At 38.2% G+C, this 57,671-nt stretch carries 50 protein-coding genes and 1 other RNA gene (1 of these 51 only partly in view); 39 read left to right on the top strand and 12 right to left on the bottom strand.

Annotated features, from left to right (window positions below; genetic code table 11):
* On the bottom strand, nucleotides 1-393 hold the 5' portion of the coding sequence (gene proC / locus SAZ04_RS06410; RefSeq protein ID WP_332692765.1) for a pyrroline-5-carboxylate reductase. 456 nt of this gene lie to the left of the window's left edge; 393 of the gene's 849 nt are visible here — the first part of the coding sequence; its start codon is at nucleotides 391-393; its stop codon lies beyond the left edge, outside the window.
* Between the two features lie 341 nt (nucleotides 394-734).
* On the opposite strand from proC, the gene gltB reads away from it, so the two are divergent.
* The 4 genes from gltB to SAZ04_RS06430 all read left to right on the top strand — a co-directional run bounded on the left by gltB (nucleotide 735) and on the right by SAZ04_RS06430 (nucleotide 9,074).
* On the top strand, nucleotides 735-5,330 hold the full coding sequence (gene gltB / locus SAZ04_RS06415) for a glutamate synthase large subunit (protein WP_332692768.1): 4,596 nt from the start codon (nucleotides 735-737) through the stop codon (nucleotides 5,328-5,330).
* A 3-nt stretch (nucleotides 5,331-5,333) separates the two neighbouring features.
* Nucleotides 5,334-6,818, top strand: a complete 1,485-nt coding sequence (locus SAZ04_RS06420) for a glutamate synthase subunit beta (protein ID WP_332692771.1) — start codon at nucleotides 5,334-5,336, stop codon at nucleotides 6,816-6,818.
* A gap of 422 nt (nucleotides 6,819-7,240) precedes the next feature.
* Nucleotides 7,241-8,686, top strand: a complete 1,446-nt coding sequence (locus SAZ04_RS06425; RefSeq protein WP_332692774.1) for a DEAD/DEAH box helicase — start codon at nucleotides 7,241-7,243, stop codon at nucleotides 8,684-8,686.
* 43 nt (nucleotides 8,687-8,729) lie between these two features.
* The gene (locus SAZ04_RS06430; protein WP_332692777.1) at nucleotides 8,730-9,074 is read left to right on the top strand and encodes a toprim domain-containing protein; all 345 of its coding nucleotides are present in this window, start codon (nucleotides 8,730-8,732) and stop codon (nucleotides 9,072-9,074) included.
* A 120-nt stretch (nucleotides 9,075-9,194) separates the two neighbouring features.
* On the opposite strand, the gene rluF is transcribed toward SAZ04_RS06430, so the two are convergent.
* Nucleotides 9,195-9,902: a 23S rRNA pseudouridine(2604) synthase RluF gene (rluF, locus tag SAZ04_RS06435; protein WP_332692780.1), complete on the bottom strand. Its 708-nt coding sequence runs from the start codon at nucleotides 9,900-9,902 to the stop codon at nucleotides 9,195-9,197.
* Nucleotides 9,903-10,127: 225 nt separating this feature from the next.
* Between rluF and SAZ04_RS06440 the strand changes: the two genes are divergently transcribed.
* From SAZ04_RS06440 to SAZ04_RS06480, 9 genes are all read left to right on the top strand, one after another.
* A complete protein-coding gene (locus tag SAZ04_RS06440; protein ID WP_332692783.1) occupies nucleotides 10,128-10,289 on the top strand; it encodes a hypothetical protein in 162 nt (53 codons plus the stop codon).
* A gap of 387 nt (nucleotides 10,290-10,676) precedes the next feature.
* Nucleotides 10,677-11,120 (top strand): HEAT repeat domain-containing protein, encoded by a 444-nt coding sequence (locus SAZ04_RS06445; RefSeq protein ID WP_332692786.1) that lies wholly within the window; start codon nucleotides 10,677-10,679, stop codon nucleotides 11,118-11,120.
* A 450-nt stretch (nucleotides 11,121-11,570) separates the two neighbouring features.
* The gene (locus SAZ04_RS06450; protein ID WP_332692789.1) at nucleotides 11,571-11,849 is read left to right on the top strand and encodes an HPP family protein; all 279 of its coding nucleotides are present in this window, start codon (nucleotides 11,571-11,573) and stop codon (nucleotides 11,847-11,849) included.
* Entirely contained in the window at nucleotides 11,735-11,977 is a 243-nt protein-coding gene (locus tag SAZ04_RS06455; protein ID WP_332692792.1) for an HPP family protein, read from the top strand. Before SAZ04_RS06450 ends, SAZ04_RS06455 begins: the two co-directional genes overlap by 115 nt.
* 387 nt (nucleotides 11,978-12,364) lie before the next feature.
* The gene (locus tag SAZ04_RS06460) at nucleotides 12,365-12,772 is read left to right on the top strand and encodes a hypothetical protein (protein WP_332692795.1); all 408 of its coding nucleotides are present in this window, start codon (nucleotides 12,365-12,367) and stop codon (nucleotides 12,770-12,772) included.
* A gap of 258 nt (nucleotides 12,773-13,030) precedes the next feature.
* Entirely contained in the window at nucleotides 13,031-14,779 is a 1,749-nt protein-coding gene (locus tag SAZ04_RS06465) for a WG repeat-containing protein (protein ID WP_332692798.1), read from the top strand.
* Nucleotides 14,780-14,930: 151 nt separating this feature from the next.
* Entirely contained in the window at nucleotides 14,931-16,046 is a 1,116-nt protein-coding gene (locus tag SAZ04_RS06470) for an MBL fold metallo-hydrolase (protein ID WP_332692800.1), read from the top strand.
* A 41-nt stretch (nucleotides 16,047-16,087) separates the two neighbouring features.
* Nucleotides 16,088-16,342, top strand: a complete 255-nt coding sequence (locus SAZ04_RS06475) for a DUF3006 family protein (protein ID WP_332692803.1) — start codon at nucleotides 16,088-16,090, stop codon at nucleotides 16,340-16,342.
* Between the two features lie 213 nt (nucleotides 16,343-16,555).
* Nucleotides 16,556-16,771, top strand: a complete 216-nt coding sequence (locus SAZ04_RS06480) for a hypothetical protein (protein ID WP_332692806.1) — start codon at nucleotides 16,556-16,558, stop codon at nucleotides 16,769-16,771.
* A gap of 164 nt (nucleotides 16,772-16,935) precedes the next feature.
* Here SAZ04_RS06480 and SAZ04_RS06485 read toward each other — a convergent pair whose 3' ends face one another.
* The gene (locus SAZ04_RS06485; protein WP_332692809.1) at nucleotides 16,936-17,832 is read right to left on the bottom strand and encodes a LysR substrate-binding domain-containing protein; all 897 of its coding nucleotides are present in this window, start codon (nucleotides 17,830-17,832) and stop codon (nucleotides 16,936-16,938) included.
* Nucleotides 17,833-18,536: 704 nt separating this feature from the next.
* Here SAZ04_RS06485 and SAZ04_RS06490 point away from each other — a divergent pair.
* The 9 genes from SAZ04_RS06490 to SAZ04_RS06530 all read left to right on the top strand — a co-directional run bounded on the left by SAZ04_RS06490 (nucleotide 18,537) and on the right by SAZ04_RS06530 (nucleotide 30,683).
* A complete protein-coding gene (locus SAZ04_RS06490) occupies nucleotides 18,537-19,448 on the top strand; it encodes an NAD(P)H-dependent flavin oxidoreductase (RefSeq protein ID WP_332692961.1) in 912 nt (303 codons plus the stop codon).
* A 336-nt stretch (nucleotides 19,449-19,784) separates the two neighbouring features.
* Complete coding sequence (locus SAZ04_RS06495) at nucleotides 19,785-21,233, top strand: sucrose-specific PTS transporter subunit IIBC (RefSeq protein ID WP_332692812.1); 1,449 nt, start codon at nucleotides 19,785-19,787, stop codon at nucleotides 21,231-21,233.
* Between the two features lie 60 nt (nucleotides 21,234-21,293).
* Complete coding sequence (locus SAZ04_RS06500; RefSeq protein WP_332692815.1) at nucleotides 21,294-22,763, top strand: glycoside hydrolase family 32 protein; 1,470 nt, start codon at nucleotides 21,294-21,296, stop codon at nucleotides 22,761-22,763.
* Nucleotides 22,764-22,831: 68 nt separating this feature from the next.
* On the top strand, nucleotides 22,832-23,848 hold the full coding sequence (locus SAZ04_RS06505) for a LacI family DNA-binding transcriptional regulator (RefSeq protein ID WP_332692818.1): 1,017 nt from the start codon (nucleotides 22,832-22,834) through the stop codon (nucleotides 23,846-23,848).
* Nucleotides 23,849-23,914: 66 nt separating this feature from the next.
* The gene (locus tag SAZ04_RS06510; protein WP_332692821.1) at nucleotides 23,915-25,600 is read left to right on the top strand and encodes a glycoside hydrolase family 13 protein; all 1,686 of its coding nucleotides are present in this window, start codon (nucleotides 23,915-23,917) and stop codon (nucleotides 25,598-25,600) included.
* Nucleotides 25,601-25,814: 214 nt separating this feature from the next.
* Nucleotides 25,815-26,867, top strand: coding sequence for a Delta(5) desaturase DesA (desA, locus tag SAZ04_RS06515; RefSeq protein ID WP_332692824.1), 1,053 nt, complete (start codon nucleotides 25,815-25,817; stop codon nucleotides 26,865-26,867).
* 125 nt (nucleotides 26,868-26,992) lie between these two features.
* Nucleotides 26,993-28,129 carry a sensor histidine kinase gene (locus SAZ04_RS06520; protein WP_332692827.1) on the top strand — a complete coding sequence of 379 codons (1,137 nt, stop codon included), beginning with the start codon at nucleotides 26,993-26,995 and terminating at the stop codon, nucleotides 28,127-28,129.
* Entirely contained in the window at nucleotides 28,126-28,725 is a 600-nt protein-coding gene (locus tag SAZ04_RS06525; RefSeq protein WP_332692830.1) for a response regulator transcription factor, read from the top strand. The genes SAZ04_RS06520 and SAZ04_RS06525 overlap by 4 nt, the downstream gene beginning before the upstream one ends.
* Nucleotides 28,726-29,024: 299 nt before the next feature.
* Nucleotides 29,025-30,683, top strand: coding sequence for an alkaline phosphatase D family protein (locus tag SAZ04_RS06530; protein ID WP_332692833.1), 1,659 nt, complete (start codon nucleotides 29,025-29,027; stop codon nucleotides 30,681-30,683).
* Between the two features lie 376 nt (nucleotides 30,684-31,059).
* Here SAZ04_RS06530 and SAZ04_RS06535 read toward each other — a convergent pair whose 3' ends face one another.
* The 4 genes from SAZ04_RS06535 to ybaK all read right to left on the bottom strand — a co-directional run bounded on the left by SAZ04_RS06535 (nucleotide 31,060) and on the right by ybaK (nucleotide 36,249).
* On the bottom strand, nucleotides 31,060-31,242 hold the full coding sequence (locus SAZ04_RS06535; protein WP_332692836.1) for a hypothetical protein: 183 nt from the start codon (nucleotides 31,240-31,242) through the stop codon (nucleotides 31,060-31,062).
* Between the two features lie 400 nt (nucleotides 31,243-31,642).
* Nucleotides 31,643-33,460 carry a LysM peptidoglycan-binding domain-containing protein gene (locus SAZ04_RS06540; protein WP_332692839.1) on the bottom strand — a complete coding sequence of 606 codons (1,818 nt, stop codon included), beginning with the start codon at nucleotides 33,458-33,460 and terminating at the stop codon, nucleotides 31,643-31,645.
* 453 nt (nucleotides 33,461-33,913) lie between these two features.
* Nucleotides 33,914-35,605, bottom strand: coding sequence for a dihydroxy-acid dehydratase (gene ilvD / locus SAZ04_RS06545; RefSeq protein WP_332692842.1), 1,692 nt, complete (start codon nucleotides 35,603-35,605; stop codon nucleotides 33,914-33,916).
* Between the two features lie 167 nt (nucleotides 35,606-35,772).
* Complete coding sequence (gene ybaK, locus SAZ04_RS06550; protein WP_332692845.1) at nucleotides 35,773-36,249, bottom strand: Cys-tRNA(Pro) deacylase; 477 nt, start codon at nucleotides 36,247-36,249, stop codon at nucleotides 35,773-35,775.
* 152 nt (nucleotides 36,250-36,401) lie between these two features.
* Here ybaK and SAZ04_RS06555 point away from each other — a divergent pair, with 152 nt between their 5' ends.
* Together SAZ04_RS06555 and SAZ04_RS06560 are read left to right on the top strand one after the other, a co-directional pair.
* Nucleotides 36,402-36,548 (top strand): hypothetical protein, encoded by a 147-nt coding sequence (locus SAZ04_RS06555; RefSeq protein ID WP_332692972.1) that lies wholly within the window; start codon nucleotides 36,402-36,404, stop codon nucleotides 36,546-36,548.
* Between the two features lie 422 nt (nucleotides 36,549-36,970).
* Entirely contained in the window at nucleotides 36,971-37,228 is a 258-nt protein-coding gene (locus SAZ04_RS06560) for a DeoR family transcriptional regulator (protein ID WP_332692848.1), read from the top strand.
* A gap of 227 nt (nucleotides 37,229-37,455) precedes the next feature.
* Here the strand turns inward: SAZ04_RS06560 and SAZ04_RS06565 are convergent, their stop codons facing one another.
* Together SAZ04_RS06565 and SAZ04_RS06570 are read right to left on the bottom strand one after the other, a co-directional pair.
* Nucleotides 37,456-37,686 carry a hypothetical protein gene (locus SAZ04_RS06565; RefSeq protein ID WP_332692851.1) on the bottom strand — a complete coding sequence of 77 codons (231 nt, stop codon included), beginning with the start codon at nucleotides 37,684-37,686 and terminating at the stop codon, nucleotides 37,456-37,458.
* Nucleotides 37,687-37,718: 32 nt separating this feature from the next.
* Nucleotides 37,719-37,994, bottom strand: a complete 276-nt coding sequence (locus SAZ04_RS06570; protein WP_332692966.1) for an MFS transporter — start codon at nucleotides 37,992-37,994, stop codon at nucleotides 37,719-37,721.
* Between SAZ04_RS06570 and SAZ04_RS06575 the strand changes: the two genes are divergently transcribed.
* The 9 genes from SAZ04_RS06575 to SAZ04_RS06615 all read left to right on the top strand — a co-directional run bounded on the left by SAZ04_RS06575 (nucleotide 37,898) and on the right by SAZ04_RS06615 (nucleotide 46,133).
* On the top strand, nucleotides 37,898-38,506 hold the full coding sequence (locus tag SAZ04_RS06575; RefSeq protein WP_332692854.1) for a BCCT family transporter: 609 nt from the start codon (nucleotides 37,898-37,900) through the stop codon (nucleotides 38,504-38,506). The two genes, SAZ04_RS06570 and SAZ04_RS06575, sit on opposite strands and share 97 nt — an antisense overlap.
* A 555-nt stretch (nucleotides 38,507-39,061) precedes the next feature.
* Nucleotides 39,062-40,276 (top strand): NupC/NupG family nucleoside CNT transporter, encoded by a 1,215-nt coding sequence (locus SAZ04_RS06580; protein WP_332692856.1) that lies wholly within the window; start codon nucleotides 39,062-39,064, stop codon nucleotides 40,274-40,276.
* Between the two features lie 95 nt (nucleotides 40,277-40,371).
* Complete coding sequence (locus SAZ04_RS06585; RefSeq protein WP_332692858.1) at nucleotides 40,372-41,676, top strand: pyrimidine-nucleoside phosphorylase; 1,305 nt, start codon at nucleotides 40,372-40,374, stop codon at nucleotides 41,674-41,676.
* 150 nt (nucleotides 41,677-41,826) lie between these two features.
* A complete protein-coding gene (gene deoC, locus SAZ04_RS06590; RefSeq protein WP_332692859.1) occupies nucleotides 41,827-42,498 on the top strand; it encodes a deoxyribose-phosphate aldolase in 672 nt (223 codons plus the stop codon).
* A 31-nt stretch (nucleotides 42,499-42,529) separates the two neighbouring features.
* Nucleotides 42,530-42,691, top strand: a complete 162-nt coding sequence (locus SAZ04_RS06595) for a XapX domain-containing protein (RefSeq protein WP_332692860.1) — start codon at nucleotides 42,530-42,532, stop codon at nucleotides 42,689-42,691.
* A 76-nt stretch (nucleotides 42,692-42,767) separates the two neighbouring features.
* The gene (gene deoB, locus SAZ04_RS06600; protein ID WP_332692888.1) at nucleotides 42,768-43,943 is read left to right on the top strand and encodes a phosphopentomutase; all 1,176 of its coding nucleotides are present in this window, start codon (nucleotides 42,768-42,770) and stop codon (nucleotides 43,941-43,943) included.
* 25 nt (nucleotides 43,944-43,968) lie between these two features.
* Entirely contained in the window at nucleotides 43,969-44,790 is an 822-nt protein-coding gene (locus SAZ04_RS06605) for a purine-nucleoside phosphorylase (RefSeq protein WP_332692890.1), read from the top strand.
* A 17-nt stretch (nucleotides 44,791-44,807) separates the two neighbouring features.
* Nucleotides 44,808-45,206, top strand: a complete 399-nt coding sequence (locus tag SAZ04_RS06610) for a cytidine deaminase (RefSeq protein WP_332692893.1) — start codon at nucleotides 44,808-44,810, stop codon at nucleotides 45,204-45,206.
* A gap of 195 nt (nucleotides 45,207-45,401) precedes the next feature.
* Nucleotides 45,402-46,133, top strand: a complete 732-nt coding sequence (locus tag SAZ04_RS06615; RefSeq protein ID WP_332692896.1) for a GntR family transcriptional regulator — start codon at nucleotides 45,402-45,404, stop codon at nucleotides 46,131-46,133.
* Nucleotides 46,134-46,139: 6 nt separating this feature from the next.
* Here SAZ04_RS06615 and SAZ04_RS06620 read toward each other — a convergent pair whose 3' ends face one another.
* The gene (locus tag SAZ04_RS06620) at nucleotides 46,140-46,808 is read right to left on the bottom strand and encodes an SDR family NAD(P)-dependent oxidoreductase (RefSeq protein ID WP_332692899.1); all 669 of its coding nucleotides are present in this window, start codon (nucleotides 46,806-46,808) and stop codon (nucleotides 46,140-46,142) included.
* A gap of 191 nt (nucleotides 46,809-46,999) precedes the next feature.
* On the opposite strand from SAZ04_RS06620, the gene SAZ04_RS06625 reads away from it, so the two are divergent.
* The 6 genes from SAZ04_RS06625 (at nucleotide 47,000) to nirD (ending at nucleotide 56,256) form a co-directional block, all read left to right on the top strand.
* On the top strand, nucleotides 47,000-47,833 hold the full coding sequence (locus SAZ04_RS06625) for a purine-nucleoside phosphorylase (protein WP_332692902.1): 834 nt from the start codon (nucleotides 47,000-47,002) through the stop codon (nucleotides 47,831-47,833).
* A gap of 717 nt (nucleotides 47,834-48,550) precedes the next feature.
* Nucleotides 48,551-49,483 carry a LysM peptidoglycan-binding domain-containing protein gene (locus SAZ04_RS06630; RefSeq protein ID WP_332692905.1) on the top strand — a complete coding sequence of 311 codons (933 nt, stop codon included), beginning with the start codon at nucleotides 48,551-48,553 and terminating at the stop codon, nucleotides 49,481-49,483.
* A gap of 353 nt (nucleotides 49,484-49,836) precedes the next feature.
* The gene (locus SAZ04_RS06635; protein ID WP_332692907.1) at nucleotides 49,837-51,069 is read left to right on the top strand and encodes a YecA family protein; all 1,233 of its coding nucleotides are present in this window, start codon (nucleotides 49,837-49,839) and stop codon (nucleotides 51,067-51,069) included.
* A gap of 1,553 nt (nucleotides 51,070-52,622) precedes the next feature.
* Complete coding sequence (locus tag SAZ04_RS06640) at nucleotides 52,623-53,453, top strand: formate/nitrite transporter family protein (RefSeq protein ID WP_332692910.1); 831 nt, start codon at nucleotides 52,623-52,625, stop codon at nucleotides 53,451-53,453.
* A 29-nt stretch (nucleotides 53,454-53,482) separates the two neighbouring features.
* A complete protein-coding gene (nirB, locus tag SAZ04_RS06645; protein ID WP_332692913.1) occupies nucleotides 53,483-55,906 on the top strand; it encodes a nitrite reductase large subunit NirB in 2,424 nt (807 codons plus the stop codon).
* Between the two features lie 20 nt (nucleotides 55,907-55,926).
* A complete protein-coding gene (gene nirD / locus SAZ04_RS06650; RefSeq protein ID WP_332692916.1) occupies nucleotides 55,927-56,256 on the top strand; it encodes a nitrite reductase small subunit NirD in 330 nt (109 codons plus the stop codon).
* A 503-nt stretch (nucleotides 56,257-56,759) separates the two neighbouring features.
* Here the strand turns inward: nirD and SAZ04_RS06655 are convergent.
* Both SAZ04_RS06655 and ffs read right to left on the bottom strand, forming a co-directional pair.
* The gene (locus SAZ04_RS06655; protein ID WP_332692919.1) at nucleotides 56,760-56,933 is read right to left on the bottom strand and encodes a hypothetical protein; all 174 of its coding nucleotides are present in this window, start codon (nucleotides 56,931-56,933) and stop codon (nucleotides 56,760-56,762) included.
* A 278-nt stretch (nucleotides 56,934-57,211) separates the two neighbouring features.
* Nucleotides 57,212-57,476, bottom strand: an RNA gene (gene ffs, locus SAZ04_RS06660) — signal recognition particle sRNA large type.
* Between the last annotated feature and the right edge of the window lie 195 nt (nucleotides 57,477-57,671).

Consider the following 57,671-nt stretch of genomic DNA (forward strand, 5'->3'; position numbering starts at 1 on the left):
TGATCCGACAGCGGCCGAAGTATTTGGCATAACTCGAACAACTGGGGCGTTGTGACCTAATAAATATGAAATATAATCTGTAGTGATTCCAGCAAGTACTGATATAAACAGTTGATTTTCTGTTGTGTTTGACCGAATTAATTCAATTGCTTTTTGAACTCCTGCGGGTTTCATTGCGAGTATGACAACATCAGCTTCCGCTAAGACATGTTCATGGTTCGAACTTATTTGTACACCATATTTTTCCTTCAATTCAAGAAGTCGATCCTCGTTTTGACGGTTCGTAACAATAATATTTTTAGGGGACATTTTTTTTTGTTGAATTAGTCCAGAAAAAATGGCTTCAGCCATCGAACCTGCACCAATAAAAGCTAGCTTGTAGTGCTGTTTCACTAATTATCATCTCCAATTTTTAAAATTCGTCTTTAAGTATTAAATTTATTTTGTCCAGAACCACCAATTTATTCAGTTTAAAAAAATAGTAAGAGTTAACCATAACATAGAAAATGCCTAATGAAAAAAGAAACACTTATCTCAAATCATTTACAAACATTTTGCAAATGATTCGAATCAACTTGTATGAAATAGGTGGAAGAAGTTTACACTACTTTATGATGTAAAGGTTGCCGATGAAATCTTGGATCACTATATGTATGAAATAGTAAGTTACTTTTCTAACTAGCTTGTGTACATAATCTAGTTAGATTGATCTTTGGTAAAAGGGGGAAGTTGTGATGAAAACGAAAGGATATCCGGTTGCGCAAGGATTGTATCATCCTGAGAACGAACATGAAGCTTGTGGAATCGGGATGGTAGCGAATATAGACGGAACTAAAACGCATGAAATCGTTGAAAATGCAATTACGATCTTGTGTAATTTAGAGCATCGTGGAGGCCAATCGGCCGATACAAGTACCGGCGATGGTGCAGGGATTTTGACGCAAATTCCGCACTCCTTTTTTGAAAAACAGTGTGAGAAAGAAAACATTATCCTTCCGGAAGAAGGAGGCTACGGGATTGGCATGGTCTTTCTTCCTCAGGACCCTGACGTTAGAAAACAGGTTCAAAAGCAGGTTAAAAATGTGATTGAAGACGAAGGCCAAACGTTTCTTGGGTGGCGAACCGTTCCAGTGAATGATTCATTTGTCGGGGATATAGCCAAAAAGTCAAAACCGTTTATACGTCAAATGTTCATTGCACCATCAAGTAATATCGGCGACCAGGATGATTTTGAAAGAAAATTATACGTAATTCGAAAAAGGTTAGAAAAAGAAGTTCTAGCCACTGATAAGGAACATCGAGAAGGCTTTTATATTTGCAGTTTGTCAACAAGAACAATTGTCTATAAAGGGATGTTAATTCCAGAACAATTGGACTCGTTTTATATTGATTTGAACCATCGTTACTTTAAGTCTGCATTAGCGCTTGTTCATTCACGTTTTAGCACGAATACATTTCCAAGTTGGGAGAGGTCTCATCCAAACCGCTTTACGATACATAATGGTGAATTTAATACCATTAAAGGGAATGTGAAGTGGATGCAGGCAAGAGAGGCCGAGTGCCAATCCGACAAGTTTAACAGCGAGGATGATCAAAAGTTATATCCGGTGATCGATACGGATGGCAGTGATTCTTCGATGTTTGATAATTGCTTTGAATTTCTTCACCTTTCAGGACGATCACTTGCTCATACGGCGATGATGATGATTCCTGAGCCGTGGGCACATGATGAAACAATGGATTATGAAAAGAGAGCGTTTTACGAATATCATAGTTGCCTTATGGAACCGTGGGACGGGCCTGCAGCTGTTGTATTTACCGACGGAAAACAAATTGGCGCGTGCCTTGACCGAAATGGGCTTAGACCAGCAAGATACTATGTAACAAAAGACGGAATGATTGTGTTAGGTTCTGAAGTCGGTGCTTTAGATATTTTTGCAGAGGATATTGACTATAAAGACCGACTTCATCCGGGGAAAATGCTGCTTGTCGATTTAGAGCAGGGCCGAATGATTCCGGATGAAGAAATTAAAGGGCAGGTCTCATCCGAGCAACCGTATCAAGATTGGTTAGCTAAGCATTTAATGAGTCTGGATGATTTGCCTGAAGCAAGCAGCCATGATCACCCATTTGAAGCAGAAGAACGGACGCAACAACAGCTTGCATTTGGCTATACAAATGAAGAGCTAAATAAAATCTTAAAGCCAATGGTAACAGACGGGAAAGATCCAGTTGGTTCAATGGGGTACGATTCGCCGCTTGCGGTTTTATCGAAAAGGCCTCAGCTTCTCTACAACTATTTTAAACAGTTGTTTGCACAAGTAACGAATCCGCCAATTGATGCGATTCGCGAGGAGATTATTACGTCAGTTATCACAACAATTGGACCAGAGAGAAACTTACTGAAACCGGAGGCGGAAAGCTGTAGCCAACTACAAATTGATACACCAATTTTAAGCAACCTTCAGCTGGCCAAGCTTCAATCGTCAACGTTTAAGACAGAAACACTGTCCATGCTCTTTTCTGTTGAGTCTGAGACTCCTGCTTTTGAAAACATATTAAGTGAGCTCTTTAGCAAAGCGGATACAGCAATCAAAAACGGGGCAACATTTCTCGTTTTATCCGACAGAGGCGTCAATGCTAAACAGGCATCACTACCGGCATTGCTAGCTGTTTCGGGTTTGCATCATAACCTCATCAGGAGCGGGACTCGTTCGAAAGTGAGCATTCTAGTTGAGTCAGCCGAACCAAGAGAGGTCCATCATTTTGCAGCCTTACTCGGTTTTGGTGCAGAAGCGATTAATCCGTATTTAGCCTATGAGTCATTGCAAGGGTTAATAGAAAATGGTGACATTCGTGATACGTCTATTGATCAAGCTATTGAAGTGTACAGAAAGGCGGCTACGGATGGAATATTAAAAGTGTTATCGAAAATGGGCATTTCGACGATTCAAAGTTATCGTGGTGCGCAAATTTTTGAAGCGATTGGAATCCATAAAGATGTGATTGACAAATACTTTACGCAAACCGCGTCGCGAATCGGTGGAATCGGACTAGACATTATCGCAAAAGAAGTAATGATGCGGCATAATAGAGCGTTTGCTGAGCCAAGAGGTGTAGAAACGTCATTAGAATCAGGCGATGATTTTCAGTGGCGCCAGGACGGGGAAGATCACCAATACAATCCAAAGACGATTCATCTGCTTCAACAAGCATGCAGAACAAATAACTATAAATTGTTTAAAGAATACTCATCCCTCCTAACCGATACGAATCATAATTTGCAGTCGATTCGAGGATTGCTTTCATTTAAGAAAAGAGAAGCGATCTCGGTTGACGAGGTAGAATCCATTGAAGAGATTTGCAAAAGATTTAAAACAGGTGCAATGTCTTACGGATCAATCAGTCAGGAAGCTCATGAAGCCCTAGCGATTGCGATGAATCGAATCGGTGGGAAAAGCAACTCAGGAGAAGGTGGAGAAAACCCTGAGCGATTTACACGTGATCCAAATGGGGACTTGCGCCGCAGTGCGATTAAACAAGTTGCTTCTGGACGCTTTGGAGTAAGTAGCTATTATCTCGTCAATGCAGATGAAATTCAAATAAAAGTAGCCCAAGGTGCAAAGCCGGGAGAAGGCGGTCATCTACCAGGAAAGAAAGTCTATCCATGGATTGCAGAAGTAAGGGGTTCTACTCCTGGAGTTGGTCTCATTTCACCACCTCCGCATCATGACATTTATTCAATCGAGGATTTGGCCGAGCTCATTCATAATTTAAAAAATGCCAATCCAGCTGCTCGGATTAGCGTCAAGCTTGTATCAGAGGTAGGAGTGGGTACGATTGCCGCTGGTGTAGCGAAAGGAAGAGCAGACCTTGTACTAATTAGTGGCTATGACGGTGGAACGGGGGCTGCACCAAGGACGAGTTTAAAGCACGCGGGACTTCCGTGGGAAATTGGGCTCGCTGAAACGCACCAAACGTTACTTTTAAATCGCCTCCGTGATCGCATTGTCGTTGAAACAGATGGAAAGATGATGACAGGACGAGATGTCGTGATTGCTTCATTACTTGGAGCAGAGGAATTTGGATTTTCGACGGCCCCATTAGTTGTTCTCGGATGTATTTTAATGCGTGTTTGTCATCTTGATACATGTCCAGTAGGGGTCGCAACACAAAACCCTGAATTACGAAAGAAGTTTCCTGGCGAAGCGAAGCACGTAGCTAATTTTATGAGATTCATTGCAAAGGAAGTAAGAGAACTGATGGCTGAACTTGGGTTCAGGACGATGAATGAAATGATTGGAAGAACCGATGTACTACAAGCCAATCAAGCAATTGCCCACTGGAAAGCGAAGGGAATCGATCTAAGCGACCTTCTCTATCAACCAGACGTACCAAAACATGTAAGTCGTTATGCGACAGTGGAACAAGTTCACGGTCTTGATAAAACGTTAGACAAACAAGAGTTAATTCCGTTATGTCTCGACGCGTTAGAAAAGCAGGAACCGGTCGAAGCGACGTTTTCGATTCGCAATATTAACCGCGTGGCAGGGACAATGCTTGGAAGTGAAATCACAAAACGATACGGTGCTAAAGGGTTACCTGAGGACACAATTCGTCTCACGTGTAAAGGTTCAGCAGGACAAAGCTTTGCTGCCTTTATCCCACCTGGATTGACCATGAGACTGATTGGAGATGCCAATGACTTTTTAGGAAAGGGATTATCAGGAGGAAAGATCATTGTCCATCCTTCGCGCAAAAGTACCTTTATCCCAGAAGAAAACATTATTGTCGGGAACGTTTCCTTTTACGGTGCAACTGCAGGTGAGGCGTATATAAATGGAATTGCTGGAGAACGTTTCTGTGTAAGAAATAGTGGTGCCAATGTCGTCGTAGAAGGCGTTGGGGACCATGGATGTGAGTACATGACAGGTGGCAAGGTGGTTGTCCTCGGGGCAACGGGAAAGAATTTTGCAGCTGGAATGTCAGGTGGAGTAGCTTATGTATTAAATGAAACAGGTGATTTTAGAGGGAAGTGTAATATAGAACAAATTATCCTCGATCAAGTTGTCGATGAGAAAGAACTCAAGACGGTTTATAACATGATTGAAAGACATGTGAATTACACGAATAGCCCATATGGAAAACGAATACTAGATGACTGGGCAAATTTGAAAGAAAAATTGATACGAGTTATTCCGAAAGATTATTTAGAAATGCAAGAGCGAATCAGGCGTTACGAAGCAAGCGGTTTAAGTAAGTATAAAGCAGCACTTGCTGCTTTTGAAGAAGGCAAAAAAGCAGTGAATCAACTAAAAGATGGAGGGTGAACGATGGGAAAGCCAACTGGTTTTATAGATTATAAAAGGAAAACTAGGCCCGAACGTGACCCTAAAACACGTATTAATGATTGGGACGATTATACACTACGACTTGAAGAAACAGAACTAAAACAACAGGGTGCTCGTTGTATGGACTGTGGGATTCCGACCTGTCATACAGGGACAATGTTAAATGGGATGACGTCAGGTTGTCCTGTTCACCACTTAATTCCCGAGTGGAACGACTTAGTTTACCAAGGTCAATGGCAAGAAGCGTTAAAACGGGAGCACAAAATGAATAACTTTCCTGAGTTTACAGGGCTTGCTTGTCCGGCTCCTTGTGAAGGAGCGTGTGTTCTCGGGATCAATGAACCTCCAGTGGCCATACGTTCCATTGAACTAGAAATTGTTGAAAAAGGGTTTAAGGAAGGATGGGTGAAACCGGAGCCGCCAGACATTCGAACAGATAAAAAAGTGGCAATTATCGGATCGGGACCAGCAGGTTTGGCGTGCGCTGCTCAACTGAATAAAGCAGGCCATAATGTAACGGTATTTGAACGCAGTGACCGAATCGGTGGTTTATTAACCTATGGAATTCCTGAAATGAAACTTCCGTATGCTGTCGTCGAACGACGTGTCAACCTTCTAAAAGAAGAAGGGATTACATTTGTGACCAATACAGAAGTAGGCAAGGATTACCCGGTCTCTAAGCTTCAAGATGAATTTGATTCGATCGTTCTTTGTGGTGGGGCGACGAAACATCGTGATTTAGAGGTAGAAGGAAGAGAGTTAAAAGGAATCCATTATGCAATGGACTTTCTTCACGCCAATACAAAAAGCTTATTAGACTCCAACCTTGAAGATGGCGAGTATCTATCAGCAAAAGATAAAAACGTCGTTGTCATCGGTGGTGGCGATACGGGAACGGATTGCTTAGCTACCTCTGTTAGACATAAATGCAAAAGCCTTACACAGTTTGATATTTACGAAAAAAAAGGGGATGTACGCCCTGATGACAACCCTTGGCCACAATGGCCAATCATTCACCGCGTAGAATACGGACAAAAAGAAGCAGCGGCTAAGTTTGGCAAAGACCCTCGTGCGTATGCGGTCATGACGAAAAAGTTTGTTGGAGACGAAAACGGAAATGTAAAAGAGATTCATACGGTTGACGTCGAAACGATAACAGATGAACATGGCAGGCGGACTCGAAATGAGATTCCAGGTACAGAAAAAGTATGGCCCGCCGAGCTCGTCCTACTTGCGATAGGATTTAATGGACCAGAGCAAGGTCTCATTCAAAAATTGCAAGTTGAAACAGATGAACGGACAAACGTTAAGGCGGAATATGGAAAGTATCAAACCAATATCGAAGGCGTATTTGCTGCTGGTGATATGCGCCGGGGGCAAAGTCTTATCGTTTGGGCCATCAATGAAGGAAGAGAGGCTGCGAGAGAATGCGATAAATACTTAATGGGGGAAACGAGACTCCCTTAAGGATGATGGTGCAGCTCTGTTTTTGAATCGATGACCTGTTTGAAAATGAATCAATAATAAACAGCGAAAGACCCACCTAATAAGGTGGGTTTTCTTGAGTGAGAGGGATTCAATGTTACGTTCCATCATTGTAACAATAATAAATTCCTCCATTAAGGTATTTAGAAATAAACATTTGAGGTTAGAAGTCTGAAGTAATGTATTGTATAGTAAGGTTCTATTATTTTGTCTGAAATTTAGTATGATAGGTAGAAAGAGGGAATAAGCTAGATGAAAAAAACAATCTATTGGAACGACACTATAAATAAGAACGTATAGTCTGGTAATGAAACTAAGATATAAAGAAGCATTGCAATGCATACATGTCTTAATGATGGACAAACAAATAATAACGAAAAAAACATAATAAATGAGGGGAATACATGACTAATAGAGGTTTTAAAGACTATAAAATAAGTGTAGACATCGTAAGAGCGCTTGATAGTTTGAACTATGAAATTCCAACAGAAGTTCAAGCAAAAGTAATACCAATAGCACTTGAGATGAAAGATCTTATAGTGAAATCACAAACAGGAAGTGGCAAGACAGCTTCATTTGGTATCCCTATTTGTGAAATGGTCGAGTGGGAAGAAAATAAGCCTCAAGCATTAATCCTTACTCCTACAAGAGAACTTGCAGCACAGGTGAAAGAGGATATAACAAATATAGGAAGATTTAAACGAATTAATGCTACTGCCCTTTATGGAAAGCAACCTTTTGCTAGACAAAAATTAGAGTTAAAACAAAAAACACACATAGTTGTAGGTACGCCGGGACGCGTACTAGATCATATTCAAAAAGGGACACTTCCTTTAGAGCATCTGCATTATCTGATTATAGATGAAGCGGATGAAATGCTTAATATGGGCTTCATCGACCAAGTAGAAGCGATTATACAAGAACTTCCTACAAACAGAGTGACGATGTTGTTTTCAGCTACATTACCAGAAGATATCGAAACCCTTTGTCAAAAATACATGAATAATCCACTTGAAATAGAGATGAAAGCTAGCGGGTTAACAACTGATAAAATTGAGCACTCTCTTTTGGAAGTAAGAGAAGAGGATAAATTTTCTCTATTAAAAGACATCACAATCGTTGAAAATCCAGATAGCTGTATTATTTTCTGTCGAACGCAAGAGCAAGTGAATCATGTGTTTAATCAACTAGACCGTTTGAATTATCCCTGTGACAAAATACATGGTGGGATGGTACAAGAAGATCGGTTTGATGTCATGAATGATTTTAAACGAGGAAGATTCCGTTATTTAGTAGCGACAGATGTAGCAGCAAGAGGAATTGACATCGAGAATATCACACATGTGCTCAATTATGACCTTCCATTAGAGAAAGAAAGTTATGTGCATCGAACAGGAAGGACAGGGCGTGCTGGTCATACAGGAAAAGCCATTACATTTAGCACACCTAATGAAAGAAGACGTGTCGCAGAAATTGAAGAATATATCGGATTTGAAATACCGAAATCGAATGTACCATCAAAAGTAGAGGTGGCGAGAAGAAAAGCTGCTTTTGAAGAGAAAATGGATGCGAGACCAGCAATTAAGAAAGAGAAAAGTGCTCAATTAAACAAAGACATCATGAAGCTTTATTTCAATGGCGGAAAGAAAAAGAAAATTAGAGCAGTCGATTTCGTCGGAACCATTGCCAAAATTTCAGGCGTAACGGCAGATGATATCGGGATTATTACAATTCAGGAAAATGTTTCGTACGTGGATATATTAAATGGAAAAGGCCCCCTTGTCTTACAAGAAATGAAACAAACAACCATAAAGGGGAAAGTATTAAAAGTACACAAGGCAAATAGGTAGGAACTTTGACTAGTTAGCTGACCTATGAAAAGGGGTGAGTAACATGGTAGACAAAGTCTTGATTGTAGAAGGGAAAAATGACCGTAAGCGAGTGAAGAAAGTGCTTAATGAGCCTGTCGATATAATTTGTACGTATGGGACGTTAAGTGAAGAAAAACTTGAGACATTGATTTTGCCAATTGAAAATAAAGACGTCTATATACTTGTAGACGCAGATGATGCTGGGGAAAGCTTGAGGAAGCAGTTAAAAAGGGAATTGCCTAATGCGACTCATTTGTATACGCAAAAGGAATATGGTCAGGTTGAGACGACTCCTTTTGACTATCTTACGGATGTGTTGAGGGAGTATTTTGAGGTGAAGGAGACGGGGCAGGAAAGTAGATTCTGACTAACTGCTGCCTTACTCATCCTGGTTTTCAGAAGTAAAGGGGGATGCATTTTCAAATATGCATCCCCCTTTTTGCTAAACGCTCGCTAATTTAGAACCATTAAATTCAAACCGACTCTTCTACCATTCCTTTGGCTCATAGTTTAGATCATTAAATAATTGAGTGCGTTCTTTCTTTGATAAATCTCGCCATTGCCCAACAGGAAGGTTTCCTAAGTGAATATTCATGATTCGAGTTCTCTGCAGTCTGAAAACGTCGTAGCCTAACGCCTCACACATACGACGAATTTGACGATTTAACCCTTGTGTTAATATGATTTGAAAATCATATTTTGACAACTGCCTTACTTCACAAGGAAGCGTTTTTGTACCTAATATTTCTACTCCTTCTGACATCTTTTTCAAAAATTCAGGAGTGATTGGCCTGTCTACTGAAACGATGTATTCTTTTTCATGCTTATTTTCGGCACGTAAAATTTCGTTTACAATATCACCATCGTTCGTAAGGAGTATTAAGCCATCTGAGTCTTTATCCAGTCGTCCGATATTGAAAATTCGTAATGGATGATTGACTAAATCAATAATATTCCCCTTAACCTTTTTTTCGGTTGTGCTAGTAATGCCAACTGGTTTATTTAAGGCAATATAAACATTATTTCTGGCTACCCGGATAGGAGCTCCATTTACTCGAACATCGTCTCCAGGCTCGACTTGGCTACCTACTTCTGCACGTTTTCCATTTATAGTGACTCTACCTTCACTAATTAATTTATCCGCACCTCGTCTAGATGATTTTCCAGACTCGCTTATATATTTATTAATACGCATTTGAACCACACCCTTAAGTGGAGGATTGTTTTATTAGAATACCTAACTATTGCTTTCTTTTCAAGGTCTAATCAAAGTGTCATTTAGATAAGGCTATGATGAACCTATACATAGAGTAAAAGCGACCGGAAAAGGAACTCATTCGACTGAAAAACTCCAGCATAAAAACAAAAGGAAAGAAACATACTAAAAAACGAATGCCTTATAAAATGATTAGGAGTGGCTATGATGATCAATGTAGAGAAAAAAGACCAAGACCAACAGCCAGCGCAAACTATCACTGACGAACAAATACAATCGTCACCAACTCAACAAGCACAAGAAGGGGAAAAAACAGCCGAAAATGACGGATTTCGTTATGATTATGACGACTCTTCGGATGTGTGAAAAATAATCGAATGATTTTAGAGGCTTAGCGAACAGTGATAAACTGTTCGCATTTTTTGTAAGCTCTTCTTACTTCTTATTTAAAAATAAACCCTAACTAGTTTTTAAGTAAATACAAAGTATTTCAATTATCGAAATAACTTGTCGAAAGTCTACAAAAGACTCTGTACATACGGAGGGCACTGAAAAAGTAAACCACGACCTTAAAAAGATCCTTAAGGAAGCGGCAATGGCTCTTAAGCTTTCGTCACTGTCAGGGGAGCGATGGTGTATCGAAAGCTCTACGAAGTAAAGTTCATGAAATAGGTATGTGAACAGGTTTATAATGCTACAATAGATGGTAGGTGTTTTTATTAATAGTTTCAAACATGAAGGGGATTGGATAGTTTGAGTAATTACGAAACAAAAACAAATGTACCGGCGAATTTAAATGAATTAAAAAAATCCATTAATAGAACTTCTAGTTGGCGAGAGCGTTTGGATGCGGTAGAAGAGTTAGGTCAGTGGAAAAGCAGAGAGACGATTGAATTATTAAAGCATAGTATGGCAGGAGATTCTGTCTATAAAGTACAGGAAGCTGCTTACCATAAACTTCAAGCCTTGGGTGAAAAGGTTACAATGCCTGAACGGAAGAACGGAGAACAAATTAAGGGAACGAAAAAAATCTTACTTAGAATAAAGAAGAGTTTACCTAAAAATCATTCGTATGAAGAATTCAAAGAAAAAGTTAAGAAGATGAGACTTGATTTATATGATACGTATGAAGGAGAGAAAGGGATTGACTTTGATAAATGGCTAGAGGATATCTGGTCAACATTACCTACTAGGTAAACGGTTTGCTTTATTCAAAGTATATTATTTATGCTCCTGTGAACCACATTTGCAGGGGTTTTTTATCATTTCCAGACGAGAAGAACCCATCCTCAAGGAAGATCAAGAGTGTAATCCACGACTAGGGTGGGGATGAATCGCTTTAGGTTTGAGCCGGAAATATCAATCGAAGGAAATAATAGAGAATGACAATTATTAATTATTTTCTACTGAAAGCTATTCTCGGAGCTTCTACAAAACTTTTTCGCAAGGCTAGATAGTGGATGGTCAAAAGTTTCAGACACGAAATAGACACATTCTATTGCATTTTTATCCTTCCCTACTAAGAACAGTCATCAGTTAAACACGTTTATCACCTCCTATTTTTTTAAAATGAAAGGTAAGAAGAAGAGTGAGCCCAGCGTTAAGGTTACAGATAGTATCATATCTGCAACCGGTGGACTGTTTGCTATGATTATCATTAGCGCTATCGCGGTTATTCTTGGATATCCAATGGTACTTGGCCCGATGGGAGCCAGTTGTTTACTTGTTTTCGCTGCTCATGCTGGTACCTTTTCTCAACCTCGTCATATTTTGGGTGGACACGTAATTTCAACTCTAACCGCATTAACGATTTGGGAAGTATTTGGAAGAAGTCACGTGACAATTGGAATTACACTGGCAGTTGTTTTATTTGTAATGGTATTCTTAAAAGTAGTTCACCCCCCCCCGCGGCTGCAAGCGCCATAGTAGCTATTAACACGCAAGCAGGTTGGGGGTTTCTGTTAACTATTATTGTAAGCTCTTTACTATTAATAACTATTTCGGTTCTATATAATAACTTATTTCAGAATAGACAGTACCCTATACAATGGTAATGAAATTTAGAAGATGTCAGCACTTCTTTATGAAAATCCAATAATAAAAATGGTGCATCAAAAAATACTCCTGTAAAGGGTACCGATTTAATTATTTAACATTGCAAGAGACCCTTAGTACTGGAGAGATGTGTCCGTGAAAATTAGTAGCATCCTACTGATACAGGAAACATATATTTGTTACATAGGTTAAAGAAAGCTTGTTAATGTCTAGATTTTCAAAAAAGTTAGGGAGTGGTAGCACATGAATTATGTCGAAGGTTAACTCTGAACATGGTTAGTAACAATTATTTTTACGTAGTGGCTTGTACCGCTAGAAGTAAGGTTATTCAAGAGGAAAATACAAGGTTGATAGTGAAGATTTGTTAATGAGGAAGGAGAAGTACGGTGAAATATGTATTGAAATTTTGCGCTTGGTTTTTATTTTTATTTATTTCAGGATGGTTGTTAGGTTTATCAATGGCATGGAAAAGCACCGTCTTTTTTCCAACCTCACCACTGCATATCTTATCTCTTGTTACCCCTGCATTCATACAAATTATTTTTGGTGTACTCCTTGCAAGCAAACACTTAATTACGGAATTTAGAACAGAGGGTAGTTGGAGAATTAATTTAGAAAAATTCAATATACTTGCTCTCCTTCCACTTGTCATAGTTATGGTCATCGTAATATTTTATGATCAAATGAGTACGATAGTTAACTTAACTAATTTCCAAATTTATATGATATCTTCGTTTGTTTTAATTTTATTTGGCTACTATTCATCTCATAGCCTGTATAAAGTGAAAAATTAAACTTTTCCAAGTACTCGTGCGAAAATTCAGTGACTAAAGAGTCTATTATTTTTAGTAATAAAATGAGAGCGTGTTCAAAAAAGGGTGTTGTAGCTAGCTCATAGCTTTAAGGCTACGGCTAGTAAGGATTGAGATATGGTTAGTAAACATGAGGATATGCTAGTAAAGATTGAGTTAAGGCGAGTAACGTTCCTAAAAGAACCACTTCACAACCTACCCCGTATGATATCTAGACAAATATCATACGGGGTGGATTTCATGATAAGAAAGAACCTGACTATAAGAGTAACAAGAGTCCCCGAGCTCTTTCCTGCATATGTCGTAACGAAAGATGGGAAGAAATGGGGGTACATGAACCGCAATGGGAGCTTCATCCTAGAACCGAAATTTGATGAAGCGAATGATTTTCAGGAAAACGGACTTGCGATTGTAACCGTTAAGGGGAAAGCAGGAATGATTGATCGCGTAGGTCAATTAGTCATTCAGCCTATCTACAGCCAGGTTATGCCCTTTACGGAAGGTCGTGCCGTTGTGATGGATGATTCAGGCTTTAAAGTCATCAATGAAAGAGGACAGGAAATCACAACGAAAGCATACAGCTTTATCCAGTCGTACGAGGAACAACGAGCGATTTTTTCAGGGACGAATTCTGATGGCAAGTATCTTTACGGGTATTTGGATGAGCAAGGAAATGAAGTGATGCCACTTCAATACGAAAATGCTTTTGATTTTACAGGTGGAAAAGCACTTGTTCAGCTAAAAGAGAATGAATTTGCTCTTATTGCACGAAACGGAGAAATCCTTCAAACGTATCCATTTGCCATTATGATGGGATACAGTGAAGGATTAATTCCGTTTAAGAAAACTTTTAATGACAAATGGGGATACGTAGATGAACAGGGACAGATTGTGCTGTCACCTCAGTATGCAATTGCTATGGCTTTTCAAGAAGGGCGAGCCGTCGTGAACATGTCTGGTGATATGTACAATCAGTATGGTTTAATTAATAAATTAGGGAAGTTCTTTATTCCGCCGACATATAATGATATCCGTCAATTGGGTGAGCAACGAGTGGCTGCTGGAATCGCTACTAATCCAGATCAACCATATGTCGGTTCGACATATGGAATCGCCGATACGGCAGGTCTTATTTTCACTGATTTTATTTATGATCATGTCGGTGATTATAAAGAAGGATTAAGCTCTGTCACACTTGACCAATCAACCTTTTTTATTGATCAAAGCGGCAAGCCTGCCAAGTCTTTCCCTGTTATTCCCGGTGTTGGAACATTAGATTTGGAAGGGATGATCATCCAAGCTCATGTTGATCACACTTTATCCTATTATGATTCATCAGGAAAAATCGTGTATCAACCGAATACAAGTTTTCTTTTAAATGAGCAATATCGTATTCAAATAGAAAAATTCAGTCCTAATAAAGATTATCTTGCTTATTATCCGCAATTGGAAGGGATGCAAAACGAAGAAGCCCAAAGGAGGGTGAATGACATTTTGAAACAACAGTCAAAAGTTATTCATGTACCTTCTCATGTTCAATTGGATTACAGTTATTACGGTGATTTTTCGGTTGCATTCTTTCGGGGGAATTTACTTGTTTTAAAGTTAGTAGGGTATAACTACCCGTTCGGTGCAGCACACGGAATGCCGTTTCAAACCTATGTACACATCGACTTGAAAACCGGAACAATCTATGAACTTAACGATTTATTTAAATCAGGTAGTGACTATGTAAAAGTCATAAGTGACATCATCCGAAAACAGATAGAAGAAGAGGAAAAGCAAGGCTCTGCTTTTTATTTCCCTGATCAATATAAAGGCATTCAACCTGACCAGCCTTTTTACGTAACCGAAGATGCCTTAGCGATTTATTTTCAACCTTATGAAATTGCTGCATATGCCGCGGGGTTTCCTACATTTTTCATTCCTTATGATGAAATCATGGAAATGGTCGATACGGGTGGTACCTTTTGGAGATCTAAAGAATAGCTGAGACCGATCTGGGTAGAAGTAAAAACAAGTAGGGATAAAAAGAAAGAGGTGCAACAAATCGTTGCGCCTTTATTTGGTTTGAATGGCTGATCATTCATCTTGCTCTTTCATGTTATAATCGTTACTTGTTAATGATGGGGGGAGCAGCATGGATCGTCGATTAGGAAAGTCTATCTTACTCGTTTTTCTTTTGATTTTAGCCGTAATTTTAGCTAGTTGTGCACAGCAGCAATCTACTATCCACTTTAGCGAAGAGTTGGCAGTACATTACATAGATGTTGGTCAAGGGGATGCGACTCTATTAAAGGGGCCAGATTTTACGATATTAATTGATGCGGGAAGACATGATGCAGGTAATGTGACACCTTATCTTCAAATTCAAGGAGTCACTGATATTGATTTAATGATCTTAACGCATCCTCATGCTGATCATATCGGTCAGGCGGATAAGGTTATACAAGAGTTAAGTGTAAAAGAAGTTTGGATGAGCGGGGATGAGCATTCGTCTGCAACATTTGAGCGTGTGCTTGATGCACTTCTTGCTTCAGATGCTAAGTATCATGAGCCGAGAGCGGGAGAATCTTATTCTTTTGGCTCTGCTCTTGTAGAGGTATACAACCCAGAAAGTGTAACAGGAGATTTGCATGAAGGCAGTGTATCCGTTCGAATCACGTATGGGGATATTAAGTTCCTGTTCACCGGTGATGCAGAGCACCAAACAGAAGAAGACATAATAAACCGGGGACATGATATACAGGCTCACATTTTCCAATTAGGACATCATGGATCAACAACGTCTAACACTCAAGCTTTCTTAGATCAAGTTCAACCTGAAGTAGCGATTTACAGCGTAAGAGAGGGAAATAGTTACGGTCACCCTCATGATGAAATCGTTGAGCGTCTAAAGACTATGGGGATTGACCTATACGGAACAGATGTAGATGGTCATATCATTGTAACAACGGATGGAGAGCAATATACCGTTTCCACCGATAATAGTGGAACGCTCACAGAAACAATAACGACTACAACAGCTGAACGAAAAGAGGAACAAGAAACGGTGCCAAGTATTGATGATTGTCTGAATATCAATACGGCTTCAAAGGAAGAGTTGACAGAGATTACTCATATTGGTGATGAGAGAGCCAATGAGCTCATTCAATTTCGCCCATTTGAATCTCTTGATGAATTAAGTCAGATCAATGGCATTGGCCAAGCAAGAGCAGCGGAAATAAAAGAACAAGGACTTGCTTGTGTGCAGTAAGTGATGGCAGCCAATTTAACTAAGAAAGGGTCGATCATCTAATGGAAAAAGCGATTGTAGATCAAGTTGTGGACGGAAAACATGCGGTGTTATTAGTAGGAGGTCAAGAAATCGAGAAAGTGATCTCTACCACGAGATTGCCAGATGGAGTAACAGCAGGATCAGTGGTGAAAGTTGAATTTCATGGAGATGAGTTAGTATCCATCGAAGCAGACCAAAAGGAAACGACGAAAACAAAAGAGCGTATTAACAGCAAGATGGAACTGCTGCGAGAACGTTCGAAGAGAAGAAACTAGAGACGAGACAATAAAGGTAATTGCTAAGAGAGGTGTCTATCCCCAGATCAGTACAGCTTAAGTACATTGGAGGCCAGGCACTTTTTTTGATCCTTTTTCATAGAATCATGTTAGTTAACCGATAAAATTTCGAGTTAGCCTATTATGATTGTAGCTGATAAAATTGGAAATTAACTGATATATTTTCAATTTAACTTAGGGTATTAGTAGGGAATGAAATCAAACTGTCATTATAACTTATCAGATATACGATCAGGAAATATGGCCGCATTTAAACAAAACCTTGATCAAGCAGAGAAGGTATCGTTTCACTATCACTCTATCCTGTCAGACCAAAGAGAAACAGAATTAAAGAAACTTCGTCTTTTGAACAAAGGCCCAGTTGTTGCGGGGGGGGGGGGGGAACGGACAAAAGGAGCAAGCAATTAGCAGAGACCGCCTTACAGAATAAACATTTGATTCATATAAGAGGGGTAAAGCATCCCATGCCTCCTTATTACTTTCATCCTAAGCCTTTGTTAAAGATAAAACGAATTGAATAGTTGGAGCGAAATGGATTTGTTGATTGAGTAAATAAGTTTTCATTTGATGATTTAAATAGAACACAATGTTAAATCTTTCTTAGACATCGATATAAATTCTCTTACAGCGAAAGACAAATATTTATTTTTCTTCCATGCCATTCCTAATTCTAAGTGAAGATTAGAACAGTTTAACGGAATAGCCTTAATTTCATTGTTATAAATATTATTGCCGATTTTACTAGGTAAAAGTGCGATCCCTAATTTAGCTTCTACCATTTCAACCATAAAATCTTTTTGTGAGCTTTCGCAAACAATGTTTGGGTAGAAATTATTTTTAGTGCATTCCTCGATAATACGATCATAAATAGAAAAGTCTTTCCGGTATAAAATAAACGGTTGATTTTTTAAGTCAGAGAAATTGACTTTTTGTTTACTAGCAAATTCATGATTTTTGTGGACAATGACCATTAATGGATCTTTTACTAGTTTTACCATTTCAAAATCATTGTTTGTTTTCGGTATATTGCATACTAATCCAATATCAATCGAACCATCTTCTAGTTCATGTATAATTTTTTTTGTACCAACTTCTGTTAACATGATTTCAATGGAAGGATATGCCTCTTTGAATTGACTAATTAATTTTGAAAAAAAAGCGGCTCCAATAATGGGGGGGATTCCAATTTTTATTTCACCACTTCTAAAATTGATGATATCAGTCAGCTCTGTCGTTAAGTTGTTAAATGATTCTAATACGATCTTTACATTTGTGAGGACTGCATTTCCTGCATCGGTTAGTTCTAACTGTTTAGGAGAGCGATAAAATAAAGGTACGCTTAGCTCATCTTCTAAGTTTTTAATAGCTTTACTAATAGATGGTTGAGAGACGTGTAATGACGCAGATGCTTTTGTAAAGCTTAAGTGTTTGGCAACTTCAGAGAAATATTCTAATTGTCGAATATCCATATGTATCCCCCTTTTCTAGGCTAAATGACATAGAAACCTTACGCAACTACTTAGTATTTTTCATATTAATCATATATTATTAATACTACTAAGTCACTAAAAAAAGAAAATTCAGAAATTTACGAGATAGCATCGCAAAATAAACATATGATCCACGTAAGTGTTGCGTTCTTCCCTCCAAAATCAGATACTTATGAGGGGTTTGTAGTTGAGTTAGATTATTCTGAAATCCGGCAACTTGCCCTCACGCTGGAAGCTCGAGGCGAAGGCGTTGCAGCAACTTTAATTCATGAATGCATTCAATGAACGAAAGAAAGAGGCTTTGATGCGATTAGGTTACATACCGCAGATTTTATGAGAAATGCGATTCATCTTTATGGGCGGATTGGCTTTGAGCGAGTCTCCGAACATGACTTTGAACCAGTAAATGACGAGGTGATCGTAAAAGCAATTCGTCTTACCATTTGAGGAAGTGAGGATAGATTATTTAGTCTATCTTCTTTTTTTGTCCTTTTGATGTCGTGGGTTTCTCTTTTAGTTATGGTAACCGAACTTAGGTGTGATAAATAATACATATATATTTTAGGATTATCGATAGAATTAAACGTAAGCTTACCAATTAGATAGGCTTTATTCTATTTAGGTAAAATTAGTATGGATGAGGAGCAGATGAATTGAATATTCCACAGTTAGAAATTGCACACATGAAACCAAAAGTACCAATTATGCAAGGGGGGATGGGGGTTAAAATTTCTTTAAGTGGGTTGGCTTCGGCTGTAGCTAATGCTGGAGGTATTGGTATTATTTCTGGAACAGGCATTCCTATAGATGAATTGAAATATCATATTCGTAAAGCAAGAGAACTGACTAAGGGATTGGGTTATATTGGTGTAAATGTTTTGTTTGCAATGAACGATTTTGCAGAAACCATTAAGGTAGCGATGGAAGAAAAAGTAGATTTTATTATTTCGGGAGCTGGTATATCACGAGATATGTATAGCTGGGGAAAACAATATAATGTTCCTGTCATATCAATCGTTTCATCTGCTAAATTAGCCAAGATTTCACAAAGGTTGGGAGCATCTGCTGTCGTAGTAGAAGGATTTGAGGCCGGTGGACATTTAGGAACAGATAGACCATTATTTGATATTTTACCTGAAGTCTTAGAAACAGTAGATATCCCGGTCATAGCAGCAGGAGGGATTATAACAGGAAAAGATGTAGCTAGAGCCTTAAAAATGGGTGCATCTGGTGTGCAAATGGGGACACGCTTTGTTGCGAGTGTGGAGTGCGATGCACCAAATGCTTTTAAGCAAAAATATATTGAATGTAAAAAGGATGATACCGTTCTAGTGAAAACATCAGTAGGCCTACAAGGGAGAGCGATACAAAATAGCTTCACAAAGAGCATAAGTGGAGACCAAAAATTGAAAATTAATAAGTGCTATTCTTGTCTTAAACAATGTTCTTACCGGTTTTGTACATTAGATTCCTTGATGACATCTGTGGAAGGAGATGTGGAGAATGGGTTAGTTTTTGCGGGTTCTAGAGTGCATGAAATAGATGAGATCCTTCCAGTACAAACAATTATTACGAATATAGTGAAAGATTTGTAGTGCCTGGTACTTGTCGAATGCGACTTCGAATAGAAGAACAGAATCCCAGCTATGGCGAGTAACAACGCTGACTAGCGATTCCAGCTACAACTTTAGGGATCGCTGTTTGGCGAAGGTATTGTATGTGGCGGTATGAACGTTTTATCATACATTATAAAAATTCGGTATTGACTTGTTACTATTCTTAACATATAATTTGAAACATAAAATGTAAAGCTTTACATTGTGGATGACCTTTTCATTCCAAAGGTAAAGCTTTCTATAATACAAAAAAATGTAAAGCTTTTCACTTTTTTATATTCATTAACGTAAAGCTTTACAATTGAGGGGGATAATATGGATTACAATAAGGTTGCAAAAGAGATTTTAGAAGCAATTGGTGGGAAGGATAATGTAGACGCTGCTGCCCATTGTGCGACAAGATTGCGTCTTGTGTTAAAAGACGAAAGTTTAGTAGATGAATCAAAATTGGAAGAAATGGATGTAGTGAAAGGGACATTCTCTACAGGGGGACAGTTTCAAATCATCATTGGTGCCGGAACGGTTAATCAAGTGTATGCTAAACTAGCTCCTCTTGCAGGAATTAGTGAAATGTCAACAAAAGATGACGTGAAAAATGCGGGTACGAAGAAGTTAAATCCCATTCAACGGTTTGTGAAGGTTTTATCTGATATTTTTGTACCAATCATTCCTGCGATTGTTGCAGCTGGTTTACTCATGGGTATAAATAATATTTTAACATCACCAGATTTGTTCTTTGACGGTATGTCTTTAATTGATGCTAAACCTGGAATGGCTGATCTAGCGTCCTTAATTAATACATTTGCTAACGCTGCCTTTGTATTCTTGCCGATCTTAATTGGATTCTCGGCAACACAGCGTTTTGGAGGAAACGCTTACTTAGGTGCGGCACTTGGTATGTTAATGGTGCACCCTGACTTATTAAATGGATGGGGATACGGAGGCGCGCTAGCCGAAGGAGAAATTCCTGTTTGGAACATTTTCGGATTTGAGATTGAAAAGGTTGGTTATCAAGGAACCGTATTACCAATTTTAGTAGCCTCTTATATTCTAGCAAAGATTGAACAATATTTACGTAAAGTCGTTCCATCTGCATTAGATAACTTATTAACACCTTTATTTACATTATTTATTACCGGTATCTTAACGTTTACGTTTGTAGGTCCAATAACTCGTTCAAGTGGAAACTTGTTAACCGAAGGAATGGTTTGGGTCTTTGAAACAGCAGGATTTATTGGCGGTGGTATTTTTGGATTGATTTATGCACCAATTGTTATTACAGGTATGCATCATAGCTTTATTGCCGTTGAAACACAATTACTTGCTGAGATTGCACGAACAGGAGGATCATTCATCTTCCCAGTAGCAGCGATGTCAAACATTGCGCAAGGTGCAGCTGCTTTAGCAGTTATTTTTGTAACAACAAATTCAAAGATGAAGAGTATTGCTTCAGCATCAGGGATTTCTGCGCTATTAGGGATTACGGAACCAGCGATGTTTGGGGTTAATTTAAAGCTCCGTTACCCATTTATTGCAGCAATTATTGGTGCGGCTGTTGGAGCAGCTTATGTGACATTCAATAAAGTGACATCTGTTGCTCTTGGTCCCGCAGGTTTACCTGGTGTGATCGCCATTCGTGCAGATGTGATTATCCACTTTATTATTGGGATGATGTTAACATTTGTCGTAGCTTTTGCCATGACATTTGTTCTTGCAAAACGACAACAACGTTTGGAAAAGAAACAGAACGACAAAGCGAAATGAAGATAAATAAGGAGAGTCTATTGATTCTCCTATTGTTATGTTAAAAGTGAGGTTTTGACAATGGAGTGGACGAGAGAGAAAAGGTACCGTCGCCTTGAAGAAGTAAGTTCTAAAGAAATGCAAGAATTAAGAGAGCGTGTAGGCTCATGTCCTTGGCGCCAAACGTATCATATACAACCTGAAACAGGGCTATTAAATGACCCAAATGGATTTTCTTATTATAATGGGGAGTATCATTTGTTTTATCAGTGGTTCCCGCTAGGTCCTGTCCATGGTTTAAAGTATTGGTATCATACGAAGTCAGTGGATTTAGTTCATTGGGAAAATGTCGGAATTGGAATTGAACCAGCTAAGTTTTTTGAAAGTCATGGAGCGTTTTCTGGGAGTGCATTAGAATACGATGGTAAGCTATACTTATTTTATACAGGTAATTCCAGAGACGAAAACTGGGTCAGACACCCGTATCAATGTATGGCCGTAATGGATGAGAATGGGACAATTGAAAAGTTTGAAAATCCGGTTATTCATGGCGTTCCAGAAGGTTACACCGACCATTTTCGCGATCCTAAAATTTGGGAAAATGATAAACGCTTTTACGCGATAATAGGTGCACAACGCTCTAATGCAACAGGCTGTGTAGTTTTATATGAATCTGTAAACTTGAAGGATTGGGAGTTTCTTGGCGAGGTGGGAACCGAATTACAAGAGTTCGGTTTTATGTGGGAGTGTCCCGATTACTTTGAACTAAACGAACAAGGAATCCTATTATTTTCACCTCAAGGGCTGCAACCTGAAGGGGATCATTATCAAAATATTTATCAATCTGGCTATCTAATTGGGGATCGATTAGATTTTACAACCTGCGAGTTTCAGCATACTGAATTTAAAGAGTTAGATCGAGGTTTTGATTTTTATGCACCACAAACAATGGTCGATCATAATAACAGACGCATTGTAGTTGGTTGGATGGGGCTACCTGAAATTGAGTATCCGACAGATCGGCATGGTTGGGCTCATTGTCTAACATTACCTAGAGAACTAATTCTTGAAGATGGAAAACTCATTCAACGACCTGTAGAAGAATTAACGAAATTACGCAATAAAGAGGTAGAGATTGAAACTCACCTGACAAATGAAAGAAAAAGCTTCGACGGTTTTAATGGGGTAACATATGAATTATGTTGTGAATTTGTCAATCATGATGCTTCTGAATTTGGAATAGAGGTACGAGTAGGCGAACAAGAAAAAACTACCGTGAAATATGATGCAAAACATAATAAAATTGTCTTTGACAGAAGTCTTTCAGGAGAGTCATTCGCAGAGGAATATGGAACGGTTCGTCAATGTGAGTTTTCTAGCAATAAGATAAAGTTTCAATTATTTGTTGATTCTTCATCGATTGAGTTATTTGTGAATGATGGGGAAGAAGTGTTTACAGGAAGGATTTTTCCTAAACTTGAAAGCAAGGGGATTCAAGTTTTTGCCGATGGTGGAGAAGTGAAGATGAAAGCGATCAAATGGGATTATTAACATAAGCTCATACATTTGCTTTTCATATTTTTATCCTTACCTTGTAATATCCCTGAGGAGGTTAAAGTATGAAAAAAGATATTAATATAAAAGAGGTTGCCAGAAAAGCGGGTGTTTCGATTGCAACGGTTTCAAGAGTGTTTAATAATTCTGGGACGGTTAAGGAAAGTACTCGTAAAAAAATCGAGGCAGTGATTGAAGAAACAGGCTATTATCCAAATGTCCTTGCAAGAGAGCTTGCTGAAAAGAAAACGCACCTAATCGGTCTTATTGTCCATAATATGACGGGGGAAGGGATTCCTCGAACGATCAATGGTGTAAACGAAGTCCTTGAGGAAAATCAGTACAATCTTTTGATTGCCTGTACAAATGGAAACATTGAAAGTGAAATGAAGCACTTTGAAATCTTTCGTTCTAAACGTGTAGAGGGGATTTTGTTTGCTACTCGAGAATTTAAAGAAGAGCATCGTGATTTAATTAAAAAACTACCAATTCCTGTAGTAGTTCTTCTACAACGAACCGATCAAGAGCAAATTTCTTATGTGGCCTTTGATAACTATACATTTGCAAAGGAAGCAACGAACAAGCTTATTTCATTAGGTCATAAAAAAATTGCCTTCATCGGTGGACCGGTAACTTCTGTCAATGCAAACGAAAGACAACAAGGGTTTATGGATGCACTGAAAGAGAATCAATTAAAAGTGGATAATGACTTGAATAGAAATGGAGATTTCACCATTGAAAATGGGTATTGTCAAATGCAAGAAATCCTCTCTTTCAATAGGGATATTACGGCTGTGATTGCGGTTAATGATGGGATGGCAATCGGGGCGATTAACTGTTTGCAAGATCATGATATTGTTGTTCCAGAAAAGGTTTCTGTTCTCGGTTTAGATGATACAGTTTTAGCAAAAGCTTCACGATTGAAATTATCTGGCGTGCGCTATTCATACACAGATTTAGGGAAAAAAGGAGCAGAACTGATATTACAACAAGTTGAGTCGACTGAACCTTTTTTCGAGGAGAGATTGATTCCTTATACGATTTATTTAAGAGAGAGTGTAAGCAGTCCAACTTCAGAGTGAGATCAATTTTTAGATAGTGAATAAAATAAAGCTGAATGTAAAGCTATACATCAAGGAGTTGTAAAAATGCAAAAGCGGTGGTGGAAAGAAAGTGTTGTCTATCAAATTTACCCGCGTAGTTATATGGATAGCAATGGGGACGGGATTGGCGATATTTCTGGGATTATCTCCAAATTAGATTATTTAGAAAATCTAGGAATTGATGTTGTCTGGCTTTCTCCCGTATATGAATCACCTAATGACGATAATGGCTATGACATTAGTAACTATCGAGGTATTATGGATGAATTTGGAACAATGGATGATTGGGAAAACCTACTAGCAGAAATGCATAAGCGCGGCATAAAATTAGTCATGGATTTAGTCATTAATCATAGTTCTGATGAACATGAGTGGTTTGTTGAATCTCGTAAATCAAAGGACAATCCTTATCGAGATTATTATATTTGGCGACCAGGAATAAATGGAGAGCCCCCAACTGATTGGATCGCATCATTTGGTGGTTCAGCTTGGGAGTATGATGAAGCAAGCGGTGAATATTTTCTTCACATGTTTTCAAAAAAACAACCTGATTTAAACTGGGAAAGCGAAAAGATGCGTGAAGATGTCTACGATATGATTCGTTTTTGGCTCGATAAAGGCATTGATGGCTTTCGCATGGATGTAATTAACATGATCTCAAAAAGAGAAGTTCTTGCTTCCTACGAAGATTTTGTGAATGGTAAACCCCAAAACGGTGATTTTCAATTTAATGGTGAGGGTGTTCATGAGTATTTACAGGAGATGAACCGAAACGTATTATCGAAATACGACATTATGACGGTTGGAGAATGTCCGAAAGTTTCACCAGATCAGGCTAAATTATATACAGCAGACGAGCGCAAAGAGTTAAATATGGTGTTTCAGTTTGAGCACATGGGCTTAGACAAATATCCAGGAAAGTCAAAATGGGATTTGAAACCATTGCAATTAGGTGATTTAAAAGAGAACCTAAGTAAATGGCAAAAACAATTAGAGAATTGCGGTTGGAATAGTTTGTATTGGAGCAATCATGACCAGCCACGCACCGTGTCTCGTTTTGGAAACGACAACGAATATCGAGTGGAGTCTGCGAAAATGCTTGCTACCCTTTTACATATGATGAAAGGTACGCCTTACATTTATCAAGGTGAAGAAATTGGTATGACGAATGTCCGATTTGATTCAATCGACGACTACAATGACATTGAAACATTGAATATGTATAAAGAAAGAGTTGACGAGCAGGGCTATGATCCAAAAGAAGTCATGGCTTCCATTTATGAGAAAAGTCGTGATAATGCAAGAACACCTATGCAGTGGGATCATACGGAACATGCGGGTTTTACAACAGGGACACCTTGGCTTCAAGTGAATGAAAATTATAACGACATTAATGTCGCGAATGCGTTAGAGGATCCAGGTTCAATCTTCTATTATTACAAAAAACTTATCGAACTTCGTAAACAGCACGAAATCATTGTTTATGGATCCTATGATTTGCTTAAAGAAGACGACCCAGCTATTTTTGCATATACAAGAACATATGAGGAAAAACAGCTTGTTGTTATTACGAACTTCTATGAGAATGAAGCTGAGTTTACGATGCCAGAGGGTCTCGTCTTCAAGAACATACAACTTTTAATTAATAATTATAATGTGAAAGCAAATAATGATATAAGCCGGTTTATGTTAAAGCCTTATGAAGCTAGAGTGTATTTAGTGACAAAATAGACAATTATTATTAGTTCCTGCCCTCCCAAGTTGCTTCGCTTTCAAGCACTGAGGGGCAGGAACCTTTTACATTTAAAAAAAGTAAACAGATATGACACTTGTCATATCTGTTACTTGACGTTCATGACTTCTTTAGCTCATGAATTTTTCTTATAATAGAGTTAATTAGTTCGCTAAATAAATTGATTAAATAGGTCCTTTCAAGGGGGAAAACATGAGTAAACAACAATTAACTCAACTAAAAACAAGCATTGCACCGTTCGAAAAATCGGATACTAAATCCAGTCTAAAACAAATAATGAATACAATTCCACCTTTTTTCTTATTATGGTTTCTTGCGTATCAGAGCTTGTCGGTCTCCATCTGGTTAACCCTTGCATTAGCGGTTGTAGCAGCAGGGTTTGTCGTTCGGATCTTTATTATTTTCCATGATTGCTGTCATGGGTCATTCTTTAAAAATAAAAAGTTAAATAATATACTTGGTACCATTACGGGAATCATTACGATGTTTCCATATGAAAAATGGAAACGTGAGCATTCGATTCACCATGCAACAAGCAGTAATTTAGATAAGCGTGGGACCGGTGATGTATGGATTATGACTGTAGATGAATATGCGGCAGCTTCATTTAAAGAGAGACTGTCATACCGTCTATATCGCAATCCACTCGTTATGTTTGGATTAGGCCCGATCTACTTATTTTTGATCTTGAATCGTTTGAACCGTAAAGACGCAAAAAAGAAAGAAAGATTGAATATGTATGTTATTAATGTTTCGATTGTTGCTGTTTATTCATTATTGATCTGGACAATTGGCTGGCAGGCTTTTCTAATCATTCAAGCACCAATCCTTCTCGTATCGGGATCACTTGGCATCTGGTTATTTTATGTGCAGCATCAATTTGAAGATTCATACTTTGAAGATGAAAAAGAGTGGGATTATGTAAAAGCTGCTGTAGATGGAAGCTCGTATTACAAACTTCCGAAAATATTGCAATGGGTTACCGGCAATATTGGGTATCATCATGTTCATCACTTAAGCCCGAGAGTGCCGAACTATAACTTGGAAAAAGCACATGAATCAACACCTCCTTTACAAAAAGCAACAACTATTACGATCAGCTCTAGCTTAAAATCAATTCGTTTCCGCCTATATGATGAGAAAAGTAAAACGTTTGTAAGCTTTAAAAAGGGTAAGCATTATCTTCCCCAATCAAAGTTTGGTGTACAACTCGAGAATAGACAGACAAGACTTCAAGGTAAATAAATAGTTATGCGAAAAACCGTTCAACTTAACATTGAAGGTTTTTCGTTGCTTAAGAAACTAACAGGGTATGAAAGTCGTTGTACCATACTTGATTCATAAGAAATGAAAAGAGAGAGGAGGTTATTATGCAAAGTTGGTATAACATTTTCCCGAAGAATACGGGGCTTAGTATCTACGTATGGATTATTTTTTGTCTATTGCCTTTCTATTTTATCTTTAGATCATCCTCCACTTTCGAAATTATTTTCGGTATTATCATGATTTTCGTATTTTTTGTTTCATATCGACTATCATTTATTTCAAAAGGTTGGCTTGTCTATTTATGGGTAGGTGTTGAAATTGCGATAAGTATTGGTATGACGTTGTTTTACGGATACGTTTATTTTGCTCTTTTCTTAGGGTTTTTCATTGGAAACATACAAAGTAAAGTTGGGTTTTTCACGTTGTATGTCGTTCATCTTCTAACTACAATTATTGCGGTGAGCTTAAGCTTTTTTACACAAAGCGAATTATTCTTTTCTCAGTTCCCTTTTATTGTTATAACTGTAATTGGTGTCATTTTGCTGCCATTTAATACGTATAATCGAAACAAGCGTGAAAAACTTGAAGGTCAACTAGAGGATGCAAATAAAAAAATTTCACAACTGATGGTTATTGAAGAACGTCAGCGTATTGCACGCGATCTACATGACACGCTTGGCCAAAAACTGTCGCTTATTGGATTGAAAAGTGATTTAGCAAGGAAGTTAATGGATGTAAATATTGATTCAGCGAAAGTTGAAATCATTGATATAAACCAAACAGCAAGAACAGCATTAAAAGAAGTCCGTGAGATGGTGTCTGACATGCGTGGAGCAAAGATAGAAGATGAAATCATTCATATTCAGCAAATCTTGAAGGCAGCACAGATGGAATTCAGGATAGAAGGAAATGCCAAGCTCAAGAGCACCCCGTTATTAGTTGAAAATGTCGTGAGCATGTGTTTGAAAGAGGCTGTAACCAATGTTGTTAAGCATAGTCAAGCAACTTATTGTAAAGTATTCATTCAGGAGGCGCCCGACGAATTACAAATCATTGTACAAGATGATGGGATCGGTATCTCAGATAAAATTGATTCTTCAAAAGGCAATGGCCTTAGGGGGATGAGAGAACGGTTGGAATTTGTAAATGGAAGTTTGGAGATTACAAAATCAAATGGAACAATTCTTGATTTTCGGGTACCGAATGCCATTCAACAAACGAAACGGGAGGGATTGACGTGATTCGAATTGTAATTGCCGAGGATCAGCGAATGTTGCTTGGAGCTCTTGGTTCTTTACTTGATTTGGAAGCGGATATGGAAGTTGTCGGTAAAGCAAGGAACGGGGAAGAAGCATTGGCTTTAGTAAAGCAGCACCAGCCAGATATTTGTATCATGGACATTGAAATGCCTCAAAAAAGTGGACTTGATGCAGCAGAAGAATTGATCGATCATCCTTGTAAAGTTATTATCTTAACAACTTTTGCACGTGCGGGATACTTTGAACGGGCACGAAAAGCAGAGGTGAGCGGATATTTATTAAAAGACAGTCCAAGTGAGGAATTAGCGAATTCAATCCGCACCATAATGGATGGTCGACGTATTTACGCTCCTGAATTAGTTGACCTAGCATACGACAATGAAAATCCACTTACTGAACGTGAAAAGCAAGTGATTGAACTGATTGCTCACGGGAAAAGCACAAATGAGATTGCGAATGAGCTTTCTCTAACAAATGGTACAGTTCGAAATTATATTTCAATCATACTTGAAAAGTTAGATGTGAGTAATCGTATTGAGGCCATCACGAGGTTTAAGGAGAAAGGCTGGTTTAAATAAGATGGTATGACAGTAGGAGACAGGCAAGGTTCCTTATCCCCAGTGCTTTAAAGTACTGGGGATAAGGAACCTTTTTTGTGATGTGATGATATACCTAACACATTAGCCTTAGTTTTCTGCTGCTAATTTTAGGTACTAGTGCTATTTAATTATGACTTTTTACAATAATATACATTAGTTTAATTGTACATTTACATTGATTGTTTACAGTGTAACAGTAAGGAGCTAAAAGACATGGCAATCAAAACCGAACGAAATAGTCCTTACCTAAAATAGATGTGGAGAAGGAGAGGAGAAACATGAGAGAAGAACAAGGATCAAAGGAGTTAGAACAAATCATTGAGCGTTATGAATCCGGCAAAATGAATCGTCGAGGTTTCCTAAACGCTATAGGGAAGTTAGCAATGATGTCCTTAGGTGCCACCATTGCGGCTTCTGTTAACATTAATCCAGCAAAAGTACAAGCAGCTCCGACCTTTAAAGAATATCCCTTTACTCTAGGAGTGGCATCAGGTGATCCATTGCCGAACGAAGTGGTCATATGGACTAGGTTAGCACCTGATCCCATGAATGGCGGTGGAATGAAAAACCATGATGTTCCAGTAAGATGGGAAGTTGCCTTAGATAAAGAATTTGGGAATGTGGTTCAAAACGGAGTTGATTTTGCAAGAGCTGATCTCGGCCACTCAGTTCACGTAGAAGTAAGCGGTCTAAAACCAAATCAGCATTATTATTATCGATTTAAAGTAGGGACTGAAATTAGCCCTTTAGGACGCACGAAGACATTGCCTCCAATTGGTGCTGAAGTATCGAAACTAACGTTTGCCTTTGCTTCATGCCAGCAATATGAACACGGCTACTACACAGCTTTTCGCCGAATGACAGAAGAAGAGTTGGATTTAGTCTTTCACCTTGGCGATTACATTTATGAATATGGAGAAAATGAATACAAAGCGAGTGGAGGAAATGTTCGTTTCCACAAAGGAGATGAAATTATTACCCTAGATGACTATCGAAATCGTTACGCTCAATATCGTAGCGATGTAGATCTAAGAGATGCACACGCCGCTTTCCCTTGGATTGTTGCTTTTGACGACCATGAAATAGAAAACAACTGGGCAGGTGACATTCCTGAAAAAGGACAATCTATTGAACCCTTTATTAAACGCCGTGCTGCTGCCTTGCAAGCTTATTATGAACATATGCCACTTAGACGGTCCTCACTTCCTAATGGATCAAGTATGCAGCTATTCAGACGATTCCAGTACGGCAATCTAGTAGACTTTCACGTGTTAGACACACGTCAATATCGAGATAATCAAGCGAATGATGATGGATGGAAAGCACCGAACGAGGAATCTCTGGACCCAAACCGCACAATTCTTGGAGACGAGCAAGAAAGCTGGCTGTTTGAAGGTCTAAAAAACTCAAGTGCAAAATGGAACGTACTAGCACAGCAAGTATTCTTTGCCCAACGAGACAACGATTTTGACCCAGAAGGGAAACGTTTCAGCATGGACGCCTGGGACGGCTATCCGGCAGCTCGTAAACGCATATTAAATGTTCTTCAAGAACAACAAATATCCAATTTTGTCGTACTTACAGGCGATGTACACACGAACTGGGCAAACGAGATTAAAGCAGACTTCAATAATCCAGACTCGAAGACTCTCGGAGCAGAATTTGTCGGAACATCAATTTCTTCTGGAGGTGACGGATCTGACGTTAATAATAATACAGACCAAATTCTCGCTGAAAATCCTCATATTAAATTCTTTAATAACCAACGAGGATACGTACGCTGTACCGTAACTCCAAATAATTGGCAGGCTGACTATCAAGTGCTTCCATATGTAAGTCGTCCGGGTGCTCGAATTTCGACGCGAGCTTCTTTCTTGCTTGAACATAACAACCTAGGACTTAAAAAAATATATGATGCAATGGTTACTCTTAAATAATAAGCATAACTAAGAGCAGAGGCTGACTCAGCCCCCCTTAACATTTGGTCTAACTTACACGGATATGGTTGTTTAAGGGAAGTCGAACCTAAAAAAGTGAAACCACCCCTCATCGAGGGTGTGGTTTCTTGTTACTCAGACAATAAATGCAAATCATTGGGGACAGGGACTTTTTTAATTCGTTTTCTTAAAATCATTTTAGATAGACGATGAAAATTAGGTTTAGTAGGTATAATGTGAGATTAGTAGATATAATTACCTTCTGACGGTGGGAGGTATAGAGTTAAAAGACATTTAGTAAGATTGAGGGTGAAATTCATTACCTACGAAGCCGAAATTACAGTTGAAATAGTAAATCGCTCTTTTCTTATCCTAATCATCTCATTTTGTGATCCGCATAACGTTTCGCTAATTTATAACAGTTAACAGAATGTCCAAATCGTCTTTGTAATTCTAATGTTTTTTCCTTAAAGAGTTGTTCCCACATTTTACGTTCAAAATAATTGTAGTCATGCCACTTTCTCTTTGGTTTTAGAAAAAACATCACTTTAATTATCATATCCCCCCCCCTGAAATTATTGTGTGAATATTTAGAATAACATGATAATAAACAAGTTCTCTCTTGCACTATCATAATCCTTCTCCACCTCTAGATTTTTAATTTAAAAGACAATTTTTTCTGGTAGATTATATATCAAAATAAAAAAATAGGGAATTTGTAGTAGAAAACCATTCGATTGACATCGTGGACTATTGATATAGTGAGTACTCGTGGGAATACGTATGACGACTTTAATTTTGTTTAACGATCGCAGCATAGGTAAAGCGGATCACGGATACTTATTTTTGTTATTGAAGTTGACAGAAATTAGCATAAAGACAGTACCATAAAATAGTACCGTCTTTTAGTGATGTTCACCCTCAGTTACGCAACTATTTTAGATTTAGTCTGTAAATGGTTACAACAGAAAAGCTAGTGTCGAGCTTATTTCATTTATATGTTTCTGGTCTGCCCACAAGATAAAGTAATTGTAAGTTGTACCCTCGATTTGAATTGGTCTTGGATGCCGAACAATCAGAGCGGCTTGACCTCTCATTTCTGGAGGTTGATCCTCTGACGGGAATATCAAGCATGCTTCCTGTGATTGAATTTGAGTTTTCATGATGCTAGGTCTAGAACCGTATGGCAATAGTTGATGGAATGCTTCATTGCGGCACACACTGTCAATGGTTTCATCTGAAAAAATCGCAGAAATTTGGAAGAAGCCATCTGGGCCTTCATATCTTTCGTAAGTTACTTTTTGCCAATGTGAAGGATATTGAAATTGAACTTTATAGATGGTGTTGATATAGGTCTTTTTCAAAGGGGAAATTGGCATAGGGGACCATTGCAATGATGTAATAAACACTCCTTCTATTAACCTGACCGGAACAGGACGTAATATGTCAATTACCCACATCTCGCTTGCCGTTTCCTCGTTGTCACAGCCTGATAGATAAGCAATTTTCCTGCCATCAGGAGACCAAGTAACAGGAGTGGCAAAGCAACTTGAAATGGCTATTGTTCGGTCGTTCTCACCTTGTCTTCCTGTTGTTCTGATCAGTGAAAAATAACCGACGTTTTCAAAAGCAGTAGCACTATAAGCGATTGCAGATGAATTTGGGGACCAGACTGGAAAGTAATTTTTCGCAAGAGGTCCGCCTCTTACTTCGAATACATTTCCAGTCGACAGGTCTAACGTATAAATGATTGAAATGCTAACACCAGGAGTGGTATATAGTACATACGAGCCATCGGGAGAAAGGCGAACATAATTAAGAGCTCCGCCAGTATTTTTAGTAATTTGCTGTTTACTTGTTCCATCGGTTCGAATACGGAATAGCTGACTGATCCCTGATGCATCAGGAGCTTGGAAAAGCAGTTCTGTCCCATTTGGAAACCATTGGACATCAGTTGCACCAGGCTGGTTGATTCGCTGCGCTTGATGGGTGATGACATTGTACAAGATCATGTCATCTTGTTTCGTATAAGCGAGTTTTTGACTATCTGGCGACCAGCTTACATAGATGCCTAATCCCTCTATAAACTGATCAATACGGGCAATTGTCCCTTCAGCAAGTTCACCGACGTAGAGAATGTTATTTTTCCCTACAAAGGCGATTCTTTTACTGTCCGGTGACCAATAAGGAACCGAAAAAGATTCTCCTAAATTGCTTGTAATCTGTGTATTTACACCATTGTTTGGGTTATATAACCAGAGATCATAACCTCCTCCACGGTTGGATGTATAAGCAATCAATCCTCGGTCCCCGACAGGAGCATAAGGAATGAGCAACTTCATCCCAGGAATAAGATCACTAGATGGAAGCTGGTTAACCTGCCTAATCAACTCGGGGTTGCTGTGTCCTGCGGTTACTACGTTAAATCGTCTTGAGATTTGAAATAGTGTGTCTCCAGGTTGAACTACATAGTAGGGGTTGCCGGGAGGAACTCTTAACAGTTGACCGACTTGTATGATATAAGGAGGCTGTAGCTGGTTTGCTTCAATAATGGTAGCTTGAGGAACACCGAAGACCTGAGCAATCTTAAAAACCGTATCTCCAGGTCTTATACGAATAACATCAACACCAGGAGGAACGGAAAGCTGTTGATCGACATAAATCGTGTAAGGTGGCACCATATTATTTGCGGCGATAAGGGACTCAACTGGTAGATTCCAGCGTCTGGAAATTTGATGCAGCGTATCTCCGGGACGAACCGTGTAAAAAGTCTGCATTTTCAACCCTCCAACTCAATTCAGATTTATATGGAAAAAATGCGGTCTTCATTGAATAAACCAATGACAATAAAGATGTAAATAACCACTTTTAGATATTACTTGCTCTATTAGATCATTAATATTTCATTAAAACCGACTCGAGGCATATAGCCCGTTTGTGCGCTTTCAGTAATTTGAATGAAATCATACATTTGAAAATCCCCTTTAGTTTATAACATATAACATGGGTAATCCTCCTTTGGCTTTATGTTTATTCGCCGCAATGGTGGAATAGAAGGATAGTACCTGGTACCACTTTGAATTACGTTCCTAGGCGATCAATGGAACTTAAAAAAGATGAACTCTGTTCAAATACAGAGATCATCTCTTATAGTAGCTTAAGCCCTATCAAAATGTTCTTAACAAAGGTGCACGTTATAGCTTACTTATCGTGAACTCGTTAAGATCATGTTAATCCGTAACGGCTCCTTTTGATGCGGAAGATACGAGTCGTGCATATTTATTAAGGACCCCTCTTGAATAACGAAGCGGTGGTTGGACCCATTTGGATAAACGTTTGGCCATTTCCTCATCGGTTACATTAACAGACAGTTCCTGCGTTTCACTATCAATTGTAATCATATCTCCTGTTTTAATAAGAGCAATAGGTCCGCCTACTTGGGCTTCTGGTGATACATGTCCAACGACTAACCCATGTGTTCCCCCAGAAAATCGTCCATCGGTAATTAAGCCAACCGCTTCTCCTAAACCTTTGCCAACGATAATCCCTGTAATTGAAAGCATTTCAGACATACCTGGTCCACCTTTTGGTCCACTATAGCGAATAACAACGACATCTCCAGCCTTGATTTCATTATCCAAAACAGCTTTTGTTGCTTCTGGCTCTGAGTCAAATACTTTAGCCGGCCCAGTGATTTTCTTTATTTTTAACCCGGACATTTTGGCAATGCCGCCCTCAGGTGCTAAGTTTCCTTTTAAAACAAAAAGTGGGCCTGATTCACGAATTGGGTTGTCAAATGGTCGAATAATCACTTGTCCTTCTTTTAATGGCGCTTGTTTCGCGAGATTCTCCGCAAGTGTTTTCCCAGTCACGGTTAAACAGTCTCCGTGAAGTAGACCAGCTTCAAGAAGTACCTTCATCACGGCTGAAACACCTCCTACTGAGTGAAGGTCATGCATCACATAACGGCCACTAGGCTTCAAATCAGCAAGGTGCGGAACCTTTTTCCGGATACGATCAAAATCATCTAGAGTTAAGTCAACATCGACAGAATGAGCAATGGCTAAAAGGTGAAGGAAGGCATTTGTTGAGCCGCCGAGTGCCATGACAATGGTAATGGCGTTTTCAAATGCCTTTTTTGTCATAATATCTTTTGGATAAATCCCTTTGCGAAGAAGCTCAACGACTGCTTGACCTGCATCATAGCAATCAGTTAACTTCTCAGATGTTTCGGCAGGGTTGGACGCACTCCCAGGTAGGCTCATTCCCATCGCTTCGATTGCAGAAGCCATCGTATTTGCTGTGTACATTCCACCGCAAGAACCGGCTCCAGGGCATGCGTGGCATTCGATATCTTTTAAAACTTCTTTGTCGACCGTACCAGCACTATATTGTCCGACTGCTTCAAAAACTGAAACGATGTCGATATCTTTGCCTTCTTTTGATTTTCCAGGTGCAATTGTACCGCCGTAAACAAAAACAGATGGGAGGTTTAAACGACCTATCGCCATCATACAGCCCGGCATGTTTTTGTCACAACCGCCAATCGCTACGACACCATCAAGACGTTCCGCTCCTACCACCGTTTCAATTGAATCAGCAATGACTTCCCTACTAGGTAAAGAGTAGCGCATTCCCTCATGCCCCATAGAGATGCCATCAGAAACGGTGATCGTATTAAAAATTAACGGTGCCCCGTCCCCGTCTTTGGCACCTTCTTTCGCTTTACGTGCAAGCTGATCAATATGTACATTACAAGGAGTTACTTCACTCCACGTACTCGCAATGCCAATCATCGGCTTTTTAAAATCATCATCATTAAATCCCACGGCGCGAAGCATCGCTCTGTTAGGCGAACGATTTTCTCCTTCACTAATATCAATGCTGCGAATTCGTAAATCTCTGTTTTTTTCGTTGTCCATTATAATCCCCCTCAATTTATTGTTAGCTGTCCATCACTGTTAACAGTATCATCTTTTTTGTGGATTTTTAAAATGAAACGCTTCAATTAAATTAGGATAGATACAAATTTTAGAATGATAGCCGAGAGATTAACTAAATGTCAGTTACAGGGTGACAATAATAGGCACTACTTCCTTACATCACCATAGCAAGCATTCGTAACACCAACTAAATCCTCTACCTTCAGTTCCATCTGCATCCCTATCATGCCTCCGCTTACAATAATCGTATCTAGTAGTGAAGCGCTTTGATCAAGAAAAGTTGAAAAGGATTTTTTCATTCCAATTGGCGAACAGCCACCTCGTACATAACCGGTTATCTTTGTAATATCTTTAACTGGAATCATTTCCATTTTCTTCTCTCCGGCCGCTTTTGCAGCCTTCTTTAAGTCAAGTTCTGCTTTTACTGGGATTACAAACACATAATAAGCCTTACTCGATCCTTGAGAAACTAACGTCTTATAAACGCTCGCCACATCTTTTCCGATTTTGTTAGCAACCGATACTCCGTCAATTTTCCCGTCATCTGCTTTGTAGGACAGCATTTCGTACTTACGCTTTTCTTTATCCAAAATACGCATAGCATTGGTTTTTCCCTTTTTCATCGTCTTCTCCTTGTTTTCGGACTTTACGCTTTTTGTTTATTTTATTACAGTTATAACAGGTTTAAAAGATTGGTGAGTGAAGAACTGTTTAGTAGATATAACAAATTAGGGAAATACTGATAGTAATGAATCTGCGTATTGGGGGTATTGAAATGAGGAATGTTTATGAAGACGACAGTTTGTCTCTCCATACAGATGCATATCAAGTGAATATGACGGAAACGTATTGGCACGACAATATGCATAATCGGAAAGCAGTATTTGAGCGCAAGAAGGAACTCCTACCCTTGATGAAGTAAAGCAGTTTTGTTTGCAAAAAGGCTTAACTTATTATGGACTAAATCGATATTCTGTTTAACATAATAATTTTATGATTGATGAAAATAGACGTTTTTTAAGGAATGTCTATTTTTACTTTTTCTTTCTAGACTCCTTGATTTCTTCGTACCACGATTAAATAGAAACGATTTTTATAATGAAATCAAAGAAAGTATGGGATAACTATGTCCCATACTTTCTTTGATTTATTCGTAAAAAGGTGTTCATTTCAATTTTCTTTAATGAAAAATTTGCAGAAAGTTTCAGGAATGTTCAAATGATTTGCAAATATAACCTTATTACAAAGAAAATAAATGCCAAATGAGAGCAAAAGTAATCAGAATCTTTAAGTTTCTGTATTAACAATACTGTGTAAAAAATGCCAATCAAAGGTGGGAAAAATATGGCTGGCGAAAAATATGAAAATAAAATCTCCATACTCCCTGCAGATCGGCGTAAGAGAATAATGCAATTCATAGAGCAGAATGAAAGTGCCCAAATAAAAGAGCTAGCATTAAAAATAGAGGTTTCAGAAGCGACCATTCGTAGAGATTTAGAATATCTCTCTTCTGAAAAACTAATAAAACGTACACACGGTGGAGCAGTGATTCGTTCACCTAGTACATCATATGAACCATTAGTCCTGATAAATCAGCAATAGCATTTGATGAAAAAGAGTAATCTCGATAATGAAAATAACGACAAGCAAAATGTTTGTTTTTATTTTTTCTAAGATAAAACCAGACACGAAGGAGATCGGAAAGCCAACGATGCCCATTAAGCTAAGAACGGTCGCTGCAATTTGAGGAGATAATTGATTTTCTCCCATGATCGATATTAAATGAAACGTAATACCCCTATTCAAAAGTGAAGGAATGGCTACGCATATCACAGTCCAGAATGAAAGTGTCTTTGTAGCCTGACGAAGAGTCCAATTCTCCTCATTGATCGGCTTGTTTTTTTAGATTTTTTTTCGCTTTTTGGAAATTTTTCGTCCACAGCTCCATCAGGAAGTAACCCCATATCTTCTGGCTTATTACGAACCCCTACAAGCACAAGAGAACAAAAAGGAACAAGATTAAAAATTCCCAAATTTGCCAAGATGTTTGCCAATCCCATCGATTAATCATCCACGTATTTGCGATGAACCATTACGGTACTAATGTATTTGGGACTAGAGTCATACTTCCTTGACCAAATAAACGGATTAAAAAGAAGTCAATGGCCATCATTTTCTTTTTACCAATTTTATCAACTAATCGACCAACGAACATTATCAAAATACCTGCACAAAAGGTTGCAATCGAATAAATTCCAGAAATCTCGGAGCGTGACCGACCAAAATGTTCAATATATTGATCAATATAAACGAAGTTTGAATACGTTTGCCCAGGTCCTGAAAAGAAGATTCCAAACCCGGCAAAAATTTTACTGGGCTAGTTGGTTCGCTTGGGCTCTGATCATCTCTTTATTCTTAGGGAGAATTGCCTATGGATATAAAGTGAAGACAATTATTCTGCTTAACTTTGTATTACCTGCTGTTTTCGGAGCAATTTGGATGAGTGTTTTTGGCGGAACAGCTATTTCTATGCAACTGGCAGAAGCGGGTCTCTCTGATGTTATAGCAAATGTTGGACCGGAAGCAGTCCTCTATGCCGTATTTGCCGGATTACCATGGTCTAAAATTATCATTCCGTTCTTTATTTTCATTGTCTTTATCACCTTTGTAACAGCTTGTGATTCCAATATTGCAGCGATGAGTGGAATCAGTTCAAGCGGGATTTCTCCAGAAAGTCCTGAACCGGGAATCATGGTTAAGGTCATTTGGGGAGTTACTGTCAGTGTCATCTCTTGGACTATGATTAGTTTTGCAAACATAGATGGTGTCAAAATGCTCAACAACCTAGGAGGAGTACCAGCCTTATTCTACAAATGTTAGTATTTGGATCCTTAATCAAAATTGCGATAGCTCCTCATAAATATGATAAAATGAAGCAGGAAGATAAGGATGACTCTTCAACATTCAAGAACAAGTCTGCATCTTAATGGAAGCCTGGGAGATTAGTAAAGTTTCTCTCCCAGGCTTATTTTGTTTTGAAAACTCTTTTGGCTTGGAGAGGGTGGACTATAGCTATTAATCTCTTTAACAAATAAGTTAATATTTTCTTTTAAAGAAATTGTTTACGGATGTAGTTAAACCATTTATAATAAAAAACTATAAGGTTGTTGGACATCTAACCTTATAAGAAGAAGGATAGACGGTTAAGAAAAAGCACATTTTGGAAATTGGGAAAATGGCTTTACAAACAGTCTTGTAAGATTGTATCCTATTAAAAGGTTGGACATCATACAAGTCTGTTGTGAGAAGATTTACCTTGGTTTTAGAAATAGATTTTATTTTACATTTTGAAAGCGCTAAAAAAAACGTAAAAAAGAAAGCGTTTTCGATTTGATTTTGTGAAAATTTTTAATTAATTTAGAGAGGGTTGAGGACATGAACTTTTTATGGGGTGTTTTTGGTATTATCATCGTTTTTTCAATTGCTTACCTTTTTTCTACAAATAGAAAAGCAATCAAGTTACAAACAATTTTAGGTGGGTTAGCTATCCAAATAATGTTCGCATTTATCGTTCTAAAATGGGAGATGGGACGAGCGGCTCTCCACTGGTTAACGATGCGGGTGACAGACATCATTGGATATGCAAATGAAGGTGTTAACTTTTTATTCGGTGGGTTGTGGGAAGGTGAAGCTGTAGGCTTTGTTTTTGCCTTTCAAGTATTGACAATTATTATCTTCTTTTCTTCATTAATTGCCGTACTATATTACATTGGTGTTATGCAATGGGTTATTAAATTCATTGGAGGAGCACTTTCAAAAATATTAGGGACAAGTAAGGCGGAATCAATGTCAGCTGCTGCAAATATTTTTGTAGGGCAAACAGAAGCGCCGCTTGTTGTACGTCCTTACCTTAAAAAAATGACAAACTCTGAGTTGTTTGCGGTAATGACTGGTGGACTTGCCTCTGTAGCAGGATCAGTGTTGATAGGTTACTCTTTATTAGGTGTTCCATTAGAGTACTTACTTGCTGCAAGTTTCATGGCAGCTCCAGCAGGGTTAGTTATGGCCAAAATGATTATACCTGAAACAGAACAATCAAAAACGACTGATGAAATTGAAATCGGAAAAGATACAGAATCTACGAACGTTATAGATGCAGCAGCACGAGGAGCTGGTGTTGGTCTACAACTAGCGCTTAATGTAGGGGCGATGCTACTTGCATTTATTGCATTAATAGCATTAATAAATGGTATGTTAGGCGGTATTGGTGGTTGGTTTGGCTTTGAAGGCTTATCTCTAGAAGCAATCCTTGGTGTACTTTTTGCTCCAATTGCATTTGCTATCGGTGTGCCTTGGGCAGAAGCGATGGCAGCAGGGAGCTTTATCGGTCAAAAGCTTGTATTAAACGAGTTTGTAGCATACGCAGCATTTGCACCGGAAATTCCAGAACTAACAGATAAGACAGTTGCTGTAATAAGTTTTGCACTTTGTGGATTTGCAAATATTTCCTCCTTGGCGATTTTACTTGGTGGACTTGGTGGACTTGCCCCAGAACGTCGAAATGATATTGCACGATTAGGTCTTCGAGCAGTTTTAGCTGGTGCACTAGCTTCATTATTAAGTGCAGCAATTGCTGGTATGTTATTTTAATCATTTGTAAAGTGGGGTTACTGACGGTTTTAAGTAGGTTTGACGTTGATAACCCTACTATAACGACAAGTATACTAGAATAAAGGGTGATCAATATGAGAATGGTTGACTTAATTGAAAAAAAACGTGATGGTCGAGAGCTTACGAACGAAGAAATTCAATTTATGATTGAAGGGTATACAAATGGTGATATCCCTGATTATCAAATTTCAGCATTTGGAATGGCAGTATTCTTCAAAGGGATGACACATTCTGAGAGAGCTTTTTTAACAATGGCAATGGTTGAATCAGGAGATCAGATCGATTTATCGGCCATCGATGGTGTGAAAGTTGATAAGCATAGTACAGGAGGAGTAGGGGATACAACCACCCTTGTATTAGCCCCGCTAGTTGCTGCGGTAGGAGTACCGGTTGCGAAAATGTCGGGACGTGGATTAGGGCATACGGGAGGAACGATAGATAAGCTTGAAGCGATTCCCGGATTCAATGTAGAAATTGATAATGAACAGTTTAACAAACTCGTAAACAGGAATAAAGTAGCTGTTGTCGGACAAAGTGGTAATCTGACACCAGCAGATAAAAAGTTATATGGGCTAAGAGATGTGACAGCAACTGTCGAGTCCATTCCTCTTATCGCTAGTTCGATCATGAGTAAAAAGATAGCTTCAGGTGCTGATGCGATCGTTCTTGATGTAAAAACCGGTAGTGGTGCATTTATGAAAGACTTAGAAGGAGCAAAAGCTTTAGCAAAAGCGATGGTTGAAATCGGAAATGAGGTTGGACGTCAAACAACAGCTGTCATATCGGACATGAGTCAACCGTTAGGACGTGCGATTGGTAATTCGCTTGAAGTTAGAGAAGCTATTGATACGTTAAAAGGAAAAGGACCTAAGGATCTCCTTGAATTATGCTTAGTGTTAGGCACTCAAATGGTATACCTTGCTAAAAAAGCTGATACGCCAGAAGAAGCGAGGAAGATGCTAGAAGATGTAATTGCAAATGGGCAAGCTCTTGAGACATTTAAAACCTTTATATCAGCACAAGGTGGAGACGCTTCAATTGTTGATACTCCAGATAAGTTACCTTCTGCATTGTATACCTTCGAGGTCAATGCTAAAGAAACTGGCTTTGTTTCTGAAATTGTCTCAGATAAAGTGGGGACTGCTGCAATGATTCTTGGGGCAGGTAGGGCTACGAAAGATTCTAAAATTGATTTGGCGGTTGGACTTGTTCTTAATAAGAAAATTGGCGAAAGAGTTGAAAAAGGTGAATCGCTTGTAACAATTCATAGTAATCGGGAAGATGTACATGATGTAATAGAAAGAATTTATCATTCTTATAAGATTTCACAAGATCCGGTTGATTCTATTTCGCTGATCTATGATGAAATAAATAATTAATAAAAAGACCTATTAAAGTAAGAAATGACCGAAATAAAAGAGAGGAATAATTTCTCTCTTTTAAAATAGGTCACTTATTGATATGATAGATGTCGGATGTCCAACGACTATGATTTACTAAATAAATAAAAACATAAAAGGGTGAAAAAGATGACTGCAACTATTGCCAACATCATTGATCATACATTATTGAAAGGGTCTGCAACAGAAAAAGATATTATTAAATTAGCAGCAGAAGCAAAAGCTTATCAATTTGCTTCGGTTTGTGTGAATCCAACTTGGGTAAGCGCAGCTTATGAAGTTTTAAAAGAGACAAACGTTAAAGTTTGTACGGTAATAGGTTTTCCATTAGGTGCTTCAACTTCAAAGGTGAAGAGATTCGAAACAGAAGATGCTATCGAAAATGGTGCAACAGAAATTGATATGGTTATTAATATTGGGGCATTGAAAAATAAAGATAATGAATTAGTAAAAAAAGATATTGAAGCGGTTGTTCGTGCAGCGGGTGAAAGAGCACTTGTAAAAGTCATTTTCGAGACATGCTTGTTAACGGAAGAAGAAAAAATACGTGCTTGTCAGCTAGCTGTTCAAGCTGGTGCTGATTATGTAAAAACATCAACAGGCTTTTCAACTGGAGGAGCAACAGTAGAGGATATTAAATTAATGAGAGAAATTGTTGGGCCATCAATTGGCGTGAAAGCCTCTGGAGGTATTCGTAATATTGAAGATGTTCAGATGATGGTCAAAGCAGGTGCAACCAGAATTGGCGCAAGTTCAGGGGTGTCAATTGTAAAAGGCGAAACATCGAGTACCAGCTATTAAATAAAAAAAAGATTAGAGGAGAAGGTTTTTTATGAAAGAACTATTATTGAGTTTACTAGCAGGAATTATTATAGGTGTTACGTTTAAATTTCTACGTCTTCCATTACCAGCACCGCCAGTTTTAGCAGGAGTCTTAGGTGTAGCAGGAGTTTACTTAGGTGGAATGATCGCAAGTAGTGTATTTAAACTATAAGTTTTTTTAAAGATTAGATGTTGGACCTCCAACGAGTTGTGTTATTTAGAAAGTACGAGAGAAAGGAAGTCATAGCATGAAACAATATAAAAGAGTGTTTTTAATTGTAATGGACTCTGTTGGAATTGGTGAAGCCCCTGACGCAAAGCAATTCAATGATATAGGTGCCGATACATTAGGGCATATTGCAGAGAAAATGGGTGAATTACATATGCCTAATCTCGCTAAACTCGGATTAAGTCATATTCGTGAAATAAATGGTATAGAAAAGGTGGCCCAGCCAATAGGTCATTATGGAATGATGCAAGAAGCATCTAATGGAAAAGATACAATGACAGGGCATTGGGAAATTATGGGTCTTAATATTCAGCAACCTTTTCGAACATTCCCTGATGGGTTTCCACCAGAGCTAATTAGAGAATTAGAGAATAAAACTGGTAGAAAAGTAATTGGAAATAAACCAGCATCGGGTACTGGTATTCTTGACGAGTTAGGCGAACACCATTACAACACTGGAGATTTAATCGTGTATACCTCAGCTGACTCTGTTTTACAAATTGCGGCACATGAGGAGGTTGTTCCTTTAGAGGAGCTTTATGACATTTGTGAAATAGCTAGAGAATTAACGTTAGATGAGAAATACATGATTGGTCGAGTGATCGCGCGTCCGTTTATTGGTCAACCAGGGGCTTGGGAAAGAACATCCAATCGTCATGATTATGCATTAAAGCCATTTGGAAGAACTGTGATGAATGAATTAAAGGACGAAGGGTTTAGTTCGATTGCAATCGGGAAAATCTCAGATATTTATGACGGGGAAGGAGTAACTGATACATTACGTACTATATCTAATATGGATGGTATGGATAAGTTACTTCAATCCATGGATATGGAGTTTACGGGATTAAGTTTTGTAAACCTTGTTGATTTTGATGCTTTATATGGACATCGCAGAGATCCAATTGGTTATGGAAAAGCGTTAGAAGAATTTGATGCTCGATTAACTGAAGTATTTGAAAAGTTGCAAGAGAATGACCTATTAATCATCACCGCAGACCACGGTAATGACCCGATTCACCATGGTACCGACCATACGCGTGAATACGTGCCATTACTTGTTCATAGCACAAGTCAAAAAGAATCAACTGATTTAGGTGTAAGACAAACATTCGCAGATATTGGGGCAACGATTGCTGAAAACTTTCAAGTGAAAATGCCACAGTACGGTAAAAGCTTTTTGGATAAACTTTAGTCTCAAACAAAAGGAGAAATGACGAATGGAAAATGCACTTGGGAAAATGAAAGAGTCAGCTAACTTTATTCATAACTTAATTACAGAGCAACCAACAGTCGGTTTAATTCTCGGTTCAGGACTTGGTGAGCTAGCAGATGAAATTGAAAATCCAACGAAAATCAAATATTCAGAGATTCCACACTTCCCAGTTTCTACAGTTGAGGGGCATGCTGGTCAGTTAGTGATTGGTCAATTACATGGTAAGCAAGTTGTTGCCATGCAAGGCCGATTCCATTACTACGAAGGATATTCAATGCAGGAAGTAACTTTTCCTGTACGAGTGATGAAACAGCTTGGTGTAGAAGCAATCGTTGTTACAAATGCATGTGGGGGAATGAATTCATCGTTTAAGCCTGGTGATTTAATGATTATTGAAGACCATTTAAATATGACAGGGGTTAATCCGTTAATTGGTCCAAATGAAAAAGAGTTAGGACCACGCTTTCCAGACATGAGTGCAGCCTACACACCAGAGTTGGTTTCATTTGTTGAAGAAACAGCTAAGAAGCTCGATATTTCTATTCAAAAGGGAGTATATGCAGGCATAACAGGTCCAACGTATATGACACCTGCCGAGCTAAAGATGTTACGACTAGTTGGTGGAGATGCTGTAGGGATGTCAACAGTACCTGAAGTCATAGTCGCTAGCCATATGGCAATGAAAGTTATTGGTATTTCGTGTATAACGGATATGGCAATTGGTGAAGACTTAGAACCACTTACACATGATCAAGTGGTAGAAGTGGCGAATCGAACAAAGCCTCAATTTATGCGCTTAGTTAAAGAGGTTGTATCAATACTTTAATAGGGGGGTTCTCCAGTATGGATAAAATGAAACTAGTGGAAGAAGCGATTAAGGCAAGAGAAAAGGCGTATGCACCTTATTCAAAATTTAAAGTAGGGGCAGCATTACTAACAAAGGACGGAAAAGTCATTCATGGCTGTAACATTGAAAATGCTGCCTATAGCATGTGTAATTGTGCAGAGCGTTCTGCTATATTTAACGCCTATTCTGCAGGTGAAAAAGAGTTAACGATGCTAGCTGTTGTTGCTGATACATCTAGACCAGTCCCTCCATGCGGAGCGTGTAGGCAAGTAATATCGGAATTATGTAGTTCAGATATGACAGTCATTCTTTCTAATCTTAATGGAGACAAACATGAAATAACGGTACATGACCTGTTACCTGGTGCATTTTCTCCAGAAGATTTAAATAAATAATGATCTTAACACCTCTTGGATTGGGGAATTTCCGTGAGGTGTTTTATTGTGAAGCCTTTCGGTAAGGTTGCTTGGCTAACCTATTGATTCGCTTTCTTTTTAGATAGAGTTGGGGAGTTACTTTGCCTTGATTGTTGTTGGACAACACTGTAAAATTTAAATTGTAATAATATAACTTTTTTTGGAGGTATGGTAATGTCTTTAGATGGATATCAAAGGTCGAGATATCTCTTAATTATTGAAAAGATTAAGAAAGATATTGAAAGCGGTATATTAGAGCCGGGTGAAAAGTTACCTTCTGAAAATAAATTGGCAAAAGACTTAGGAGTTAGCCGCACAACATTAAGAGAAGCACTTCGAATTTTAGAAGAGGAAGGGATTGTAATTAGAAAGCATGGAATAGGAACATTTATTAATCGAAAGCCGATTTTTTCGAGTGGGATTGAGGAGTTAATAAGTATCACAGATATGATAAAAGAGGAAGGGAAAACTCCAGGTACTCGTCTTTTATATTCTGGTTATGTCGATCCAATTGAAGAGGATAAAAGTGAATTAAGACTGGATGACCAAGAGTCAGTATTTCTTGTGAAACGAATTCGAACTGCTGATAATGAGCCTATGGTATATTGTATTGATAAAATTCCTGAGCATTTAATACCTAAAGATTCTGTATTTGAAAACGAGTCATTATTTGATTTTATGGATGATAAAGCAGCTGTAACAATTAGTTATGCAACTGCTTTTATAGAAACGATAGGCTATCATGAAGAAATTTCAAAAGTCTTACAATGTGAAAAGGAATCTCCGTTATTAGTATTGAAGCAGACACATTATGATTTACATGAAAATCCGGTTTTATATTCGATAAATTTCTTTAGAGCAGATAAATTTAGGTTTAGTGTTTTCAGGAAACGCGTGAAGTTCTAATACATATTAATTTATAAAAATCTCATTTTGATTATGATCGTTTTCAAGAATAATTTTTGCTATTTCTTTCGGGTTTTTAAGGCGGGATTGATCTTTTATATGATTTGTATTTGCCCAAAATGGAGTATCCATTCCACCCATATAAACAGCTGTGACAATAATAGGGGTTTGTTCCAATTCTTTTACTAAGCTTTCAGTGAAACCACGGATCGCAAATTTACTGGCGACATAAACGGATTCATTTACTTTTCCTTTTTGTCCAGCTGTTGAAATGATATTCATAATTTTTCCTCTATTTTGTTTTAAAAAATGGGGTAGGAGGGCTTTTGATAAATAGATCGTTCCTTTTATATTCGTATCTATCATTTCATTGATTTGAGGTAGTTGATAATTTTGTAATGGACCAAAGTAACCAACACCTGCATTGTTAATTAACAAGTCAATGTTCCCTTCTGTAAGTAATTCATCGACTGTTTTTTGTACATCCACTTCTGATGAAATATTACAAATAGCTACTTCTACTTTACCTCTTGATTGTTGAATTTTATTTTTTACTATTTCTAGTTTGGATCTGGTTCTTCCTAGCAAGATTACGTTATGCCCCAAACGACAATACGAGAGGGCTAACTCTTTTCCAAGACCTGATCCGGCTCCTGTAATAAGAATTCTTTTCATTTTTTCATCGACTCCTTTAAAAGAAAGTAAAGAAAAGGTTTACATTTAGTTGAAATAATTTATAATGAAAGTAGTTGTTGGACGTCTTACTTCCAGAATAGCATATAAAGTAATTCATTTAAAAGGAACTTTATATATTATGAAATGTTTCAATACATTTTAGTCATATTAAGGTAAAGGGGATAAAGTGAATGAAGGTACAAATTGAACAAGCTGCTAGATACATTAATAGGATTCTTTTGAAAACTCCTAAAGTAGGTTTGATTCTTGGTTCAGGGTTAGGGGTACTAGCAGAAGAAATTAAGGATCCAGTGAAAATTTCTTATAGTGATATACCTGGTTTCCCGACTTCTACTGTAGAAGGTCATGCTGGTCAGTTAGTTTGTGGAACTATCGAGGGCTTAAATGTAATTGCGATGCAAGGTAGGTTTCATTTTTATGAAGGATATACGTTGGACAAGGTGACATTTCCTATACGAGTGATGAAAGAGTTAGGGGTCGATGCATTAATTGTTACGAACGCAGCGGGAGGAGTTAATACAAACCTAGAACCAGGAGATTTGATGTTAATTACAGATCATATTAATAATGCATGTCAAAATCCGTTAATTGGACCTAATGACACTGAATTAGGAGTACGTTTTCCTGATATGTCAATAGCTTATGATGGTGATCTTCAATCAATAGCCAAAAGAGCAGCAGAGAGATTGGACATTCCTTTAAAAGAAGGTGTTTATGTTTGGAATACAGGACCATCGTATGAGACCCCTGCTGAAGTTAAAATGTTACGACAAATCGGTGGAGATGCAGTTGGGATGTCTACAGTCCCTGAAGTCATTATCGCACGTCATGCCAATATCAAAGTACTTGGAATTTCATGTATTTCAAATATGGCTGCAGGTATCTTAGATCAACCACTCACTCATGATGAAGTAATCGAGACGACTGAGAAAGCAAAAGGTAACTTCTTAATCTTTGTTAAAGAAATTTTATCTTTATATGATCAGGAATCAGGAGAAAAATAATGAATGATTGCTTACTAGAATAATATATCTATTTTGGGGACGCTTGTATTCTATTGCGTCTCTTTTTGTTTGGGGTGTTACTTACATACGGATTGGACCTTAGTATGACTGCTTAAATGGCTGGCCGCCAGATAATGCCTATGAATCATATGATGCTATTCCAGAGGAAGACCTTCAAGACTAGGCGGAACGTTACAATCAAATATTCGAATTGTATGAAGAATTGGGTGCTGATATCAGCAGAGTAACTTTTTGAAGAATGGCCGATAACCATACATGGCTCGATAACCGTGCTAGAAAGTATAGTGGTGAAGTAGGAGTAGAATGCACCATTTGTTTTTGATTACGAGTATAGAGTAAAACCTGATTTCTGGAAAATTATCGATTAATTATTAAGTTCCCCAGTGATTTAAGAGGAATGAAAGGTAAAAGCCGGAGGGCACTGAAAAAGTCCATCGAGGAAGCGGCAATGGCTCCGCACGTTGCGCGCCCGCGGATTGAGAAACCCACTCATAGCGGGCTTTAAAACAAGGAAACGGCTACGCTCATTGCTTAAAGGCAACTGAAAAAGGTAAAAAGCAACCTTTTTCAGTTGCCTCTTAATAGGGGGGATCTTTATACGAATTTGGGCTTGTTCAAGCCGTAACTTACTTGCATCGTTCATCGTTACATATATAAAGCAACTAGAATTTACTAACTAAGAAGAGGTGCATGTAAATGTTTAATGTTAAAAAGAATGGAATCAAAATGGTGGCGTTATTAGTAGGACTAACAGCGATGCTCGGATTTGCGCACGGTGCTGCTGCAGAAATGTATGAAGTGAAAAGCGGCGATACGTTATATCGGATTGCATTAGAAAATAAGATAACTGTTGATGAATTAAAACAAATAAACAATCTAACAAGTAATCTTATTTTTCCAGGTCAAAACCTACAATTAAAAGATGGAGTCATTGTTTCGTATTCTGTAAAAAAAGGAGATACACTTTACAGCATTTCAAGAACGTACAAGATGACTGTCGATGAACTAAAAGAAATGAACAACCTAACGAGTAATCTTATTTTCCCAAGTCAGAAACTGAATGTGCAGGATGCAAATGCTATGCACTATGAAGTGAAAAAAGGAGATACGCTCTATAGCATTTCAAGAATGTATAAGATGACGGTTGATGAACTAAAAGAAATGAACAACGTACAGACAAATTTAATTTTTCTAGGAAAAAAGCTCGCAGTAACGAAAAGCACGGCTGCTGATAACAGGGATATAAAAATGACCGTTCAAAATGGTTATCAATTTGTTGAGGAAGAACCAAGGAAATATCAATTATTCGCGAATAGAGATCCTGGTTTTTTTGTAAGAGTTGAGCTTGCTGACAGCCAAGCTGAATTGAAGTACTTAAAGAAAAATGCGCAACAATATTTACAAGTAACAGGTCCTGTTCATGAAGTGACACGTGTACAAAACCTACACCCTTTTTACAAAGGGTCTGAATTATATATGGTTAGTTCTAATTCCGACGTTCGACAAAGCGTCGTCATTAAGAAAATCAATGGTCACTTTGTAGTATTCACTCTACATTTGCTAGATAAAGAGGAAGCAGAAGACATTACCCCAAGCTTGTTAAATCAGCTTCAAACGATCAGATTTTAACATCCTACCTTTAAAAAAATCCTACCGGCGATACAAGAGGGCACTGAAAAAGTCCATCGAGGAAGCGGCAATGGCTCCGCACGTTGCGCGCCTGCTATGAGAAACCCACTCATAGCGGGCTTTAAAACAAGGCAACATGCTACGCTCAGTGCCCTCGCGTTACAAGCGGTAGGATTTTATTTGATTGGATAAAGAGAGCTTGGCTATTAATAGATCAAATTCAAAGGAGCGTTCCTTAGGATAAATCTCGTGAACTTGTTGTTAGCATGTTCTCTCTATACGCTCTTTTTTTGCATATACAACAAATTATTACTAAAATAAAAGGAACGACGAATAGAACAGAGGCGAGTTTCATGGATAAAAAAAGCGATAACAAAACGAAAGACCTTTTAATAGAAGCAGTAGAAGGTGCAAAAGCTCACAATCGACAGCTACAAAGTAAAAGGGAACAACAAGCGTGGAAAGAAACCAACATTCCATGCACACTTTTTGATGCGATTAGTAGGCTGACCAAAAATGACATGGATCAAATACGGAAAAGCCTGCGTATAAAAAATGCAAGCTCCTTGAACAAAAGTAAATTAGCAGCTGAGCTCGTTAACCAAATTCCCTCACTGTTTGAAGATACTATTTATACATTCGATCAAGAAAGATATGAACTAGTCCGGCAAATTATCAAGAATGAAGGTTATATCAGTGATCCAAATTTGTCATTTTCTAAAATAGAAGTGCTAAAGGAATATAGCATTCTGTTTCCTGGTAAGTATCGTAACGAAAACGTGCTGTTCATGCCGATGGAGCTGATGCACACCTTTTCACAAGTGGATGGGTTTGAACTTCAAAAAATTGTACGTCGCAATACCGAATGGACCCGGCTTATACATGGTTTGCTTTATTATTATGGAATAATGGATTCAGGGAAAATGCTGGATAAGATTCAGCAGCTAACAGGAGCAGAGGTTAATCCAATTGAGTATTTCAATATGCTATTTTTGACAATTGAATATTATGGACAAGCTCAATACTCAGCTTATGGCATCCATGATCATCGAGTGTTTGATCCAGAGCACTTGATAGAGGAACATAATATGAGATCTAGCATCAGTAACTACCGGTTTACAAAGAAACAACTAGTAAAAGCTGGAGAGCCAAATTATATCGAAAAAACGCCTGCAATGAATAGCTTACTTCGTTTTATCTCAAAACACTTTGACTTAACGAATGAAGAGTCGGATAAGATTGCCATGCAATTTATTAATATGATCAACATGGATGCTCAGCCAATAATGATGCTTCAGTACTTACAAAGTCAGCTCGAATTTCCATCCTTTGAGTTCGTACAGGAAGTAACAGACAAGATTATGGACTTGCATAACAATACGCGGATGTGGGTGTTAAAAGGACATACTCCACGTGAATTATCTCAAGTAGAAAAGAAACATCTAAATCCTTTACCATCAGCACCTTTTGCAACCAATCAAACCAACTCAAAGGTTGTTGATATAAGAAATCACACGAAAACCGGTCGAAATAATCCGTGCCCGTGTGGGAGTGGAAAGAAGTATAAGAAGTGCTGTATGAAGTAGTTAGATAAGTTAAGGAAGTGTTTGTTCTTAGGTTTGTATGAGGAGCTATTTATTTATTGATAATTCTTTTCGATGCAAGAAGGTACTAATGGCTATGTGGGTTATTACATAGAAGAAGAATAAATTGGTTGTCCTAAATGCGGGGAAAATGTAAATGAGACTGACGAAGAGAATTCTATACCTCCTATTGATATTATTCCAGATAATAAATTGCCAACTTGCTGACGTTCCTGCCCTAAAGAATTTTTAGAGAACTCTCCTTTTTTGGACGGTTCTCTTATTTTGATCAAACACCTCCAGTAATTCTAAGGGATTATTATATTTAGTCGAATTCGTCTTTTAGTAGAGAATGAGAATTCTTTACAATATCTTAACCAAAAAACACTTGTTGAAGGGAATTAATATCTATGATATATAAGCACATTCTTATATATCAATATCATTCAGTAGTCTTCAAAAGAATCTTTTAAAAAGAAGTGAGATAAAAAGGTTACCAAGCTATCTAATAGGAGATTCCTTGTATGTCTTTCTTATCAAGTATAAGTCACTAAATCTATCAGTTATCATTGAAGAAAAGGAGTTTGTTGTTTACGTCCAGGCATTCAAGGTGTCAGTGAAGACACAATCGTTCAATGAAACGTATATAAAAAAGCACTGCCAGCCCCGCCTTCGCTGTCAGTCGTAGCGACCACTGCTGTCGCTCTGCCTATAATCATTGTACAATGAAACATCGTGCTGTCAGTTAATTTTATGTAAATAATGTTTAAAATTCCCATGAAGAAAATGAAAGAGACCTTTACTATTTGGACCGAATGGATGAGACGAAATTGGGTTTGTATTAAAAAGAGACATGTTATGGGCAAAATTGGATATGAGTAGTAAAGTGCATTGTAAACTATATAAAGATAAGAAACCATTAGCTTAACATAGAAAAAAGTATGTCAGATAATGTAAGGTAAACTGTTGAAAAAACTGTCATGTGTATAATAAGATTGAGGAAATTGAACCTGTTCCTACCCCATCACGTTAAAGCTATAAAACTGTGAGAGCTAGGCACTTTTTGATTTTTTTTTCATAGAATTATTCTAGATAGTCGATTAAATTTCGATTTCGCAGATATTTTGAGATTAGTAGTAGATGAAATTCAAGTAGATAATAAGTTTGAAAATTAACAGATAATAGGAGTATGATTTTGTTTGACTTTCCTCTCCTTGTGAATATAACAATACCACTGAATTAGGTTCACAAAGATTCATGTTTTGTATAACGACAACAAGCTCCACATACTCAAGATAATCCATTCCTTTTCTTTTAAACCTTTTAACAATGAAGCTTTGCAATATAAGGTTCTATATAATAACAACCAAAAAAATTTGAAACTATCTTCAAAAAAGAATGTAAGAAAATATGACGAAGATCAACAAAATTCCCACTCGGTAGTATAGGATTAAACCAGTATTTCAAATGTTGCTTTATTAAATAGAAGTTAACTTTTTCTTTTTTGGGGGGCTATGATTACACTATCAAAAAAGCAAGGTTAGGAGAGAGACAGCATGTATAAAGACACAATAGAAACATTGAATGGACTGGCCCTAGAAAAAAAGAAACTATTAGATACAAGTTTAGTTAGGTATTTAATTTCGGCCAGTTTAGCAGGGGCATATATCGGACTAGCGGTTGTATTGAGCTTTTCGGTTGGGGGTGCCTTTTCTGAGTTATCAACTCCGGTAGCATCATTGTTAGTTGGTTTATCGTTTGGAGTTGCTTTAGTGTTAATTACTTTCGCGGGAGCTGAACTTTTTACGGGCAATAATATGGTGTTTGCCGTTAGTACTTTGTCTGGAGTAACAACTTGGAAAGATATGATTACGAACTGGATTTGGTGTTACCTAGGCAATTTCATGGGAGCTTCGTTATTTTGTATTTTAATTTTTTTCTCTGGTGTGTTCTCTGGCATTTCTACCGATCATTTTTTAATGGTGGTAGCCTCAAATAAAATGAGTTTAAGTACGTCTGAGTTATTCTTTCGAGGGATTTTGTGTAACTGGCTTGTGTGTCTAGCAATCTGGTGTACATTAAGAACGAAAAATGATGCAGCAAAAATTATGATGATTCTTTGGATATTGCTTACTTTTATCGTTTCAGGCTATGAACATAGCATCGCCAACATGGCAATCTTAGGTTTAGCTCTTATTCACCCGAGTCCAGACACGGTTACTTTAGCTGGTTATATCAGCAATATAGTGCCGGTGACGCTTGGAAATATTGTAGGTGGAACCTTTTTCCTTGGATGTTTATATTGGATAATCAGTCCTCAAAGAGCAAAGCAAGATAAAGTTAAAAAAGAGGTTCTTGCTAGGAAGTCAGTTGCTTCATTTAAATAGATGAATATTATATAAAGGGAGATGTAAAAATGAGAGAGAAACTAGTGCTTATTGGAAATGGTATGGCTGGAATTCGTACAATTGAGGAGATTTTAAAGAACGATTCTAATCGCTTTGATATCACAGTTTTTGGGGAGGAGCCACACCCAAACTATAACCGAATTTTGTTATCTTCTGTTCTTCAAGGAGATACGACTGTTGATGATATTGTCTTAAATGATTATAACTGGTATGAAGAAAATCAAGTTGAATTAATGACAGGAGATCCGGTTGTTAAGGTGGATACAGAAAATCAAGTTGTCGTTAGTCAAAATGGAGTAGAGCGCCCGTACGATAAATTAATTTTTGCAACAGGATCAAATCCGTTTATGCTTCCATTACCTGGAGCGGACAAAGAAGGAGTTATCGCCTTCCGTAACATCAAAGACTGTGAGACGATGATTGATACGTCGAAAAAGTATAAAAAGGCGACCGTTATCGGTGGAGGCTTACTAGGACTTGAGGCAGCACGTGGCTTACTCAACTTAAATATGGAAGTTGATGTTATTCATATCGCTGATTATTTGATGGAACGCCAATTAGATGAGCAAGCAGGAAAAATGTTAAAAGAACAGCTTGAAGCGCAAGGAATGACGTTTCACTTGCAAAAGAACACGAAAGAAATTATCGGAGAAAACCGGGTAGAAAGAATTGATTTTACGGATGGCACTAGCTTTGAGACTGATCTTGTTGTGATGGCTGTAGGGATTAAACCGAATATTGCTTTAGGACAAGATGCAGGCCTAACGACAGAACGAGCAATAGTGGTTGATGATTTCATGCAAACAAGTGCCCCTAATGTGTATGCAGTTGGAGAATGTGCACAGCATAGAGGAATTGCTTATGGACTTGTTGCACCGCTTTATGAACAAGGGAAAGTATTAGCTGCTCATATTTGTTCAGAAGACAAGTCGCTTGAGCATGGCTATGAAGGATCACTTGTTTATACTCAATTAAAGGTATCTGGTGTGAGTGTATTCTCTGCAGGCGAGTTCCAAGACGGAGAACAGACAAAAGCAATCCGCGTTCATGATGAATTTGAGGGCATTTATAAAAAAGTCGTTGTTCAAGACAATAAAGTGATAGGTGCCGTATTATTCGGTGACACGTCTGATTCCACTCGTCTTTTAAGCATGATGAGAAATGGCGATGACATTTCTGGCATGAGCAAAGTCGCTCTTCTTCCATCTGAAAGCGGGGAAGCACCCGTTAGTCCAGTTGTTGCTATGGCTGATAGTGATAACGTTTGTGACTGTAATGGGGTGTCAAAAGGGGACATCTGTTCAGCAATCACAGAAAATGGTCTGACGACGGTTGAGCAAGTAAAACAATGTACGACAGCAGGCCGTTCATGTGGAGGATGTAAACCACTGATTGCTGATCTATTAACGTTAACTACAGGAGAAGAAGTAGGAAATGCACCTGAACCAATGTGTGGCTGTACGACGCATACGCATGAAGAAGTCGTGGCAGAAATTCGTGAGCTTGGCCTTACACATCCACGTGAAGTCATGAATGTTCTAGGTTGGGAATCAGATGAAGGATGTTCAAAATGTCGCCCGGCAATCAACTATTATTTAAAAATGGTTGACCCAATTAAAAATGAAGATGATCCAACATCACGCTTCATCAATGAGCGTGTGCATGCAAACATTAACCATAACGGTACATTCACAGTTGTCCCAAGAATGTATGGTGGGGTAACGAATGCAGATCAATTGCGTAAAATTGCCGATGTAGCTGATAAGTACAACGTTCCCCTTTTAAAAGTAACGGGAGGACAACGAATTGACTTGTTTGGAGTTGAAAAAGAAGACCTTCCAAACGTATGGGGCGACCTTGGAATGAGATCTGGTTCTGCTTATGCAAAAGCGCTTCGTACGGTTAAGACATGTGTCGGAGAACAGTTCTGCCGATTCGGTACACAAGATTCTATTGGTCTTGGTGTTGAACTTGAGAAGAAGTTTGAGTACATTAATACACCGCATAAAGTAAAAATGGCTGTATCGGCTTGTCCACGAAACTGTGCAGAGTCAGGCATTAAAGACTTTGGTGTTGTTGGAGTAGATGGAGGATGGGAGCTCTACGTTGGTGGTAACGGTGGTGTCGATCTACGTGGTGGTGACTTGTTCTGTAAAGTAAAAACAAAAGAAGAAATCATCGATACAATCAGTGCTTTTATGCAATATTATAGAGAAAATGCTAGATATTTAGAGCGTACTTCACACTTTATTGAGCGTGTAGGGTTAGATCTAATGAAGAAAGTTGTTCTAGAAGATGAGGAAGGACGCAAAGCCCTAATTGAGAGAATGGACATTGCTCTTTCTACTGGTAAGGATCCATGGAAAGAAATCGTAGAAAATGAGGACAAACAGCAAGAATTTAAAAAGAAACAAGTAGAAGTGCTTTCATAATAAGAGGGGGAGATAGAAATATGGGTAATATAGAAACGGTAAAAAAAGTAGAAGTAGCTAAACTGTCAGACTTATCTGTGGGCATCGGCCAAAGAGTAAACGTTGCTGGTGAAGAGATTGCCCTGTTTAAACAAAAAGATGGGTCTGTAAAAGCAATTGAAAATAGCTGTCCGCATAAAAAAGGCCCTTTATCTGAAGGGATTGTTAGTGGCGATCATGTTTTTTGTCCTTTGCATGATTGGAAGATTAATGTGAATGATGGGAAAGTGCAGGCACCAGATGTCGGATGTGTAAAAAAGTATAAAGTAGAAATAAAAGATGAAACGATTTATATTCATTTAAGTTTATAGTATATGAGCATGTGCGTATTGGAAAGTACGCACATGCTTTTTATGTTTGTGATCGAAGGTGGACTTTTATAAGTCGCCCTTGTTTCCGTAACGTAATGTCAAAGGATACATGATTTAAGCTTTACAATCAAATGGAACAAAGGAACAACAAAAAGTAAGACTATAGAGCCTATTAAAAATAGATATTGTCATAAATCCCATCGTCATAAGTTGCGTTTTTCTTAAACTGTCAAAGAGAGAATTGGTAGGAAGAATAAAGATAAGGATCGCTACAATTCCAAACACGCTCAACAAAGGACCTGTTAATTCTGTATTTAAATGTAGTTCATCTACTTTTAAAGGTAATGCAAACGTTAGTATCCCTAAAGTGAATAATAATAAAAATATAGAGATGTATGAATAGAGAAGTGGTTTTGTTAGTGAAAAAGAAGGGTGGTCATGATAACGTTGACTGTTTAAGGCATGTTGGAAATCAATCACCTTGGATAACTGAAAATCTTTCATTACATGATAGCTAATAATGGAAACATAAACATTAGGCAAGTAATCAAAGAAAACAAAGAATCAAGACCTAACCTCCCACTTACGATTGCTCCAAGTGCAGGTCCCGCAATCGCAGCAGTTCCAACAGAGGCTGCTGAAAATGTTATTACCTTGCCTTTTGATTGATCTGTCATTATGGATCCTAAAAATTGAAAGTACCTTTCTTTGATTAAAGCAATCATTATTCAGATAAGCAATATATTAAATGTATCTTTTGGAATTTAGATAATATAGAAAGGTTAGGTGCTTGGCACGCCCAAAGTTTGTCGATTCGATTGAAGCGTAAGATCTTATAAATAATTGATGGAGGGGGGACGGCACTTGACCATGTGTTTTCATTCAGGACCATTGCCGTTCCATAACAAAAAAGCAATCACATTCACGTGATTGCTTTTTCTATAACAATTTACTACCGTACACCCTCTGTCGATATTGCATCACTTGCGCTACCTAAGTAGTTAGCTCAGCCTAGGTGACTCCGCGGCACACGGAAGGGACCACTTACTGCTGCTTCCTTCCAGACCTGACAGGATTCATGGGTTTCCGTTGCGCAGAACCCAAGCATCAATACCACTTACTTAAGTCAGACCAAGTGATAACAATACCTAAAGAGGGGATTTGGCCTCGCTACAGCGGCTTGCGAGTATAGGGCACCGCTAACTCCCCGCTTAGTACGGTACTAAATTATTTGCGTATTAATTTGTAATACATTCTCTATTATAAAGGAATTTATTCTAACTACAATGCTAATAAAATAGAAAATGCGGAAAGGATTTCCTTGAAAATCCGAGACACTGAACTTCAATCCTTATGTTATAAGTAATGAAAGGTTAAGGAAACAATGATACGTAAAGGGTTGAAACGAGCAAAGC

It is taken from the genome of Halalkalibacter lacteus (assembly GCF_036663595.1).
GTDB lineage: Bacteria > Bacillota > Bacilli > Bacillales > Bacillaceae_D > Halalkalibacter > Halalkalibacter lacteus.

Coding starts and splice junctions, on each gene's coding strand:
- deoC (WP_332692859.1), top strand. CDS start 41,827: ATGACTGCAACTATTGCCAACATCATTGATCATACATTATTGAAAGGG.
- ybaK (WP_332692845.1), bottom strand. CDS start 36,249: ATGAAAAAGGGAAAAACCAATGCTATGCGTATTTTGGATAAAGAAAAG.
- SAZ04_RS06490 (WP_332692961.1), top strand. CDS start 18,537: ATGAAACCAAAAGTACCAATTATGCAAGGGGGGATGGGGGTTAAAATT.
- SAZ04_RS06420 (WP_332692771.1), top strand. CDS start 5,334: ATGGGAAAGCCAACTGGTTTTATAGATTATAAAAGGAAAACTAGGCCC.
- desA (WP_332692824.1), top strand. CDS start 25,815: ATGAGTAAACAACAATTAACTCAACTAAAAACAAGCATTGCACCGTTC.
- ilvD (WP_332692842.1), bottom strand. CDS start 35,605: ATGGACAACGAAAAAAACAGAGATTTACGAATTCGCAGCATTGATATT.
- SAZ04_RS06625 (WP_332692902.1), top strand. CDS start 47,000: ATGAAGGTACAAATTGAACAAGCTGCTAGATACATTAATAGGATTCTT.
- SAZ04_RS06565 (WP_332692851.1), bottom strand. CDS start 37,686: ATGGGATTGGCAAACATCTTGGCAAATTTGGGAATTTTTAATCTTGTT.
- SAZ04_RS06585 (WP_332692858.1), top strand. CDS start 40,372: ATGAGAATGGTTGACTTAATTGAAAAAAAACGTGATGGTCGAGAGCTT.
- SAZ04_RS06475 (WP_332692803.1), top strand. CDS start 16,088: ATGGAAAAAGCGATTGTAGATCAAGTTGTGGACGGAAAACATGCGGTG.
- SAZ04_RS06500 (WP_332692815.1), top strand. CDS start 21,294: ATGGAGTGGACGAGAGAGAAAAGGTACCGTCGCCTTGAAGAAGTAAGT.
- SAZ04_RS06430 (WP_332692777.1), top strand. CDS start 8,730: ATGGTAGACAAAGTCTTGATTGTAGAAGGGAAAAATGACCGTAAGCGA.
- SAZ04_RS06505 (WP_332692818.1), top strand. CDS start 22,832: ATGAAAAAAGATATTAATATAAAAGAGGTTGCCAGAAAAGCGGGTGTT.
- SAZ04_RS06535 (WP_332692836.1), bottom strand. CDS start 31,242: ATGATAATTAAAGTGATGTTTTTTCTAAAACCAAAGAGAAAGTGGCAT.
- SAZ04_RS06495 (WP_332692812.1), top strand. CDS start 19,785: ATGGATTACAATAAGGTTGCAAAAGAGATTTTAGAAGCAATTGGTGGG.
- SAZ04_RS06605 (WP_332692890.1), top strand. CDS start 43,969: ATGGAAAATGCACTTGGGAAAATGAAAGAGTCAGCTAACTTTATTCAT.
- SAZ04_RS06465 (WP_332692798.1), top strand. CDS start 13,031: ATGATAAGAAAGAACCTGACTATAAGAGTAACAAGAGTCCCCGAGCTC.
- SAZ04_RS06630 (WP_332692905.1), top strand. CDS start 48,551: ATGTTTAATGTTAAAAAGAATGGAATCAAAATGGTGGCGTTATTAGTA.
- SAZ04_RS06485 (WP_332692809.1), bottom strand. CDS start 17,832: ATGGATATTCGACAATTAGAATATTTCTCTGAAGTTGCCAAACACTTA.
- SAZ04_RS06580 (WP_332692856.1), top strand. CDS start 39,062: ATGAACTTTTTATGGGGTGTTTTTGGTATTATCATCGTTTTTTCAATT.
- SAZ04_RS06450 (WP_332692789.1), top strand. CDS start 11,571: ATGATTATCATTAGCGCTATCGCGGTTATTCTTGGATATCCAATGGTA.
- SAZ04_RS06640 (WP_332692910.1), top strand. CDS start 52,623: ATGTATAAAGACACAATAGAAACATTGAATGGACTGGCCCTAGAAAAA.
- SAZ04_RS06510 (WP_332692821.1), top strand. CDS start 23,915: ATGCAAAAGCGGTGGTGGAAAGAAAGTGTTGTCTATCAAATTTACCCG.
- SAZ04_RS06615 (WP_332692896.1), top strand. CDS start 45,402: ATGTCTTTAGATGGATATCAAAGGTCGAGATATCTCTTAATTATTGAA.
- SAZ04_RS06425 (WP_332692774.1), top strand. CDS start 7,241: ATGACTAATAGAGGTTTTAAAGACTATAAAATAAGTGTAGACATCGTA.
- SAZ04_RS06540 (WP_332692839.1), bottom strand. CDS start 33,460: ATGCAGACTTTTTACACGGTTCGTCCCGGAGATACGCTGCATCAAATT.
- SAZ04_RS06610 (WP_332692893.1), top strand. CDS start 44,808: ATGGATAAAATGAAACTAGTGGAAGAAGCGATTAAGGCAAGAGAAAAG.
- SAZ04_RS06440 (WP_332692783.1), top strand. CDS start 10,128: ATGATGATCAATGTAGAGAAAAAAGACCAAGACCAACAGCCAGCGCAA.
- nirB (WP_332692913.1), top strand. CDS start 53,483: ATGAGAGAGAAACTAGTGCTTATTGGAAATGGTATGGCTGGAATTCGT.
- SAZ04_RS06470 (WP_332692800.1), top strand. CDS start 14,931: ATGGATCGTCGATTAGGAAAGTCTATCTTACTCGTTTTTCTTTTGATT.
- gltB (WP_332692768.1), top strand. CDS start 735: ATGAAAACGAAAGGATATCCGGTTGCGCAAGGATTGTATCATCCTGAG.
- SAZ04_RS06635 (WP_332692907.1), top strand. CDS start 49,837: ATGGATAAAAAAAGCGATAACAAAACGAAAGACCTTTTAATAGAAGCA.
- rluF (WP_332692780.1), bottom strand. CDS start 9,902: ATGCGTATTAATAAATATATAAGCGAGTCTGGAAAATCATCTAGACGA.
- SAZ04_RS06480 (WP_332692806.1), top strand. CDS start 16,556: ATGAAATCAAACTGTCATTATAACTTATCAGATATACGATCAGGAAAT.
- SAZ04_RS06595 (WP_332692860.1), top strand. CDS start 42,530: ATGAAAGAACTATTATTGAGTTTACTAGCAGGAATTATTATAGGTGTT.
- SAZ04_RS06560 (WP_332692848.1), top strand. CDS start 36,971: ATGGCTGGCGAAAAATATGAAAATAAAATCTCCATACTCCCTGCAGAT.
- SAZ04_RS06555 (WP_332692972.1), top strand. CDS start 36,402: ATGAGGAATGTTTATGAAGACGACAGTTTGTCTCTCCATACAGATGCA.
- SAZ04_RS06530 (WP_332692833.1), top strand. CDS start 29,025: ATGAGAGAAGAACAAGGATCAAAGGAGTTAGAACAAATCATTGAGCGT.
- deoB (WP_332692888.1), top strand. CDS start 42,768: ATGAAACAATATAAAAGAGTGTTTTTAATTGTAATGGACTCTGTTGGA.
- SAZ04_RS06520 (WP_332692827.1), top strand. CDS start 26,993: ATGCAAAGTTGGTATAACATTTTCCCGAAGAATACGGGGCTTAGTATC.
- nirD (WP_332692916.1), top strand. CDS start 55,927: ATGGGTAATATAGAAACGGTAAAAAAAGTAGAAGTAGCTAAACTGTCA.
- SAZ04_RS06620 (WP_332692899.1), bottom strand. CDS start 46,808: ATGAAAAGAATTCTTATTACAGGAGCCGGATCAGGTCTTGGAAAAGAG.
- SAZ04_RS06655 (WP_332692919.1), bottom strand. CDS start 56,933: ATGACAGATCAATCAAAAGGCAAGGTAATAACATTTTCAGCAGCCTCT.